Raw genomic sequence first — 57671 nt, forward strand, 5'->3', positions numbered from 1 at the left:
CACCCCAACCCAACGGCGAGAACGCCGCCGACGTTGGGATGGCGAATCAACGCAATAAGCATTCTTACGGCATATTCGTTATCGGTACAGCCTGAAAAGCCCACGACCTCCACTTCGGAATCGTTAATCTGGGCGACGATTTTGTCTGCGATGAAATGGGCGCATTCAACGGTATAAATGACCAGTGTTTTATTACGGATGCCTTTTGCTCCACTCTGGCGTTGGTAACCCTGCCAGCTTATGGTTTTCAGACTATCTGATTCATTCATATTTAATATCCTTTGGCGCGCCGGTGACGACATCCAGACTGGCGGAACGTCGATCGTAATTGCTGCACATTACGTGCAAATGCACCCAGTCTCCTGGCCTGATATCCTGCGTGGCCGTGCCGATGCTAATACCATATTTAACGATCGGCGCGCCTTGGGCGATAAAAGATAGGGCAATCTTATGGCCGATATGAATCTCTTCATTTGCATCGATTACCCCCTCTTCGGCACCGCGAATATTCGCCGTTTCTCCGTGCTTAAACGATGTCAGCGCGGTTGCAACGTTATCGGTTGCATTAATTTTGTATACCACATTGTCCATAGTCGCTTCCGGTTTAATAACTGCCAGGGATCGGCACTGTTAAAGACATAACGGTTGGCATCCCTCCCTTAATAACATCGACCTCCGTGCCTGATGGCGAGAATTGCCCTGTTTTCAAAAACCGATGAGCGCGCCGCCATCGACAATCAGTACATGGCCGCTGACGAATCCCGCGGCGTCGGACGCAAGATACGTCGCCGCCCAGCCGATATCATCCGGCTTACCGAATTTTTTCATCGGCGTACGGCCGAGGATCTTGTTTTTACGTTCATCGTCGCCCTCAATGGCCTTACGCAACATAGGCGTATCGATCCAGCCGGGGGCGATGCCGTTCACCCGGATGCCGGCGCCGGATAACTCCGTCGCCAGACCGCGGATCAATCCCAAATAGGCGGATTTTGCCGCCGCATAGCCAGTGACGTAAGGCTGGCCGAGGAACGAGGTCATGGAGGCGGTAAACAACACCGAAGCATTGCCGAGCTGTTTCATATGCGGCACTAGCGCGCGAGTGAGGGCGAAAGCGCCGACGACGTGCACATCTAGCACCGATTCGAACTCTTTAACGCTCATCTCTTCGATAGGCTTCTTACAGTGATTGCCTGCATTATTCACCAGAATGTCGATGTGCTTATGCTGTTGCAGTAAATCGCCGACCCAGCGTTCCGTCTCATCGGTATCAGTGACGTTGAACTGCGTCCATGAAGCGTTCGGCCCTAAATCGTCGGCCGCTTTTTTGGCTGCATCGGCGTTCATGTCGGCAATGATCACCTGTGCGCCGCTGGTTATCATGCATTTTGCCATCGCATAACCCAAACCGCTGCCGGCACCGGTAATTAAGGCTTTTTTATTCGTTAAAGAAAATATGCTTGTGTCTGACATACTGTTTCTCCAAAATCATTTATTACCGTTTTGACAGGATGCTTACATTACGCCGAATTTTTCAAAAGCTTCTACCGTACTCATACCTTTGGCTATCGCTTTACGGACTTGGTTTTCCGTCGATACTTTTTCCAACGCTTTACTGATAACTTCTGTCTCCAGCGCTTGCGGTATAATTAAAACGCCGTCGCGATCGCCGAAGATGATGTCACCGGGATTGACGCGCACTCCGCTGAATTCAATCGGCACACGATAATCGATAACTTTTCCCCGCGGCCCCTGGTCCTGGGCGTAAGTTCCATGGGAAAATACCGGAAAATCCAGGTCATAAATTTCTGACGTATCACGAGAAAAGCCATCCAGTACGGCACCTGCAGCTTTTAGTTTAATGGCGCGGGCCGACATAAGTCCGCCCCAGAGTGCGTAACGTAGAGAGCATCCCGTCGTGATATAAACTTCATTTTCCTGTAAGGAATCCAATGCTTCAAACATAATACCAAAGGGTTTTTCCCCTATGTCGCTCTTATTTGAACTGGAATGAAGTTCAAATACATCGGCCTCTAATACCGGCATTGCCCGGCCAACCACCACCATATTTGAACGAATGGGCTTAACCACAGGCGCAATAAACTGGTGTAAATACCCAAGCGTATCAAGAATATCACCCACTGCTGCGGGGAATAGATTTGTTCGCATTAAGTGAAAAAGTTCTTTGTCATTTTCCCACATACTTTATCCCTATCCCATTATTTATTTGAATGAAATCAATATACTTACTAAATTAATGACTACGTGAGAGGCCCGTTATTGTGTTCGGCGATTCATAAAAACATCTAAACGCGTTACACACACTCATCATATACACCTGTCAGACAGGTGTATATGATGAGTGTGTTAGTTATGTGATAATGATCATGATTTTAAACTAATGAGGTGCTCGTCCCTTTCATGTCGGCATCAATGGCGATTATTGCCGACGAGATTGGTAGAGCGCGGAGATCGTCGCGATGTAAATTTTGCCCGGTATTCCTCAAATTCAGGCGGAATCGGCGGATTCGTTTTTACTTTTTTTGTGGGAAAATAAGCAATAAGATGAGCCCTGGCGCAGGCGGAGGTTGTGACGAGCTGGTGCCAGGACGGCATGCAGCAAAGCAACATAGCCGGTGTTCACCCCCGGTGGAGGTCGGTTAGTAAGGGTAACCCCCTGAAAATGAGCAGTCGGTATAGCATCTTTGTTTCAGAGACGTTATCTGAAATGAGAGTAAATCCGTGCTGAGACAGGTTCTTAACAACGACGGAATACAGTAGGGATGAAAAAAACAATACTTAGGCAAGACACATTATCTTCGCAGGTTAAGAACTACATCCTGCAACTGATTATGAAGGAAAAGTTGGTTGCAGGAATGGCGGTACCCAGCGAGATGCAACTGATCCAGGATCTGGGAGTCAGTCGGGGCGTGGTAAGGGAAGCCTATCGTTCTTTAGCCGCTTTGGGAATATTAGAGATTCAGAGCGGTAAATTGCCGACCATAAAAAAAATCGACACTAATGTTCTACAGCTTATTATCAATTTTGCGGTCATTACAGAGCAGGTCACTCACAAGGATATACTTGCAGTCAGGCGTCATCTTGAAATGGGGTGTGTACATCTGGCGGCGATTAACGGCAAAGAAGAGGATTTTGAAAAACTCAGGGAAGAAATGCGGCTAATTAAGGAAAACTTTAAGGACGTGGACGATTTTATTAGCCACGATTTGCAATTTCATTTCATTCTTTCCCGCGCGTCGGGTAATACACTGCTTTCTATTTTACTTCAGTCGTTGCATGAACAGCTAATGACCTCGATGCGCGCCGGTTTGGTTGCTCAGAGTAAGAAAGAAAAAGAGTATGAAATTAAGATCATCGAGCTGCATCAGCGTATTTGCGACGCCGTTTGCACCAGAGATCCTGAACGAGCCGTACAGGCTATGGCCGAACATTTTGAAAATGCCATCGACGCGTTGATCGATTAGCCGTTGAGCAACGTCGAATCTTTAAAGCTATACCCTATTGTTAGTTGGAAATAACGGATTAATATCCCGCTATATGGTTAAATGTCGTAAATGTGTACTAGCGTAAAGTAAGATTGAACCATACCAGAATGTGACAGGCTGATGCGCCCTGCGGGCTTGTCCAACCCCGCGGCTGTATAGAAACAAGTTCTGAACAGACTCACAGTTTTCGTTGCAGGCCAACAAAAATAAATACGGGCACTAGGAATATTTTCTGGACTCTTTTTTCAATAGTGACGAAATAAGCAGCATAAATATCATTCTTAGGCAATCAATCGTCGGCAAATGCATTTCAGGGTAATCCTTGAGTACTTTAGTTGTCTTCTTCAGTTAATGAAAGGTATTAGAGAGGACTTAGGGTAGCCCTAACTCCTCTTCTTAGGAAAAGCTATCGTAGATAGCCATGATCAAACTTAACAGTTATTGGTAATGCGAAGGAAATTCCATCAAGTTGAGGCTTTGTTGAATAAATCAGAGTTAGACGACAGGCTCCCGTTACCGCATCTGTTATGCGATCCGGACGCTGTGAGGCATATCAAACAACGTCATCCGGTCCAGCGCTTAAGCCATTGCCATCGCGTCACCCACCTGCGGTTCATAGTCCCGAATGCTCAGATGAGCACCCAGCAGGGTTTTGGTATGGAACACAGCCGTTTCTGCCAATGAGCGACGATGATAACCTACTTGAAAGAGTAGCCCGTCGGGCGGAACTCCTGAACCAAATGCGGGGTATTGTTGATTATGATAATCCTCTGTATGTACCGGTTCGCAAAGCCGAATATGTCGCAGAGTTGCATTATAGTTTTCTCCTTACTCCCTGGCTGACTGTACGTCCTAACCTTCAGTTACTCGCTCATCCGGGAGGAAGTGAGGAGATTAAAGACGCGTGGGTTGTCGGAAATCAGGTGACGGTTAAATTCTGATAAAACGGGTGGCGCCGTCTGGCCTAACCAGGATGAGCGAAAATAGCGAAGCATTTAGAGGCCAGCTAATTTTATGAACCATATCGGCGGGTTTCTGGTTCATGGCGAGCTTGAAATCGTATAGTCCAGGCTGGCATAAAAGGGACGGTTGTAAAAAACTGCTTTCTCAGAATGATTCGCGTCTGAGCCAGGGGCTCTCGACCAGCACCTTGTCCCGGTGGGTGTCGCCATTGATAATGTGCAATGTACTTAAGCGACCAATCTCATAATGTGGCAGTTGGACCGTGGATAGTGGGGGTAAAAACAAATTTCCGATGCCTACAAGATTATCGTAGCCAAGAACGGCAATATCCTGTGGGATTCGGATACCCTGCGTCAACAGCGTTTGATACACCATAAATGCAATACGGTCGTTGCCACAGATGACCGAATCAAATCGCGGTTTCCCCTGAACGATATGCGCCAGCAGCATCTCCGGAATATCCCGGTAGTGCTCATCGCCAAATTGCATATAGCAGTGCTCAAGCGTATCAGGATCGATACCGGCTTCACGGTAGGCGCGATCAAGCCCCCGACGGCGGCGACGCGTCGCCAGATGGTTGACAGGTAAATGCAGGCAGAGAGGGCGGCGGTATCCCGCAGCCAGTAGAGCCTGTACGGCCGTATACTGGCCTTGTTCATCGTCAGGTATATAGCTGGCAACCGGTTCTCCCTTGTTCTCGCAGTTGGCCAGAACGCAAGGGTGCTCCAGTAGCCGGGGCGGGATGCTCACTTCACGCAACCCCATGGTGGTGAAAATGATCCCCCCGGGTCGGTGGGCGAGCAGCAGGTCGACAATATCGTCAGGATTATCATCGGTAAACATATTCACCACGAAGCTGTTCCAGCCATACGCCCGTGCGGTTTCTTCGATAGACAGCGTGATTTCTACCGAAAAAGGGGTGGTGACGGTATCCAGCGCCAGCACACCGATGGTTTTGTTCCGGGAGCCGACACGACGAACCTGCCGGGCTGAGAGGTCTGGCACGTAATTTAACTGCAGGATCGCCTCCTGCACCCGGGACAGGGTTTCAGGCTTTACGCGTTTCGGGTCATTCAGCACCCGTGAAACCGTCATGAGCGATACATTGGCCAGTTTGGCCACATCTTTTAAAGACGCCATAGTTTTCCATTATCTGAATGCATTTAACCCTGTAAGGTGTTTTGAGCCAATGCGAATGTCCTATTCTAGGCACCGATACCCAGGGTTACGCAAGTCATGCTCAAAAGTTTGAGCGCGATCTCAACACATTAATGTTAACGTTAACTTTTGTGATTAACATCGAGTATCCCACCAAAATCGAGTGTACGTCTTAAATGTTAACGTTACCATCTTAGCATATCCTTCTTGCGAGATTACATAGATGAAAAAACGGCCTACTCAAAGTTACATGCTGCTCAGCGCTCTGCTGTTCTTTTTCTTTGTGACCTGGTCCTCATCAAGTTCACTTCTCTCTATCTGGCTTCACCAGGAGGTGGGGCTAAAGGCATCGGAAACCGGGATTATTTTTTCCGTTTTATCCGTTTCCGCGCTCTTCGCGCAAGTCTGTTATGGCTTTATCCAGGACCGGCTTGGTCTGCGTAAACATTTGTTATGGTTTATCACCGCCTTGCTGATCCTCTCCGGCCCGGCTTATCTACTTTTTAGCTATTTGCTGAGCGTTAATATTCTGCTGGGTAGCGTATTCGGGGGCTTATTTATCGGGCTGACGTTTAATGGCGGTATTGGCGTTCTGGAGTCCTATACCGAGCGTGTTGCGCGTCAGAGTACCTTTGAGTTTGGGCGGGCACGCATGTGGGGGTCTCTGGGCTGGGCTGTCGCTACGTTTTTTGCCGGGTTACTGTTTAATATCAACCCTGACCTTAACTTCCTGGTGGCCTCTTGCTCAGGCTTAATCTTCTTCTGTCTGCTAGCCCGCTTAAAGGTGGCCGCGCCGGCAAGCATGGAGAAACTCGAAATCGGCGCGAAAAAAGTTTCTCTGGAAGACGCCCTGCGTCTGCTCACTCTGCCGCGCTTCTGGGCGCTGATATTCTTCGTGGTAGGAACCTGCATTTACGGCGTATACGATCAGCAATTCCCGGTCTATTTCTCGTCACAGTTCCCGACATTACGAGAAGGGAACGAGATGTTTGGCTATTTAAACTCTTTCCAGGTTTTTCTCGAGGCTGCGGGTATGTTTTGTGCGCCCTGGCTAGTTAATCGCATTGGCGCTAAAAATGGTTTGATATTCGCCGGAATGGTGATGGCGCTGCGCATGATTGCTTCCGGGCTGGTGGAAGGCCCCTTGCTTATCTCTATTACCAAACTGCTTCACGCGGTCGAACTGCCAATATTGTTAGTCGCCATATTTAAATACAACAGTCTGAATTTCGACAAACGTCTCTCCTCCACCATTTATCTGGTGGGATTCGCCTGCACCAGCTCCGTCATTGGCACCGTATTGTCCCCGCTGGCAGGCTTTAGCTATGAGAGATTTGGCTTCGCCCAATCCTATCTGATCATGGGCATCATGGTGTTCAGCACCACGTTTATTTCCATTTTCCTTTTGCGCTCAACTAAATCCTCATCTGAGCCATCTTTTCTGCAGCAAAACGCTGTGTAATGCACTGAGAGTAAAGACGATGACATCCTTATTAGTACAGGCTGAACAGGTGCTTGAAAAAGCACAATCCGGGATTAATCCGCGCTGGTATCCGCGCTATCACCTTGCTCCTCGCGCAGGCTGGATGAATGATCCTAATGGCCTGGTATGGTTTGACGGTTGGTATCACGCTTTTTATCAACACCACCCCTATTCCCCGAAATGGGGGCCGATGCACTGGGGGCACGCCCGAAGCAAAGATCTGGTGCATTGGGAACATCTGCCCGTCGCGCTAGCGCCGGAAGGCCCGGCGGACAGAGACGGCTGTTTCTCCGGCTCCGCCGTGGTGGACGGCGATACACTGGCGCTGATCTATACCGGACATAAATTTCACGGCCCGGCGGACACAGACGACAACCTCTACCAAGTGCAGTGTCTGGCGACCAGTCGTGACGGCATCCATTTTGAACGGCATGGTATGGTGATTGATACGCCGCCCGGACTGCATCATTTTCGCGATCCTAAGGTGTGGCGCGAAGGTGAGTTCTGGTACATGGTTGTCGGTACCCGCGTAGAGAATAGCGGCCAGGTACGCCTGTACCGTTCCACCGATCTCCGCGAATGGCATGATGAAGGCATCTTCGCCGAGGCTGATGAAGGCAAGGGCTTTATGTGGGAATGCCCGGATTTCTTCCCCCTGGGAGAGAAGCGTATCCTGATGTTCTCGCCACAGGGTATGGCTGCGGAAGGGTATCACTATCGCAATCTGTTCCAGAGTGGCTATTTACTTGGGGATTGGCAGCCAGGTCAACCGTTCACCCACAGCGGACAATTTACCGAGCTGGACCACGGCCACGACTTTTATGCCCCGCAGAGTTTCGTGACTCCGGATGGCCGACGCATTGTCATTGGGTGGCTGGATATGTGGGAATCACCGATGCCTGAACAGCAGGATGGCTGGGCCGGAATGCTCTCGCTTCCGCGCGAATTAAGCCTTGTCGATGATGATCATGTGAGGATGAAACCTGCTGCCGAAGTGACCGCGCTGCGTGGCTGTTATTATCCCACCCCCGTCCGCTGCCTGAACAATCAGAACGTCCTTGTCGCGGCAGATGCCGATGCGGTCGAAGTACAGCTGGCATGGGATTTGAGTGCATCGACGGCTGAACAGTTTGGTATCGCGTTGGGCGACGGGCTGAGAATTTACGTCGATGATCAGGCCGGGCGTCTGGTGGTGGAGCGTCGCTATCCAGAATATTCGCTGGAAGGTACTCGCAGTATTCCGCTACCAGCTGGCAGCGTTCTGTCACTGCGAATTTTTATTGACCGCTCATCGGTGGAAGTTTTTGTTAACGATGGTGACGCTTGCTTAAGCAGTCGTATTTATCCGCAGCCGGGCGAGCGCGATATTTCATTGTTTGCAAATCAGGGGGCGGCCTCATTATACGATGCGGGATACTGGTCTTTAGATAAATAATTTTCAGTTCCGAGCTGTTTCTTGCATGGTGTATTTTTTATTTCTGCCAGTCTCTGGCTGGCATGTTATTGTCTGGAATAATGAGAGAGCAAAATGGATGAAAGCGTAATACCTCAAAATTGCATTAACTCGAAAGATAAAAATATATTTGTTCCAGGAAAACAGACGCTGGCATTAATGGTGACATTAGCGGCATTTCCTGCGATTGCTGAAGACGTTACGGGAAACTATCAAAGCTATTTTCAGGATGAATCAGACACCAACAGAACGAATGTATCACCAGTCAATAAAGGCAATGAACAATTGTCCCTTAGCGCTTCATCTTCTCCGGTTGCTGCAGGTCAAAAGCCTGAACTCACTACGTCGTCAGAGCCCGTGACGTTATCCGCGCCAACGAAGAATAAAAAAGCTGAAGTGAAAGAGAGTCATAAAGTGGATAACCCCGAAGACGTCAGTCTGTTGCGTTTAAGGCAGGAAGATCCGCCGGTTCACTGGAACAGTATCGGTCGTAATATGGAAGTCGGTGGCCTGCATGGGAACATCGGGTCTCAGATAGAAATTGACGATGTTCGCTGGAGTAATAATAAGAAAAACAGCGGCAAGTTCAAGCTCGCCACCATACAGGCTTTTTTAAGGCACGATGAATTACCTAACTGGTATTTTGGTTTCTGGAATGCTAGAGAAGACAGTTATAAAGGACAATTCAGTAATCAGGACTACAAAGGCACCAATACTATCAATGAACTTTTTGTGGGACATATTTTTGAAACCTGGCGAGGTAATATCGGTACGGAAGTCATGGTCGGTTCCGAAACGGCAACAAAGCGCTGGAAAAACCGGTTCAAGGTCTGGCAGGACCTGCGACTGTCCAACAAATGGAGCCTGGCCGGATACGCTTATGGCGAATATCAGCCTCAGGGTAACGAACCGGGGAATGGCGATCTGGAACAGTATATATTCGAAATTGAGCCAGCCATTCAATACCGCGTAAATCCGGATCTCGGACTCTATTTGCGGCCCTATTATTACTATAACCGTCAAGAGCGTCAAAGCTGGGGCGACATTGTAGAAGAGGAATGGAAAGTCACGGCCGGGCTCTGGCGTAACTGGTATCCGTTATTAACCTCGCTGTATGTTGGATTTGGCCAGGACAAAATAGATAACGCCAGTAATGCCAGTGAAGTTTTCTATGACGGCCGGTATAAATTTATCGGCGGTACGCTGAGTTATCCAGTATTTGGTGAAGTGCGATTATACGGTGAATTCAAAGCACAATTTACGAAAGAAACCGGGCTCTGGACATCGACCGGCCACTCATGGAATCCGTTTACTGTTGTTGGCGTGAATTATAACTTCTGACATTCAGGTGTAGCATGAAAAAATTAACATTAGTGGCATCCGTCGCTCTGCTTGCGCTTTCGCTTGGTAATACTCCGGCCTGGTCGCAGCCTTCGAAAGAAACATTACAGAATAAAAGTATCACCCATATTAATGGCTTTTTCCCGCGGGTTGAAGGTTCATTCGTGGGTGACCCCATGCCCGTTTTTAACGATGGCAAATTTGATATTTATTATCTTAATGACGTCCGCGGCGGCAGCGATCTGGGGGTACATGCTTTTCATCTCTTGTCGAGTGCCAACTTGTATGATTATCAGAACCATTCCGAAGTGATCCCCTACGTTAACGACGTTGACGATCCTGAACTGTTATTGGGAACCGGTTCGATTATTAAAGTCGGCGATACCTGGCATGCCTGGTACACCGCACACAATGAAAATGTGTTCCCGGTTGAGTCTATTATGCACGCGACCGGTAAGGATCGCCTTCACTGGGTGAAACACCCGCAGGACACCATTTTACCCGGCGGTAATTATCGGGGTAATGATTTCCGGGACCCTCACGTTGTTTGGGTAGAGGAAAAGAAAGAATACTGGATGTTAATTACCACGCGCAGTAACGGTCGTGGCGTTATTGCCCGATACAGTTCAACGGATTTAAAGCACTGGGAAGACCGCGGCGTATTTTTTGATAACGACACCATCACCAGTAATGCCAACCTCGAATGCCCGACACTGGTTTACTTCAACGGACGCTGGTATCTCAGCTTTAGCGACCAATGGCCGTTACGCCTGACACAATACCGGGTTGCGGACAATCCGGATGGGCCGTGGCGAAAACTGGACAATTATGTGGTCGATGGCTCGGGTTTTTACGCGGGTAAACTGGTGCTCAAAAACGATCGGCTGTTTGTTTTCGGCTGGATCCCGACGAAAGCCGGGAACAGTGACAGCGGCAACATTGACTGGGCAGGAAATCTGGTTGCGCATGAGCTCATTGCAGATGACCAGGGCCAGCTCAACAGTATCCTCCCCCAGGAGCTTCAGATGGTCATCAGTGAGAATCCTGGTCCGGTGACTACCTTAACGAGCACTAAAACGCTTAAAACGGCCACGTCGTTCGGCCCCTTACAGTCGGCGCTGTACCCGGCCTTACCTGAACGCGGTGAGTTGAGTGCAACCATCGACGTTCCTTCCGCCGGGATGGTGATGAGCTTTGGTCTGACCGGCGACAGAGTCAGTGATGCGATGCTTAACGTTGTGTTCAATAAGAGCAAAGGAAAAGTCTATTTTTTCAACGCGCAGCTCGCGTCGATTCATCAGGCTAACGCGGAATCCTGGGTGGATGTTCCGATTGGGGAAAATATTGAGTTACGCGTTCTCATTCAAAACTCAATTGCTGTCTTTTATATAAACAATAAAGCGGCATTCAGTACCCGGATGTATTCCATGCAGGAGAAGCCGTGGAGTATTAGCCTGCCTCAAAACGACAATTTTCACGCGACGTTGAAAATAAAAGAAATGATCTAACGGGATATTATTATGAAAAACTATCATGCCCTGTCTGTTATTTTTGCTCTCCTGTTTCCCGCGCTGGCGAATGCGAGCATGAGCATCATGAAGGATCCGTCGGGAAAGGTTGTTGCCGTGGACCCGTGGTCCTATCTGGACGAAGAGGTTATGTGGACCTCAGCCCGCTCCTCCAATCCTGCTGGTGGCCGCGTTCATGGCCAACTGAAAATGAAATATGCCATTGAGGATAATAACTGGCGCAACAGCCATTTCCACAACGGGAATGATTCGCTGACGTTTGTGCAGGGGGTGATGCGGCACGATGCATTACCCGGGTGGTATTTGGCTTTCTCTGAAGGCAGAACCACCAACTATAACGGAACATGGGAGGATCAGTCTTACCTCAGCCAAAACCAGTGGACTCAGTTGATTATCGGGCATGAATATTTTTACAAACGTCTGCGCTATGGCTGGGATGTGATGGGCGGAAGCGCATCAATTGAGGACCGTTGGCAAGGACGCATTAAGTTCTTTACCGATCTGCGTGTTACGGACAATTTCTCATTCTTTAACTATCTGTATCAGCAAATCGATCACCGCCGCAGCGGTGGGTCGCAAAATGACCGTGATGTGCGCTCATTTCAGATTGAGCCTGGCGTGCAATATATTATTAATAACACCACCGGCATCTGGTTCCGCCAGCAATTCGCGTCTGCCATTTTAGACAGGGCGCAGTGGGGCGATATAGACGAAAAAAGCTGGACCACGTCAGTCGGCGTCTGGCGCAACTGGGGGAAATTATCCACAACGCTCAGCAGCGGGTATGGCCATTATAAGAAATACAATGCACGGCCTGAAGATGGCGAAGTTTTCCAGAATACCCGCAATCGCTTCCTAAAGGTATCGGCGAATTATCCTTTGACCTCTCGTTTTACCGTGTCCGGAGAGGTGACTGGCTCGTTGATAAAACAAGACGGAAGCTGGGTCACTCACGGTGAAGCTATTACCACCGAATATAAACTGATGCTGGATTATAACTTTTAAACCGTACGCCTGGATAATCCATGGCACCTGAACACGCTTAAGCGCTATTAATAAATGACCTTCCCGCAGGTCGCGTTTAAAAAATAAGTTAATTATTATTGAGGAAATGTCATGAAAATCTGGACTCTTGGCGATGCAGTGGTGGATCTTCTACCGCTTTCAGACATGCAATATCAAGCTTGCGCAGGAGGAGCCCCGTTCAATGTGGCAATTGGTTCTGCGCGTTTGGGCTGCCAGAGTGGTTTTATTGGCCGGGTCGGTGATGATGACTTTGGTCATTTCCTGAAAAAAACGCTGTCTGACTCAGGTGTCTCAACCGAAAGTCTCCAGTTGGATAATCAGCACAAAACCAGCACGGTATTGGTCTCTCTGGGTTGCTCTGGGGAGCGGGGATTTACATTTTTAACCGACCCCTCCGCGGATCAATTTTTAACGCCCGATGCGCTTCCTGACTTTAGCGACGATATTCTGCATTTCTGTTCTCTGGCCCTGGTTGCCAAAACGTGTCGTGAAACATTAGTCACCGCCATCAGCCACGTAAAACAGCATGGGGGATTACTGAGTTTCGATGTCAATTTACGAGAGCAAATGTGGCTCGATAAGCATGAAATGGTCGAGACAGTGCGTCATTTCTCCTCACAGGTCGACATTCTTAAACTCTCGGAAGAAGAATGGTACTGGATAACAGGTACGCATGATTTTTCCTTGGCGCTTGACAGCCTTAAGGCGCTTCCTGCGCAACTGAAAGTCGTGACCTACGGGGCGCAGGGGGCCATGGTGCTATGGCGCGATAGCGTCATACATTTCAACGGTTATACCGTCGACAGTGTTGATACGACTGGGGCTGGCGACGCGTTTGTAGCAGGTTTGCTGGCCTGGATTGCACATAGTGGGATGCCGCAGAGCGTTGAACAGCTTCGCCAGTCGATTGCTCAGGCCAGTGCCTGTGGTGCCCTCGCGACAACGTGCAAAGGGGCACTGACCGCACTGCCGGATACCAACGCGCTCAATGCTTTCATTACTCAATTTTCTCTACCTGACTTCGAGGTGAAAAAACTCTAAAAATGATAGCTGCAGGTTAAGGGCTCATGTTGGTGGCAATAAGACGTTAGTTCACAGCTCCAGAGTACGTCTGACTAGGTTCCTGATGCAAAAACAGAAACAACTGCAGGAATTGCGGCAACAACACCAATTTTTTCATTAGTATTAACCCATGACGTGTCAGATAATTTATTAGACAGGATAAAACTTAACAAATGCTTATCCGGATAACGCTGATTAGGGGGGAACAAATACTTCGGACAGTTCGCGAAAGAACTTGCTCTCGATGTTTTGTATAGTGTTCTTTCCAATGTCAGTATTCCTAAAACATTAATATTTTATCTGGCATTTCTTCAACAATTTGTTGGCGATGGAGGTGACGATCCCGTTGTTAAGATGTTAGCCGTGGGGCGTATTCGCCATGTTAACTTTTTTAGTTACGCCACTGATTTACGCTCATGTAAACCCCTGCGTAATATTTGATTTTGATATGGAAACAAGGTTACCGAACGAGGTGGTTACCTAAAAGTTGGCAATTATCGCTCCCTTATCGGGGCAGCTCGTTTACGGACCGTAAGTAACGAAGTCTGATGCAAATGTCAGATTGTATGCGTCCCTTCCAACTGCTCCTGCTTGCGAAACGCGCTGGGCGATAACCCAACCGCGCGATGAAAATCCCGCGAGAAGTGCAGCGGATCGTTATATCCCACCTGAACCGCAATTCGGCTGATACTTTCCTGGGTTTCGACCAATAATCGCCGAGCCTGAGACAGCCGGTAATTCTTGAGCCATTTCAATGGGCTCTGGTTAAACGTGGCCTGGAACAAGCGAAACAGCTGTGACTTACTTACCTGACAATAGTGCATAAATTTCTCGATATTCCAGTCATCGTTGTAGTGGCTGTGAATCTGATACAGCAGCTTGCCCAGCCCGCGATGGGTGATTACCTGCGACTGCGCGGCTTCGTAGCTGCGATTTTCCAGCAGGGTAAATATCAGTTGGCTGCACAGCATATCGCAGTGCGCATCGGCCACCAGGGTGTAGCTGTTCATCAGATCAAAAATATGGTGATAAATTTCAACGATCTTTTCCGGCTGCTCGAACTGGAAAACCGGACGTTGAGGTACGTCCATTATCTGCATGATATTGTTAAGTTTTGAACCCTCTATCCGCAGCCAGAGGATTTCCCACGGAGACTGTTTGTCGGGGTAATGCTCATGCGGCCAGCGCACCGGCAACCAGGCGAGTTGCCCTTCCCGCACCGGATAATGCCGGTCTTCAATGCGAATAAACCCTGCTCCGCGCAGGCAAAACAGCAGCTCGTGGCCTACCACCGACTGGCGATGAACGTGGAAATCTGCGGCGGCTTCAATATGCCCGGCACGTAAGATCCGGTAGTTCATCAGGGTGGAAAACTCGTCGGAACCCCGATACCAGTTGGCGATCGCGCGGGTGTGTTGTTTTTGCTTTGACATAGCTGCCTGGTTTGTTATCTGACCGTTTCGCCCGCTATGGTGGCATTTTTCGCCGTCCAGTACTCAGTTGATTGTGACTAATTTTTGAGCTTGCTCACATTTCCGTTGACATGGAAATTTCATCCATGTTTGAGAGAATTCTGCCTATCACGCTTAGTCGCCATCCTGCCTACAGTAACGACATATTCACTGCGCACTTAAAGGTTTTTTACTTACCAGACAGGAGCTGTCCATGATTGATTTTAACGATCCGCGCCAGATCGCCAGGGCGATTCAGTACACCAACGTCAACCCGGATTTGACGCGCGAAGGGGTGATTCAACATCTGGAAACCTGCATGCAGTATCAATTTGATGCCGCCATGATTGCACCCTGCTGGGTTTCCCTTGCCAAAGAAATGCTGAAAGGTAGCGGCGTGCGGGTGGCGACCACAGTCAATTTCCCGATGGCCAACGACACCACGGCGATGAAAATAGCGGTGGTACGCGAGCTGGCGAAAGAGGGGGCCGATGAGTTCGACTTCCCGCCAAACCCTGGCTATCTGTTGGGCGGCCAGGAAGATCTCTATTTCAACGAGCTGAAAAGCGTGGTCCATGTGGCCCATGACCTGGGGATGAAAGTCAAAGCCATGCTGGAGTTTGGTTTCATCACCGAAGAGGCGCTGAAAATCAAAGCCACCCGTTATGCCTTTGAAGCCGGTATTGATTGGGTGAAACAGTCCAGCGGCTGGGGCAAGGGCGGTTGCGAAGCGACGGTAGAAGATGTCCGACTTCTCAAAGCCAATATTCAGTTACCGTGTCGGGTAAAAGTATCAGGTAAGGTCAATACCCTGGAAAAAATGAAAGCGATGTTCGAAGCTGGGGCCGAACTGGTCGGCACCAGTTCCGGGCCGGAACTGGTTAAAGGCCTGACCGGGGATATCAACGCCTATTAATGTGTTGCCGCCGCAAGCGTAATTGCGGCGGCGCAGCGTTGTGCCACTTTCAGTCGAAAAGGGGAATTACTAATGAGTATTTTTATCTTTGGCAGTTATGCCAAAGCGCTGGTCATGACGGCAGATCGCATCCCCATGGTGGGCGAAACGTTAATCGGCGACGATTTTCGCCAGACTTGGGGCGGAAAAGGCTCGGATATGGCGGTGCAGGCGGCTCGGCTCGGGGCAAAAGTGGCCTATGCCGGGGTGGTGGGCGATGACACCTTCGGCCATGAATTTGTGACCCTGATGCGTGACGAAGGCGTCAATATCGATGCGTTAACCTTAACCCCAGAATTACCCACCGGAGCGGGCCTTATTATCAAAGATAATCAGGCTCGTAATGTAATTGTGGTGGATATGGGGGCCAATAAACTGTTCAGCCCGGCGCACGTGGATGAGGCAAAGGCGCTGATCGAGCAGAGCCGCGTGGCGCTCGCGCAGTTGGAGATCCCGTTGGAGACCGCGCTCTATGGCCTGAATCTCGCTAAGCAGCTCGGCAACATCACCATTCTCAATCCCGCCCCGGCCAGGGACTTACGCGGCGTAAACCTCAGCCATATCGATTACCTGACGCCAAACGAAACCGAAGCCCGCGTGGTGCTTGGGCTGGCTCCCGACGATACTCGCAGCAACCGGGAAATTGCTGATTTACTGCTGGAGACCGGCTGCCGATATGTGGTGATGACGCTTGGCGAAGCGGGCAGCGCGGTGTTCAGTCGCACCGATACCCTGGAAATCCCGTCCTGCAAAGTGGACGTGGTAGACAGCAACGGCGCGGGAGACAGCTTCAACGCTGGATTAGCTGTCGCGCTCAGTGAAGGGCAGTCCGTCGATAAAGCGGCATTTTTCGCCAATGCCACCGCTGCATTGTGCTGCTGCGACTGGGAAACCGTGCCCTCCTACAAAACGCGTCAAGAAGTCGAACAATTTCTCGGTTGTTAATTATAAAAACTCAATTCGGAGAGATAACCATGAGACCTGAACGTATCCTACATCCCCAACTCGCGGCGGCGCTGTCCACCCTCGGTCATACCGATATTATCTTGGTGACCGACGCTGGTTTCCCTATTCCGCCAAACGCGAATCGCATCGACCTTGGTTTCTGGCCGGGTATTCCCGACGTAACCGATATTCTGCGTGTGCTGCGCCATGAAGTGTTTATCGAAGATATTAAATTTGCTCGCGAAGTCCGCGACTGCAATGGCGATTTGTACCGCCAGGTGCAGGATATCTTTACTGGCTCCGGGACAGATTTCAGCGAAGCCAGTCATGAAGTGCTGTGCAATGAACTGGCCTACAAAGCCAAAGTCGTCATTCGCTCCGGCTCGTTTAACCCGTGGGCCAATTTCGCGCTGGTGGCCAGTACCGATCCGTTCGCGTGGTTTGCCGAAGGCACTAATGTTCAGCCGCTGCCCGACTATGTGACGCGCCGCCAGCGGATTAAAGAGAATTACGTTCCGGAGCTTAACTAATCAGTCGGCTGTTGGGTAACCGCAACAGCCGAATTAATAGCGGATTATCGCAGGCACACGACAGGGTGATAGGGGCAGCTTTTCCTTTCATAGATCCCGTATCCCGGTAAGGATTGTGACGATGAAATATCCATTCTATTTGTACTTTAGTTGCTGCGTTGCCATTTTCGGCGGGATCATGTTTGGTTTTGATATCGCGATAATTGCTGGCGCTATTCCTTTTATCCAAAGTTATTTCAGCTGGAATGAACTCCAGCTTGGATGGGGCGTAAGTTCATTACTTGTAGGTTGTATTATCGGTTCATTCGGGTCGGGATACGTTACCAATAAATTTGGCCGCAAACGCGTTCTGATTGTTGCCGCTATTATATTTGGTATTTCCTGTGCGGGAACTGGCATCGCCACCAATGAGACCACATTCATCCTTAATCGTCTATTAGGCGGGATTAGTGTTGGCGCAATTTCAGTGCTTTCGCCGATGTACGTGGCGGAGATGGCCCCGGCGTCAATGCGCGGGCGGATGACCGCGGTTTACCAGTTGTGCATCATGTTGGGTATTTTGCTCTCTTATATGACCAATTATTTTCTAAAGGATTTGGAAAATAACTGGCGGCTGATGTTTATCTCCGGTGTGGTTCCCGCAGCGGTGTTTTTTATTGGACTACTGTTTATTCCGGAAAGCCCGCGCTGGCTGACCATCGGTGGACAAAAACAAAAAGCGCTGGCGATACTGCAACGGTTTTATTCGCCAGGCGAAGCACAAAGCATTACCAATGACGTAGAGAAAAATCTCGCTGCTCATCACGCAGCCAATGCCGGTGCGCTGTTTGACAGAGATTCACGCAACAGCATTGTATTAGGGTTGATTTTGGCGGTGCTGGTGCAGTTAATTGGCTGTAACGCCGCGCTAGATTATGCACCGAAGATTATGATGGCCGCCGGATTTTCTATTAGTTCAGCGCTCTATTTCAATATCTTTATGGGCGTCATCAATTTGATCGCAACCGTAATCGGTGTGGTGTTAATTGACCGGGTAGGGCGGCGGCCACTCTATTTCTATGGCTCGTTGATTATGGGCGTGTCGCTGTTTTTCCTGGGCTTCTCGTTCCATCACTCCTTGCCGGTGCTGGTGACGCTGCTCTTTTTATTTTCCTATATCGCCTGCTTTTCCGCCTGCATCGGACCGGTATTCTGGACCTTGGTCTCGGAAATGTTTCCCAATGCGATACGCAGTAAAGCCGTGGCGCTGGTTTCCTTTACCCAGTGGATATTCAATTTCCTGGTGGTCTGGCTGTTTCCTTTTACGCTGGCAACATTCGGCGGCAATAACACCTTCTATTTCTTTGCCGTGATGTGCCTGATTCAACTGGCGATTGCCAAATTTATGTTGCCGGAAACCAAAGGAAAATCGCTGGAAGAGATCGAGCAGTTCTGGCTGCAAAAACAGCGCCATGCTTCTCCGCTTGCGGACAACGCGTCGGTGAAGGGAAATACGCTGCGCTGAATATTTCCGGCGAGACGAGCTCTCGCCGCCAAACATAAACGGGGTCATTATGGATTCGTTAGAGCGCTTATTAGAGCAGGTGACACGTCCGGCGTTACCACAGCGAAAAGACTACAAAATCGGTATTATCGGCGCGGGTTTTATCGTTGAGCATTGCCATCTGGTGGCTTACCAGAAAGCGGGGTTTACGCCATATGGGATAACCTCGCTGGAAAATGCCCACAGCCAGCGACTGGCCCGGGCATTTAACATCCCTAAAACCTACGCTAGCTGGCAGGAGATGGTGTGCGATCCGAAGATCGAGATTATTGATATCGCCGTGCCGCCGCATATCCAGTTAGCGATTGTGCGTTTTATCTGCGGCAAACATTCTCCGGCGAAAAACGTGAAGGCCATTCTGTGTCAGAAACCGCTGGCGATGTCGCTGGAAGCTGGCCGCGAAATCGTCCGTCTCAGCAAAGAGAGCGGTATCCCCATCGCGGTGAACTCCAATATGCGTTACGACCCGTCGATCCGGGCGCTGAAGTACATTCTCGATAACCAACTGATCGGCACGCCGGTACTTGCCAGCATTGATATGCGCGCTATTCCCGACTGGCAGCAGTTTCTTCAGCAGTATAAAAAGCTCGAACTGTATGCCATGGCGATCCACCATATCGATGCCTTCCGCTTCCTGTTTGGCGATCCGGTTAAAGTCACCGCTGTTTGCCGCACCGATCCGCGTACCGCTTTTGAACACACCGATGGCATCACCCAGTACACTTTCCAGTATGCCAATGGCCTGATCGCCACCAGTCTGGACGACGTCTGGGCCTGGCCGGGTGGACTCTGCGCTAAAAATAATTATATCAACTGGCGGGTGGAGGGCACCGACGGGTTGGCGGAAGGCGATTTCGGCTGGCATCGCCGTCCGCCGGAGTATTGTGGCAGCACCTTAAAACTGGCGTCACGCGAGTATCCCGAGCGCTGGATCGCCCCGCAATGGAAACGCCAGTGGTTCCCGGATGCCTTTATCGGCACCATGGCGAGCCTGCTGTGCGCTCTGGAACATGGCGCACAGCCGGAAATCAGCGCTGAGGACAACCTCGGCACGCTGGCCTGTATTGAAGCCTGTTATGCCTCTATTCAGGAAGAGCGAACCGTTTATCTCAATGAAATCCTTCAGGAGAATACAAAATGATTAACGTAGGCATCTTTACTGGTTACTACCCCTACTCCTTGGAAGAGACCATCACGAAGATTAAGCAGGCGGGGATGGGTTGCGTGCAGCTTGACCTCGAGTTTACCGATATCGATCTGAGCCGGGGGCATATCACCAAAGCGAAAGCGCACCAGGTGCGCGACGCGTTTCGCAAAGCCAATCTGCCTATCGTCGCTATTTCGGCGTATACGAACCTTGTGCATCCGGAACCGGTGAAGCGTGCCGAGAATATCGCAGCGGTGAAAGAGATCCTCGCTCATGCGCGGGACTTCGGTACGCCGTATGTGATCAGCGAAACCGGCACTTATAACGTCGATAGCGACTGGTTGTACGATCCGCAAAACAGCACTGAGGAGGCGTATCAGGAATTTAAAGCCATCGCCCGCGATTTGGCTGCTTTTGCTTACGCTCACGGCGCGGTATTCCTGGTGGAAAACTACGTGAACAACATTATCGGCTCGGTCAGCCAGGTGGCGCGACTGATGCGCGATATCGATCACCCCGGCCTGGGGCTGGCGCTGGATCCGACCAACTATTTTGATGATAAAAATATCGACGCCATTGATGAAACACTGCACAGCATCTTCAATGTACTGGATAGCAAAATTAAAATTGCCCATGCCAAAGATTGTAAGAAAACAGACGTGGTGATTGAGAAATTCGGGGACGGCGCAGCGGAGCATAACAGCTTCCGTGGAGCCGGTTTGGTGGAGCTGCCCGCAGCAGGGCTAGGGGCGCTTAACTATTTGCTGTATGTGGAGCTGCTCGCGAAAAACCACCCAAATATTCCGCTGATCATTGAACACGTCGACGAGTCGGATATTCCGCGCGCCAAAAACTTTGTAGATGATATGTTGATGGTGACCGGGGCGTAATTCCTAATGTGAATCAGGCATTCCGCGGAACAGGGGGGATGCCTGCGTTAACTGACGTAAAACTCACCACTTAAATTGCAGCACCACTCTGCGGTTTATAGATAAGCTTGGTGCCAACCAGGGTTTGGGTGCAGCCATGCTGCTTTTGTGCGAACGAATAAAGACTCCCCGAATAAACAGGGGAGCCAGGAAGCGTAACGCACGCGCAGGGCTATTTCTGCCGTGACTCAAGCCAGACCAGCGCCAGCGTGGAGAGCGTGCACATCAGCAGAATGCCGACAAACCAAAACAGATACCACATCGTACAGTCCTCCCTAATAAAGTTCGTGGTTGTGGCGGCGGATTGTTTCTACGTTGATTCGTCCCAGCATCTTGTAATAACTCCACAAGGTATAAAGCAGAACTATCGGTAGGAAAATCAACACGATAACCAGCATGATACTGAGTGTCATCTGGCTGGAGGTACTGTCCCACACCGTCAGGCTAGAGAGTGGATATGCGCTTGATGGCATCACAAATGGAAACAGGGTGATTCCAGCGGTGAAGATCACGCAGGTCTGGGTCAATGAAGCAAACAGAAATCCCCACACGGCCCGACGTTGCCCGCAGGCATAGATCGCGAGCATTGGAAAAATCATGCCCAACAGCGGAATAACCAACAGTAGTGGTGAATTTTCAAAGTGCGCCATCCACGCGCCCGGTGCGGTCGTTACTGCCTTTAATAGCGGGTTGGACGGACCATTAGGATCCTGGCTAAGCAGCACATAGCCGTCGATCCCCGTCCACAGCCAGTACCCGGCTAACAGGAAGCAGAGCACCACTAACATCGCGCTGCGGCGGGCGGCAGACAGCGCGCGCAGGTGAAGAAGGCCGTCGGTTTTCAACTGGAGCCAAACGCCCCCCTGCATAATGACCAACATCAGGCTTAATGCGCCGCACAGTAGGGCAAAAGGAGAGAGCAATTCCCAGAAAGAGCCCAGGTATTGCACATGTAATTGTGGCGTGAACACAAAAGGCACCCCCAGGAACAGATTGCCGAAGGCGACGCCGAAGATAACCGGTGGCACCAGGCTGCCGATAACCAACCCGGTGTCCCACATGGCGCGCCAGCGTGCATTCGCTATTTTACCGCGATAATCAAAGGCCAATGGACGAAAGAAAAGGGCGCACAGCACCAGAATCATCGCCACATAAAACCCCGAAAATGCGGCAGCATAGACCCGCGGCCAGGCTGCGAATAATGCACCGCCCGCCAGAATGAGCCACACCTGGTTACCTTCCCAGTGCGCCCCTACGCTATTGATTAACACCCGACGTTCATCATCGTTGCGCGCGATCAGCGGTAACAGGCAGCCGACCCCCATATCAAACCCGTCAGTGACCATAAAGGCCACCAGAATAATGCCAATCAGCAGCCACCAAATGAGCCGCAACGTTTCATAATCCAACATGATGCTCTCCTTTATACCTGTTGTTGTGCCGGTTGTTGACGTTGCATCGCATCTGGACCAAGACGCGCGTTTTTTTGCATCAGGTAGACTTCGGCAATTAAAAACAGGGTGTAAAGCGTGAGGATTAGCCCCATGGAGAAGGCCAGTTGGCCCGCGCTCAGCGCAGAGTGGGCGTACCAGGTCGGCAAAATATCCTGAATCGCCCACGGCTGGCGGCCAAACTCCGTCATAAACCAGCCTGCTTCAATGGCAATCCACGGTAGCGGCAGGCTCCACAGCGTTATGTGCAGTACCCAGCGATGCTGGTCGATACGCCAGCGTAAGGTCTGTATCAGCGCAATCGCCATCACCAGCAGCAGAAGGGAACCGCATCCAATCATGATGCGAAAGCTCCAGAACACGGGGGCGACTTGCGGAATAGCGCCGCGTTGTGCGGCCTGATATTGCGCTGGCGTGACATGGTTCATGTCAGGGGCGTAGTTTGCTAACAGGATGCCGTAACCCAGATCTTTTTCCACGGTGTGAAAAGCGTGCAGTAGCTGAGGCGTGCGGTTACCTTTGGCGATTTCCTGCATCAGCAACCATGCTTCCCGGCCCCGCTGCAGGCGGGGTAGCGCGTCTGCCATCAGGTTCTTCAGCCCCGGAACTGGCGTATCTAAAGAGTGAGTCGCCAGGATACCCAGCAGGGCCGGTATCTTCACGGAAAAGGCGTTACGCTCTTGCTCCTGTTGCGGCCAGGCTATCACATGAAAGGGCGCAGGTGCCGGTTCGGTTTGCCATTCCCCTTCCATTGCCGCCAGTTTTACCGGCTGGCGTTGGGCGACCTCATAGGCTGAGCTATCTCCCAGTTGCAGAGTGCCGAGGATAGCCAGTGTGCCAAAGACGGAACCTACCGCGAAGGAGCGCAGGGCGAACTCGCGAGCGCGACCACGCAGCAGATACCAGGCGCTGATGGACATCACAAACATGGCGCCTGTGACATAACCAGACATCACGGTATGCACAAATTTCACCTGGCTGATGGGGTTAAAAACCAGCGCGCTAAAGCTGCTCATCTCCATGCGCAGGGTATCAATATTAAAGTGAGCGCCTGTTGGATATTGCATCCAGCCGTTGGCGTTGAGGATCCACAGGGCCGAGATATTGGAGCCAAACGCTACCAGCCAGGTCACCAGTAAATGCTGGTACTTGTTTAAGCGCTGCCAGCCGAAGAAGAACAGCCCCACGAATGTGGATTCAAGAAAGAAAGCCATCAAGGCTTCCATCGCCAGCGGAGCACCGAAAATATCGCCCACATAGTTGGAATAGAGCGACCAGTTAGTCCCGAACTGAAACTCCATGGTCAGGCCGGTCGCCACACCGAGCGCAAAGTTAATACCGAATAACTTTCCCCAGAAACGCGTCATGTCGCGGTAGACTGTTTTGCCCGTCACCACGAACAGGGTTTCCATGATGGCCAGCAAAAAAATCAGCCCCAGCGTCAGGGGAACAAACAGAAAATGGTACAGCGCGGTCAGCGCAAACTGCCAGCGCGATAAGTCAATGACGTCCCACATGTGAACTCCATCAGGCATTAGAGAGTGAACAGATAAGGAAGAAAACGCCAGACCCGCAGCAGAAAAGTATGCGGGTCGGGAGAAGGGGATCAGGCTGGCGGGCCGGATGCCAGCCAGCTACAGACTTCATCCAGACGCTGGAGCGAGTCGAGCAGATCCTCCGGAGCAGCCAGTACCAGTTCCGGTAATGGACAGATCTCATAACTCTCGAGCAGAAGTCCTTTCAGGGTATCCAGACAGCGCACATGCCAGACATGGCGCAGCGCCGTGGCGTCGATTTGGCTCTCGCCGTAGCCGATGGTGCGGATCTGAATGCGCCCTTCGCCACACAGGCGGGAGAGGAACTGGCGATCCGCATCGCTAACCGGGAGTTGGGTGAGGTTAATGCTATGAGGTTGCGTGGCCGGATCGCGCACGTGCGCCAGCAGTTCCTGAGCCAGCGTCAGGCCATTCATCAACCCATCGACGGGCTGAGGCAACAGGCTATCGTCTGGCAGCGTCGTGATTGTTGCTGCCTGCCACAGCGCCCGTGGCGCGCTGCCTGCCTCCAGATGCTCCTCCCATTGACCCAAGTCATTCTGGCAACGCACCCGCCAGATTCCGCAGAAAATAGACTCCTGAATCTCACTCGCCCTGCCGTCAGCCTGCTGGATACGCACGGAAACTTCGCCTTCGCCGAGCAGCGTATTCAAAAACGTGAGGTCGTCTGCGTTGAGCGTGGATAAATCCCATCCCAGCACGTCCTGTTTTACGGGGATTTTCTGGCTAAGCTGGTGGCGCACGTCGGCTAACAATGCCATCACCGCCGGGCTGTGCGGACAGTTTTCCAGCCTCGCCATGCTGGGGCTGCTGTTGACCTGGCAGGTGAGGGGCAAGGGATTCATGCTGAAGCTGTCATCGCCCGGCTGGGTTCCCGGTCCCAGCAGATGAAAAAAGGTATCACTCATCTTGCAGGCTCCGGGGGATGCGTTCTTCAACGAGGGGGCGCATCAGGTTGAGCAGGTCGGCCCACGGGTGGATGCCGCTGAGAATGCCGCGCAGCTCGCCGTGGATAAATACCAGCGTGGCCGGGAAGCGGAATACGCCAAAACGATCGCCGATAGCCTCGCTGTGCTCGAGATCCGCCATAGCGATTTGCCAGTCAAACTGGGGAAACTCGCGGAGCAACTCGGCAATCATTACCGGGTTATCGCTGACTTCTGGCGTGCGGCGGGGATCGCTACTGAGCAGCACCACGCCATCACGCACACGCGTTACCCAGTCATCCAGTTCAGATGCGGTCAGCGGTTGCCAGCCGCGCGCCAGCATGCGTTGCCATAGCACGGAAAATGGTTTGTCATTCAACATGTTGCTTATCTCTCCAGCGTTACACGATACTGGCGAATACGCACGCCTTCATAGTTTTCCAGCGACAGGCATTCATAGTTCAGGCAACGCGTTTCATCGATTGTCTGTGGCGCGATGCCCCACGCGGCCAGTTGCCTTAGCGCGGCTTGTTCTGCCGCCGGGAGCTGAGCGCGCGCGATGTCGGTCAGGCTGCCGCCATAGTCGTCCAGCTGCACCGGCTGTAGTCCTACGAGGGCGATGTGGGCGGGCAGATGACCGCGAATCTCCGCCAGAGCAAGCACTTCGGAGAAGCTGTTCTGATGCAGACTCATTTTTTTGGCGCTGAGGTAACTGGGGACTTGTTCACCAGCGTAGGATTGCAAAGTGCCTGGCGCGAGTCCGTAGTCGATGGCGTCCAGCAGCAACAAATGGCTGGCCTGCTCAACGTAGCCCAGCAGATTCAGCCCTTGCGTGCCGCCGTCGACAATCTCTACCCATTCCGGCCAGTGATAGTGGGCGTACAGGCGTTCGGCAACGCGAATGCCAAATCCTTCATCTGCCCACAGCAGGTTGCCTAAGCCCATCACGATGACGTAAGGTTCGCTCATGACGCCTCCTTATCATGCTGGCGTTTGGCAAATTTGTGGCTACGGTAGCCGTTGATCATGGTTGAGATGACGGTATCGTCAGACATGATGTCCTCGCGGATAGCCATATACACATGACCGATGATGAAGGCGGCGATGAACCACATCCCCAACCGATGCCAGCTGTGGATATCGAGAGAGTTACCGCCGGTCCAGTAGAAAAACTCCGTCACATAGCGGAAGGGGGTAAAAATGGCGTACTGGCTATGCTCGCTGTATAAGGCAAAACCGGTGAGGATCATAAAAACTGAGAGCAGGAAATAACCGAACATCGCCGCCTGCGCGACGGGGTTATGGCCGATATCTTCTCCCGGTTTTTTTTCCAGAAACAGATACCAGCGCACCACTGAAAAGGCACCCTGCCACCAACTGCGACGCCAGACAGGCACGATAAACAGCTCGCGTGAATAGCGATTGCCGACGAAGGCCCAGTAAATGCGACCCAGCAGTATCACCGTAAACACCATGGCTGCGGCGAAATGCACTAACCGGATGTCGCCCATGTAGAACAGGTAAGTGGCTTCGCCGTTGACCGACGGCAGTGGTCGGCCAATGAAGTATCCGGTTACCATCAAAACCAACATGCAGCCCACTGTCAGCCAGTGCCACAAGCGTACGGGCGCTTCAAACACATAGTGGCTGACGGCGGTATCACGCGCCTCCCCGACGCGTGGGGATATCTTTCCAGTCATCGTTCCGTTCCTTAACGCTTAGCGAACCTGGACTGCGATAAGTTCGCTGCCGTCGTCGCCGAGGACGTGGGTTGAACATGCCAGGCAGGGGTCGAAGCTGTGCAAGGTACGCAGGATCTCCAGTGGTTGATCCGGTATCGCCATTTGGGTGCCCATCAACGCCGCCTCGTAGGCGCCAATTTGCCCCTTCGGATCGCGCGGGCTGGCATTCCAGGTGGTCGGCACTACGCACTGATACACGTCGATCTTCTGGTCGCGAATCGACGCCCAGTGACCGAGTGCTCCGCGCGGCGCCTCGGTAAAACCGATCCCACGGCACTGCTGCGGCCAGCTTGCAGGCTCCCATTTTTCGGTATTCGCCGTAGCCAGATTGCCGTTTTTCAGGTTGGTCATCAGCTTGTCGAAGAAATATTGCAGCTTGCTCACGGCCCACTGCGCCTCGTGCGCGCGGCACAAAATACGCCCCAGCGTCGACTGCATACCCGACAGCGGCAGTTTGAGTGCGGACATCATGCGATCGACGGATTCAATCGTGGCGGCATCCCCTTTGTGATAGGCAATCAGCGTACGCGCCAACGGTCCAACTTCCATGGCGTGTCCGCGCCAGCGCGGGGCTTTAATCCACGAGTAGCGTTCCTGTTCGTTGAGCTGCTGGATATCGGTATCGCTGCCTTTGACATCGCCGGGGTTGTACCAGGGTTCAGTAATCCCCTCGAACGGGTGACGACCTAATTGATCGTCCGGATAACGGTACCAGGCATGATCGACAAACTCCTGAATTTGCTGCTGATCGGCCAGATCCACCGGCATGACATTGTTAAAATCACCGTTAATGACCGCGCCGCCAGGCATCAACAGGCTCTTCGCGCTGAAGTCGTTGGCAATATCCGGGAACGCGCCGTAGCTTAAGACGCACTTATCAGACAGCCCGGTGCCAATCTGGCTCCAGGGTTTGTTGAACTGGCCGATAGCCAGCGCGTCAGGAACCATGACGTTGTTGATGAAGTCGGCGGTGCGGGTGATGATCGACTGTACCAGGTTAAGGCGTTCCATATCGACCGCGCCAACCGCGCCGCTCTGATCGATATTGATAGCGCATGGCATGCCGCCGACAATCCAGTTAGGATGCGGATTCTTGCCGCCAAACACCGTATGGATTTTGATAATCTCGCGCTGAAAATCGAGCGCTTCCAGATAATGGGCAAAGCCCATCAGGTTAGCCTCTGGCGACAGTTTGTACTGCGGATGTCCCCAATAACCGTTGCGGAAAATCCCCAACTGACCGCCGTCGACAAATTTCTTCAGGCGGTTTTGTACGTCAAAGAAGTAGCCTGGGGAGGACATCGGCCAGGCAGAAAGGCTTTGTGCCAACTGCGATGTTGCGCGCGGATCGGCTTTCAGGGCATTCAGAACGTCAATCCAGTCCATTCCGGCTAGCTGGTAAAAGTGGACCAGGTGGTCGTGGCACCACAGCGTCGCCAGCATAATATTGCGAATGATGTTGGCGTTATCGGGCACCTTGATGCCAATGGCATCTTCAATGGCATAGACCGATGCGAGCGCATGTACGCCAGTGCACACCCCGCAAATTCGTTCGACAAACGCCCAGGCATCGCGCGGGTCGCGCCCTTGCAGAATAATTTCAAGTCCACGGAACATGGTGCCGCAGGACACCGCGTTGGTGATGATGTTCTGCTCATCAATGTTCACCTCACAACGCATATGCCCTTCAATGCGCGTAATGGGGTCGACAACCAGGCGCCGGCCGGCATTATTGACCGTATATCCCTGGGTTTGATACGAATTGCTCATGCCTGTTTATCCTCATTGTCTGGCGACTGTTGTCCGGCGTCGGCTAATTGCTGTTTGTGGCGGTTATGTTGATTGACGGCGCTGGCGACTGCGTGGACACCGACGCTGGCAGCCACCACGCCAAGCGCGGTGAGGCCCACGGTATCGGCGGTTGAATGCGTCCCCATCTGCGGGATATCGACCACGCGGCTATAGAACGAACCGCGATCCCAGAAGCCGTTCTCTGAACATCCCAGACACCCATGACCGGACTGGATGGGGAAAGAAACGCCGCCATTCCAGCGGGTGGTGGAGCAGGCGTTATAAGTGGTAGGCCCTTTGCAGCCCATTTTGTACAGGCAATAGCCTTTTCGGGCAGCGTCATCGTCCCAACTCTCAACGAACTCCCCGGCGTCAAAGTGGGCGCGGCGGTAGCATTTGTCGTGAATACGCTGACCATAGAACATCAGCGGACGTCCCAGACGATCGAGTTCAGGCAGACGATCAAACGTCACCATATAGGTAATGATGGCGCTCATCACATCCGGAATCGGCGGGCAGCCGGGCACTTTCACGATTGGTTTATCGGTGATCACCTTATCGATCGGCGTTGCCTGGGTTGGATTAGGCCGGGCGGCCTGCACGCAGCCCCAGGAGGCACAGGTTCCCCAGGCGATAATCGCGCTGGCGCCTGCCGCGGCTCTTTTTAGCTTTTCAATAAACGGTCGCCCGCCGCTGATGCAGAACATTCCTTGTTCACCCAGCGGAGGATTGCCCTCGACGGCCAGAATGTATCGGCCGTGGTAGCGGCTCAGAATGTCTTCAAATACCTCTTCGGCCTGCGTTCCGGCGGCGGCCATCAGGGTGTCGTCGTAATCAAGAGAAATCAGGGAGAGGATGACGTCTTTGGCGAGTGGGTGAGAGGAGCGGATAAATGATTCGGTGCAACAGGTGCATTCCAGCCCGTGGATCCAGACGACCGGGATCCGGGGTTTGTTTTCCAGCGCCCAGGCTATTCTGGGCGTCATTGCGGCTCCCAGCCCAAGCGATGTTGCTGCGAGGCTGCAATATTTGAGAAAACTGCGTCGACTCACCCCTTTGCGGCGCATCGCCTGATAAAAGGTCTCCTCGTTATTCGTATTCATAACACGCGTTTCTTCCCCCGTTGAGTTCTGGCCACGTCGCCAGCGATAATCTAAAAAAGCCTATCCGATCAGCAGGGAGAAACAATGCAAAGTGTAGGGTTATGTCCTATTGCGATATTTTCGTGCCCGTTACCTGTTTTTCACTGTCCGGGAATAAAAAAACGCACAGGGGAGACCGCCCTGTGCGTCGGGTTTATTGCGGAAGAACTTAAACCCCAAGGCGATCGCGTAAGCTGTAATATGCCGCCCCCATGGCGGTAAACGGAATGCGCAGGCTGCGCCCCCCCGGGAACGGGTAGTGCGGCAGTTTGGCGAAAGCGTCAAAGCGCTCGGCATCCCCGCGCAGCAGTTCAGAAATCAGACGTCCTGCCAGGTGGGTACAGGTCACGCCGTGGCCGCTGTAGCCCTGCATATAGTAAATGTTGGTATCAAGACGGCCGAACTGCGGCATGCGAGATAGCGTTAACAGGAAATTACCGGTCCAGCGGTAATCAATTTTTACCCCCTGCAATTGCGGGAAGGTTTTCAGCAGTTTCGGCATTACCAGACGTTCAATATCGTCCGGATCGCGGGCGCCGTAGACCACGCCGCCGCCGTACAGCAGGCGGTTATCACCGGTCAGACGGTAGTAATCCAGCAGATAGTTACAATCTTCCACGCAGTAGTTTTTAGGAATCAGCGAGCGCGCCATCTCTGCAGACAACGGTTCGGTGGTTAATACCTGTGTGCCGCATGGCATGCTGCTTTTTGCCAGCGCAGGCTCCAGTTTGTCGCCGAGGTAGGCGTTGCCCGCGACGATCACAAAGCGGGCCGTAACCTGACCTTTTTCGGTGCTGACCACCGCCGGGCTGGTGTGCTGGATACGGGTGACCGGCGACTGTTCGAAGACGCGCCCGCCGTTAAGACGAATGGCGTTAGCTTCGCCAATCGCCAGGTTCAGCGGATGAATATGACCACCGCTGTGGTCGAGCAGCGCGCCGACATAACGATCGCTGCTGACTTCGCGACGAATTTCGCTGCTGTCTAACAGTTCAAGCTGCGTGTTGCCATAGCGTTCCCAGTTCGACTTCTGCTCCTCCAGCGTTTCCATCTGCTTGTGGTTCAGCGCCACAAACAGTCCGCCGGGGCGATAGTCGCATTCGATCTGATAACGCTTGATACGTTCGCGGATGATATTACCGCCTTCAAACATCATGCTGCCAAGCATTTTGGCGGCGTCCGGGCCATAGGTGCGCTCGATGACGTCGATATCGCGACTGTAGGAGTTCACCAACTGACCGCCGTTACGTCCGCTGGCCCCGAAGCCGATACGCGCGGATTCCAGTAGCACTACGTCGTAACCCATCTCCGCTAAGTGCAGGGCGGAGGAGAGACCGGTATATCCACCGCCCACGACGCAAACATCACAGCTAACCGACTCGCTAAGGGTGGGAAACGGTTCGTACTGATTGGCGCTTGCGGCGTAATAACTGCTGGTATGTTCAGTCATGATTAAGGCTCCAGGGAGATCCAAATGGTTTTCAGTTCGCTAAATTTTTCCAGTGCATGCAGGGACTTATCGCGCCCGTTGCCGCTTTGCTTATAACCGCCGAACGGCACAGTCATATCACCGTCGTTGTAGTTATTAACGAAGACCGAACCGGCCTTCAGGCGACGACTCATGCGGTGGGCGCGCGACAGATCGCGGGTCCAGACCGCGGCCCCCAGGCCGTAGTCACTGTCGTTGGCCAGCGCCAGAGCTTCGGCTTCGCTGCTAAAACGGGTGACGACCAGCACCGGGCCGAAGATCTCATCGCGGCTGACGTGGGCTTGCGGGGCTGTATCGACAAAAATAGTCGGGCCGATAGCCGCTGGGTGTACGTGGCTGCGACCATCCAGCGCCAGCGTGCCTTGCGCTTCACCGTCGCGAATAAAACCGTGCACGGTGTCGGCATGCGCGTTGTCGATAAGCGTGCCCATCGTGGTTTCCGGATCCAGCGGGTTGCCCGGCTGCCAGTTTTTCGCCTGCTCTTTCAGCAGGGCGATGAACTCGTCGGCAATACTCTCTTCCAGTAACAGACGCGTACCGGCGATACAGACCTGACCCTGGTTATAGAAGATGCCTGCTGCAGCATTGGCGGCGGCTTTCGGCAGATCCGGGCAGTCGGCAAAAACGATGTTGGCACTTTTACCACCGGCCTCCAGCCAGACGCGTTTCATATTGCTGTCGCCAGCGTCTTTGAGCAGTTGCTTGCCGGTGCGGGTCGAGCCGGTAAAGGTGATCACATCAACATCCGGATGCTGCGACAACGCCTGGCCCGCTTCGTGGCCATATCCGCTCACCACGCTGAGAACGCCATCTGGCAAACCTGCTTTTTTTGCCAACGCAGCAAGGCGAATGGCGGTCAGCGGTGATTTTTCTGAAGGTTTGAGGATCACGCTGTTGCCTGCAGCCAGTGCCGGGCCAAGTTTCCAGCAGGCCAGCAGCAGGGGAAAATTCCACGGCACGATGGCCGCAATGACACCCACCGGCTCGCGCACAATCAGCGCCAGATCGCTCACCGAGGTGGTGGCCACTTCGCCATAGACTTTATCTATTGCTTCGGCGTACCAACGGATGGCGCGTGCCGCGCCTGGAATATCATCACGCAGGCTATGGCGAATAGGTTTACCGGTGTCGAGCGTTTCCAGTAGCGCCAGCTCCTCGTGATGCTGCTCCATTAAATCGGCGAACTTGTGCAGGACTGCCTTGCGCTCTGCGGGTGATGCTTGCGACCAGTCTCCGCGTTCAAACACGGTGCGGGCTGCGGTGACCGCGCGGTCTACATCCGCTTTTTTGCCGCGGGCGACTTTGGCGAGCGGGCGTTGTCCTGCCGGATCCTGCGTAATAAAGGTTTCGTTATCGGCGGCTGCGCAATATTCGCCGTTAATAAATAAACGGGTCTCCGGCGAATAATGGCTGGCTTTCTCACGCCAATATTTAAGATTCTGAAAGTTCATAGCTACTCCTTTTATATCAATAAGATAAAGTTCGTTGCTGATCTTTTTCAGGCAAAATCAGGCTGCACGATGCCCCAGGGATGTACCCTGTTAATGCGCGTTATTTAAGAAGGCCTGAGAAACTCAGGCCGCTACTTATTAGAAAGTGGTAGGAGTGTGGGCACTGATGATGCGGCAGATCCCTGCCGAGGTGTTGCTGAAGCTATGTGGTATACCGGTGTTAATGGCATAACTTTGTCCTGCAACAAGATGATACGTTTGACCGTTGATGGTCAGTATCACTTCACCTTCCAGTATTGTCCCAATCTCTTCACCCTGGTGTTTAATTCTCTCCCCGGTTGTCGTACCTGGCTGATAGGTTTCAAACATCATGGCCAGCGTACGATTCGGATTTCCGTTGTGTACCAGCTTCATGGATACTCCCTGACTCCCGATCTCAATCAAATCATCCTGATTGATAACCACCTGCGGTTCGTCAGGCTTTTCCGGTTCCGCGAAGAACTCGGAGAGCGACAGCCCATAAACTTTCAATAGCTTTTGCAGCGTACTGATGGCAGGACTGACTTTATCCTGCTCTATGGTGCTGATGGCGCTATGCGTTAACCCAGACAGTTCGGCGGCACGACGCTGTGAAAGACCCAATTGCTGGCGGATCTCTGACAAACGTTTACCCGGCGCCAGGCCGTCATCGCTCATAATTGCATTTCCTTAACTGTAGTGGTCAGAGTCGCTGTTTTTCAGCGAGGTGGTTCTGACAAGCGGTGATAAAACCTTCAAGTAACAAACGCGACAGGGCGTATTCGCTACTGTTCCATTCCGGGTGCCACTGCACGCCAAGCGCGAAAGGATGGTCGTGAACGCTGGCTGCTTCCACTAATCCATCCTGCGAGCGTGCTTCCACGCGCAGTTGCGGGCCAAGGGTTTTTGCGCCCTGACCATGCAAGGAGTTAACCCAAAACGTGCTGCAACCTGGTATTAGCTGAGATAGCAATCCTCCCTGTTGAACCTGGACTTCATGAGATGGCGCATATTGCTGCTCCACCGGGAGTTCCGCATCTTCACGATGTTCCAGGAACTGTGAGTGATCGCACAGGCGACGATACAGAGTCCCGCCAGTGGCGACAACTAATTCCTGTAAGCCCCGGCAGATGGCGAAAATGGGAATGCGCCTTTCGAGCCCGGCGGTGATTAGCGCCATGCTCAGAAGATCACGCCCGGGATCGGCGTCAGACTCATCGCCATTTTCACCATAAAGGTGCGGCTGCACATTGCTTGGGCTTCCTGGCAGGAAGATACCATCCAGTTTCGGTAACAGCGCGTTCAGTAATTCGGGTTCCGCAAGCGCATGGGGAATCGCTATCGGTAATCCACCGGCGTTTAATACTGCATTCAGGTACTTTTCTTGCAGAGTCTGGGTCTCGTGACCCTTAAGCCTGTTCCTACACATCACTACACCAATAACTGGCTTGTCAAATATATTGCCCATGATCGACCTCACGTTTTGGAATAAATTATTGCCAAACGGTTCCTTGTTATGCCATTCCGTTCATTATTTTCTCAATCTAGCAGCGGAATAACCTTCTAGCAAACTTAATTTAACATTTGACAAACAATTTGTTTGCATCCAGAGTCGAAGAGTGGACATTATATTTAACAGTCAAATCACAGAACAGCTTACAGGCCAACGGCGGTGAATCATGGAAACCAATATCGTAGAAGTTGAGAATTTTGTTCAGCATTCTGAAGAGAGACGAAGTAGCGCGTTTGCGCGTGAAGTTAAGCAGTATCTGGAGCGCTATCCCAACACGCAGTTCGTGGATGTGCTGTTAACCGACCTGAATGGTTGCTTTCGTGGTAAACGCATTCCCGTTGCGGGATTACACAAGTTAGAGAAAGGCTGCTATTTCCCGGCATCCGTTTTCGCGATGGATATTCTTGGCAATGTGGTCGAAGAGGCGGGATTAGGCCAGGAGCTTGGCGAACCGGATCGGACCTGTGTCCCGGTGCCTGGCACGTTAACGCCTTCGGCCGCCGATCCGGAATGTATTGCGCAGATGATGCTGACGATGCTGGATGAAGATGGCGCTCCCTTTGACGTTGAGCCGCGGAACGTACTTAACCGACTCTGGCAGAAACTTCGCCAGCGCGGTCTGTTCCCCGTCGTAGCGGTAGAGCTGGAGTTCTATTTACTCGATCGTAAGCGCGATCCCGAAGGTTATCTGCAGCCGCCGTGCGCGCCGGGAACGGACGATCGGAATACGCAAAGTCAGGTTTACTCGGTTGATAACCTGAACCACTTTGCTGATGTGCTGAACGATATCGATGAACTGGCCCGTTTGCAGCTGATCCCGGCTGACGGCGCGGTGGCTGAAGCCTCCCCTGGGCAGTTTGAAATCAACCTCTACCATACCGATAACGTACTCGACGCCTGCGATGACGCGCTGGCGCTGAAACGCCTGGTACGGCTGGTGGCGGAGAAACATAAGATGCATGCCACGTTTATGGCAAAACCTTATGAGGAGCATGCCGGTAGCGGAATGCATATCCACATCAGCATTATGAATAATAAAGGCGAGAACGTGTTAGCCGATGCGAATGGCGATGATTCCGCGTTACTAAAGCGTGCGCTTGCCGGGATGATTGATCTGATGCCTGCGTCAATGGCGCTGCTGGCGCCGAATGTGAACTCTTATCGCCGCTTCCAGCCGGGGATGTATGTTCCGACCCAGGCTTCCTGGGGGCACAACAACCGTACGGTGGCGCTGCGCATTCCCTGCGGCGATCGTGATAACCATCGGGTTGAATATCGCGTGGCGGGGGCTGACGCCAACCCGTATCTGGTGATGTCGACCATTCTGGCGGGGATCCTGCATGGTCTGGATAACGAGCTGCCGTTGCAGGAAGAGGTGGAAGGCAACGGCCTGGAGCAGGAAGGGCTACCGTTCCCGATCCGCCAGAGCGATGCGCTGTGGGAGTTCATGCAAAATGACAGTCTGCGTGAGTTGCTCGGGGAGCGTTTTAGCCATGTGTATCACGCCTGTAAACACGATGAACTGATCCAGTTTGAACGCCTGATTACCGACACTGAAATTGAGTGGATGCTGAAAAACGCCTGACAGGAAAGTGGCCCGACGGCGGAATGTTTGTCGGGCCTGTACGCATTGTTTGGTCATTGAAAAAAAGAAGTCGCATCATGCGGTCTGAGCGGAGCCAGCCCGTCAATATTGCAGGATCACCTGCCATTTCCCGGATGTCGCGTAATGGAGCGGCTTGCGACAACGGGTCTTCAGATAACCGACAGAGTTTGTGACGAGGAAATGTGATGATGCCAATGTTTAAAAACCCGCCCCGCGTGAGCATCCATGGCTCCCGCAGTAAGTACGGACCGCATCTGTGCCGTGCAACATTGACGCCTTTCTTTTGGCTTTCCACCCCGACACGACCCAGGTCTGCTGTACCCACGTTTCGATCGCAGATCTGGGCCCGTGGCGGGGAGGAAAGCTATGTCGACTAATTCTTCTGTGGATCTCGCGGCCCAGCCGGGCAAAGCACAGTTGCGTAAATCCCTCAAGCTGTGGCAGGTGGTGGTGATGGGGCTGGCCTATCTCACACCGATGACGGTATTTGACACTTTTGGTATTGTTTCGGGTATCAGCAATGGCCATGTTCCGGCCTCCTATCTGCTGGCCCTGGCGGGCGTGCTGTTTACCGCCATCAGTTACGGAAAGCTGGTACGCCAGTTTCCACAAGCCGGTTCGGCCTACACCTATGCGCAAAAAGCGATCAACCCGCATGTGGGGTTTATGGTCGGCTGGTCGTCACTGCTTGATTACCTGTTCCTGCCGATGATTAACGTCCTGCTGGCGAAAATTTACCTTTCCGCGTTGTTCCCGGGCGTTGCGCCATGGATTTGGGTGGTGATGTTTGTAGCGATCCTCACCGCGGCCAATTTGAAAAGCGTAAATCTGGTGGCGAACTTCAATGCGCTGTTTGTACTGGTGCAGGTTGCGATAATCGTGGTGTTCATTGTTCTCGTGGTGCAGGGGCTGCACAAAGGCGAAGGGGTCGGGACCGTCTGGTCGCTGCAACCGTTTATCAGCCAGAATGCGCATTTGATCCCGATTATCACCGGGGCGACCATCGTCTGCTTCTCGTTTCTCGGTTTTGATGCGGTAACCACGCTCTCTGAAGAGACACCGGATGCCGCGCGTACCATTCCAAAAGCTATTTTCCTTACCGCGCTTTACGGTGGACTGATCTTCATTGCTGCCTCGTTCTTTATGCAGCTGTTTTTTCCAGATATTAGCCGATTTAAAGACCCGGACGCGGCGCTGCCGGAGATTGCGCTGTACGTTGGCGGCAAACTGTTCCAGTCTATTTTCTTGTGTACGACCTTTGTGAATACGCTGGCGTCAGGTCTGGCGTCCCATGCCAGCGTTTCGCGTCTGCTGTACGTGATGGGCCGCGATAACGTCTTCCCGGAGAAGTACTTCGGCTATGTCCATCCGAAATGGCGTACACCCGCGCTGAACGTCATTATGGTCGGGATTGTGGCACTCTCGGCCCTGTTTTTTGACCTGGTGACCGCCACGGCGTTGATTAACTTTGGCGCGCTGGTGGCCTTTACGTTCGTTAATTTGTCCGTGTTTAACCACTTCTGGCGTCGTGAAGGGCGTAAGCATACCTGGCAGGAAAAGTTGCACTACCTGGTATTGCCAATGGTCGGCGCCGCCACCGTTGCCGTACTGTGGGTGAACCTGGAGGTGACATCGCTGACGCTGGGACTGGTATGGGCTGGCGTGGGGTTGGTGTATCTCGCCTACCTGACCGGACGTTTCCGCAAGCCGCCGCCGCAGTTTGACGCCGCGAAATCTGAGCAAGCCTGGGAGTGATAGAAACTTCAGGTATTAACAACAGGGCACGCCGTCAGGGGCAACTACCTCAGACGTCCGGTGACGGCGTGTCCTGCGGTATTTATTAATGTCGTGAAATGCGTGGGCTATAGTAAAGATGGCCGTTATTTCTCATCATTAATAACCGTGAGCGGGGGATGTGAATGAAGAAGATACTGATGCTGGTCGGCGATTATGTCGAAGATTATGAAACGATGGTGCCTTTTCAGGCGTTGCAGATGCTGGGCCATCGTGTTGATGCCGTCTGTCCGGATAAAAGTCAGGGGGACTACGTTCAAACCGCTATTCATGATTTTGATGGGGCGCAGACCTACAGTGAAAAACCGGGTCATCGTTTTACGCTGAATGCGAATTTTGCCGAGGCGCGGGCCACCGATTACGACGCGCTGCTGATCCCCGGCGGACGTGCTCCGGAATATCTCCGGCTGAATCCGGATGTTATTAAGCTGGTGCAAGATTTCAACGCTGCCGGTAAGCCTATCGCCGCGGTCTGTCATGGACCTCAGCTATTAGCGGCGGCGGGGGTGTTAGAAAACCGGACCTGTAGCGCCTATCCGGCCTGTGCGCCAGAAGTTCGTCTGAGCGGCGGGCATTACGCAGATATCGGCATTGATCAAGCCCACGTGGATGGCAATCTGATTACCGCGCCTGCATGGCCCGCGCATCCGCAATGGCTGGCTAAATTTGTTGAAGTATTAATGAAGTAAGCAATGAAAAAAGTCGGTATAACCTGTCTGGTTATACCGACTGGACATATTACCTCTGTATGAGTGCGAACACGCCCCAGCCAATGTACTCCCGGGTGAAGGCTACGTGGCGTGCTGGTGAACTCCTCAGTTGCTCTCTGACTTCCGGGGCAAATTCATCGTCCGGATTTGCCTCCAGCCACCGGCGCATCGTCAGCCATTTTGCCGCCTCGTATCTGTCCCAACCCTCCTGGTCAGCCAGTACCATTTCAACTACGTCATAACCGAGCAGGTCGAAAGATGAAACGAGCTCTGGCAGAGAAAGAAAATCGGCCACGGCGGTGGCACCGCAAGCCTGGGCGATCTTCTCCGTGGCGGGTATTTGACGCCAGTACGGTTCGCCGATGAGTATGATCCCACCTGGTTTGAGACTTAGTTCCAGTTGTCTGATCGTTCCAGCGACGCCGCCGGCAATCCAGGTCGCACCAACGCAAGCGGCAATATCGAATTTTTCTTTGGCGATATAACCTGTTGCATCGGCATGAATAAAACGCACGTGCTCATTGACACCCAACTCTTTGGCCCGCAGGGTGGCTTGCTCACTGAACAGCCGGCTCATATCGATACCAACGCCGGAAATACCGTGATCGCGTGCCCAGGTGCACAACATCTCACCCGAACCGCTGCCGAGGTCCAGAATGCGTGTTCCCGGTGCCATCCTTAAAACCTGGCCTAACGTGGCGTATTTCTGTGCGGTGAACGGATTATGAATGCGATGTGCGCTTTCGCTGATGGTAAAAATCTTCGGGATATCCATCTCTCTCTCCTTAGCGATTATCAAGTTGGGCGCGAACGTTGTTCAGGCCGGTCGTATTAATACGGTAGGGCTGACCATTGACGGATTTGATCAGTTTCTTGGTTCTGAGCTTTTTGAACACCTCGAGCGTGCAGTCGCAGAGCAGCAACCCTTCACGGCTATAGCATTCGACGGAAGTGACGCGGCCAGAGGCATCGCGGACGTGAGCAATACGGCCACCTTTGGCGAGAACGTGTAAGGTACGTTGTTCCTGACGGGATAAATTCATACTGGAAAACCTGTTTAATCATCATGTGCAAAACGTGCAAACACACAGCGGTGTCCGCATTCGAATTCGGCGCATTGATAACCAGTCCGGCCTGAAAAGGTCGGGAAGCTGATTATCAGATGATTACATTCTCCAGCATCAAAGCCTCGGGTTGAGTTGAAAGGTATTTACATGCTGAATCATACCTGCAAGAAACAGTAGGGGAACCTCCTTATAGTGGAAGTGTGATCTGTAACGAAAAATTGTATTTCTTTTATTTAATGACTTTTTAATTCTCGTTATGTAAATCGCATTTATTCATTAAATTAATTTAATGTTTCAGCGTCGCCAGAAACGCTATCGGTAGCCATACAGCATTGCTTTTTTATCACCTCATTGATTAGTATGGTTTACTCTTTTTGCTGGTTAATTTTGTTCTTTGATAAATGATCCTTTATCATAATTGTGGTTTTAAATGAAATTTGCAATTTAATGTTTTTAAGAATTTTCTTAACGTGGCTAAGTGTGTATACTCGGTCCTGCAAGAAGCGCTTCTGTTATCATTAAAACTATAAGTATGTCCTTAACACCCGTATTACCTCTGCCCTGAATCTCTTCTCGGGGGAGAGGTTTTTTTTGCCTGCATATTATTTGGCTTATCGTCATAAATAGAAATTTTAATATTATCGTTATTGATATTCAACATTATTGGTTACGACGATTTAGCTCTACTGACCTCTACGGCAATATTGAAATAGTATCAGCCTGAATCTATTTCATAGTGAATAGTATAATTCTGGCTATGTTTATGTGGGTATTATATAGCTTTCCTTATAACTGCCTTTTTTTCAGCGCGATAGAAGTTTTTTGCTTTTGAGGTAATTGTGATTTTGTTCACGGATTTTAGTGCGCGAAGTGGCTATTTGTAGAGAGGTGCAAACGGTTGCATGTTGCTGATACAGTATTCGTTCATTAAAAAAATATCGCGATGGTATGTCTTATGCCAGTACAGAGTACAGGAATCTAAATGATTTCTATTATCTCATAGGTATAGGGATGCCGTTTATGACTTCTGTTAGCTTAACACCATGGGAAATAGCAGTAAAAATAGACAGGGAATATGATTTTATCAATCAGAAAGGAGTTTTTTAATCGCAGGTATAATCACTGGCCTTTTTATCTTCCTTTATATAAATCGTTGTCGTAATGCCCATAAAATCAGCGTTCTGGGATGAGCGCTGATTTTATTTGGTTCTCAGATTATTTACTCCACGCTGCATGCAGAACACCTCTCGCAGTACCTCATAAATGATACATTAAAGGATCTCCTGGAATGGATATTGTTGAACGCTTTATTAACTACACGAAAATCAATACCACGACATCAAGGGAAAATGGCGCTAATGGGATAATGCCTTCTTCTCTTGGTCAAATGGAACTGGCAAAACTGCTTGCAGCAGAACTTGAAGCATTAGGAATGGAAAACATTGAGGTCAGGGATACCGCTATAGTGACGGCAACCTTACCTGCAAATACCGATGACACGATCCCGGTGGTCTCTTTTTTTGGTCATCTGGATACCAGTGCGGAACAGACGGCAGACACCAAAGCACAGCGCCTGCATTATCACGGTGGGGATTTATGCCTGAACAAAGAGCTGAATATTTACCTGCGCGAAAGTGAATTTCCGGAACTGAAAAATTATATCGGTGATGACCTGCTGGTGACCGACGGGACCAGTCTGTTGGGCGCTGATGATAAAGCAGCCATCGCCGCGATTATGAATGCTCTTGAGTATCTGGTCGCACACCCGGAAATAAAACATGGGCCGGTAAAAGTGGGTTTTGTCCCGGATGAGGAACAGGGCTTGCGTGGCGCAAAAGCGTTTGATGTTGCCGCGTTTGGTGCTGATTTTGGCTATACCCTGGATTGCTGCGGTATCGGTGAGTTTGTTTACGAGAACTGGAATGCGGGCGATGCGGAAATCATCTTTACCGGCCAGTCCGCACACCCGATGTCGGCCAAAGGTAAGTTAATGAATTCGCTGCTGATGGCGCATAAGTTTATTGCCATGCTCCCAGGGGGAGAAGCGCCTGAATATACGGAAGGGCGCGAAGGGTATTACTGGGTAAAACAGCTACAGGGTAACAGTGCCCGCACGGTACTTAAGCTGGATATCCGCGATTTCAGTGAAGAAGGTTATAAGGCGCGTATGGCGTTTATTCGCCAGCTTGCCGTCAGCACCTGTGCCCTGTGGGGGGAAAACAGCGTGGTCTGTCATTTAGCCGATCGCTACGCGAATGTGTTGAACAGTTTGCAGGGGGACGCTCACTACCCGATTGATATTGCATTCCGCGCGTATCAGAAATGCGGCATAACGCCCGCACCTGTCGCCATGCGTGGCGGGTATGATGGCGCGGTACTGTCGCAGAAAGGATTGCCGTGCCCGAATATTTTTACCGGTGCTCATAACTTCCATTCAATTTATGAGTATCTGCCGGTGCGTTCTCTGCAGGCCGCCAGTGATGTGGTGGTGGCGGTGATTGAGGAAACTTATACTGAGTTCGCGCAGCGGAGAGCTCAGTCATGATTCAGGTGTTAATCGCACTTCTGGTTATCGTGGTGGTCGCGCGTCTGATTCTGAAAGGTTATCGCGCTGAACCGGTGCTCTTCATTGCGGGCTTAGTCTTGATGATTTGCACCGCGTTAACCGGATGGGGTTCCGTATTACCGAAGGGGGTTGCCAGTACGGGAATTTCCTTTCTCGATCCTTTCGAGGTAATGCGCGATCTCTTCAGCACGCGCGCCGCCGATCTCGGCCTGATGATCATGGCGTTAATGGGATTTGCGCATTACATGGATCATATCGGCGCAAATGAGGCGGTCGTGCGGGTAGTAACGAAACCCTTACGGGCGCTGCGTTCACCCTATGTGCTCCTCTTTTTCTCCTACCTGCTCGCCAGCCTCCTGCAGTTGGCCATTCCTTCTGCAACCGGGCTTGCCGTGTTGCTGATGGGGACGATGTTCCCCATTATGCTGGGGTTAGGGCTCTCAGCGGCCTCGGCTGCCGGGGTCATTGCTACTTCGCTTGGCGTGGCTTACACCCCGACGGCAATCGATGCTATCAGGGGCTCTAAAGCAGTGAATATGGATGTAGTGGAATATGTTGTTTACCACCAGGGACCCGCCGCGCTGGCGACGGTTCTGGTTGTCGGTGTGTGCCATTTTTTCTGGCAGCGGCATTGCGACCGTAAAGCAGGGACGTTACCGCGGGAAATCGGTAGCGCAGAAGTGACTGATTCAGGAAAATCCCCGGCTTTTTACGCGCTGCTCCCCATGCTTCCGATACTGATGGCAGTAGGATCATCCGAAATGTTCGTCAGGGGTATCAACCTGAATATTATCACCATTGTCCTCATTTCAATGACCATCTGTATGCTGATTGAATGGCTGCGAGTGCGTGATTTAAAGTCGGTCTGCGAAGGTTTCAGCCATTTCCTGAAAGGAATGGGCACTGCGTTTACCGGTGTGGTTGGACTGTTGGTTGCGGCAGGGGTTTTTGCTCACGGAATTAAAGTCATCGGTGCAATCGATCAGCTCATTCTGATGGCCGAACACGTGGGATTACCGCCGTTTGCCATGGCGGTAGTATTTGCGCTGGTGACGCTGGCCGCGGCTATCATTATGGGGTCGGGGAATGCGCCATTCCTCGCCTTCGTTGAGCTCATCCCGCAAATTGCCGCCAGTATGGGCGCTAACGCCGTTGCCATGATCCTGCCGATGCAGCAGGCATCGCATATGGGACGGGCCATTTCACCGGTATCCGGCGTCGTGATTGCCGTTTCCAGCGGAGCGAAAATAACCCCATTCGATGTGGTGAAGCGTACCGCCGTACCGCTGATTGTGGGGTTCGTTACTCACACCCTGATCATCGGTATTTTCTATTAACCGTACCAGCGACAAGCCAACCTCCGGTTCATTGAATCCGGATGTTGGCTTTTTGAATTAGGCGAAATTTAAAAGCGTTAATATTACTGATACCTGTATAAAAAGCCTTGCCTGCTGCTGTGAGGCTGTCTGTCGCTCAGCGGAGGATAAAATGCGATTCCATTAGGATGTTTAATGGCTGTTTAGCGTTGGAATGGGTGTTTATCTGGGGCGTCTGGTCAAAACTATCAGGATATTTCTTCTAATCAGCAATTTTTGAAGTTTTATGATGATCATATTTTTAACAGCAGGTGGAATTGATAACCTGTGAGTATTATTAGTTTTTATCTTTATCGTATAATTCTTATTATTTATCGCTGAGCCATCCGGGCATCAATGATTAATAAGAGTGATGTGTTAAGTTTGCAATTTTATTACATAGGGATAAATTAATCTGGATCATATTTTGATGTTTTTAGTTGTAGTATTTTTTAAAATGAAATAATGCAAGATTTACATGTAATAATGATTTATTTGGGCAGGTTTAAGTGGTAAGGGATTCAGGAAAAGTTAGTACGTTACGACACCATTATCAGGATGACCTGGAAGCGTTTACCTGGAGTGCATTGGTAGCAATTGGTATCGCAATACGGGACCGTAAGATTCATTCTAAAATGTCAGAGCATCTTTTTATTATGCAATGGCTGGCCATCGCTAAAAAAAGAAAGCTCTTCTCAAGGAACGTAATCAATGAACTTCAATGGCTAATTGATGAAGGCAAGAAAAAAAGCCTCAATGCACAACTTAAATTTAAAATAGAATATCTATACTCGACTTCGAGTGGCGATGTATCGATGCAGAACGACTATTTTAAGTTTACTCATACGATTGAGGTGTTGAGAAATAATGGCTGGGAAAGCTTTCTGCTTACGCCAGAGAAATGGCGAGATCTGCATGAAAAGATTAAGGTAAGAGAAGGTAATTTTATTTTTATGGATGACACTCGGCTGCAGGCGTGTTTTGGCGTGCAGGGTGAGATTGTCAAACCCTTCTGTATCCGGGTATATGGCGATGTTGAGTTTGCAAAGTTAACGTTCATTAAACATAACCTTCCGGCTGAATTTGTAAAGCACGTTTCAAATGAGTTTTATCACTTCCATTTTCTTCTGGTAAGTAATGCTTAACTGACGATGTGAACAATGTGCTGTTAATGCAAAGAATAGATTGATCAACTTGTAAATTTATCGGATAGAAACCACGCGCCAAGGACAGCGAATGTTTACTCGAAAGTTAGTGATTGCCAACGAATGGATAAGGTTGTCTGATATTCCAGACAGTGTGTCCATTTCTTTTCGGGGCGTTCTCGAGATAACTGAAAGTACAGGTGTGCCAGACGCCAGCACGCCGTTGTTACGTTTAGAAAATGAAATGGCACCGATCACCGTCGATTCGTTGTCCTGGGTGCGGGTGCCTGTCGATAGTCAGAAAGACATTACCGTTTATATCCATAAATAATATTAATATTGAATAGTTTTGGCCTTATTTTTGCCAATGTTAGAGGGCTGCTGTTTATCGCAGTATGTCCCCCTGAGTAATTAATTTATTACGTGAGAATGAATGCGGAAACTTTCTAATAATTAACCATTTTACAGGTTAAGGTATTGCGTGATGTGTCGATAACAATTAAGTCGTAGAGGATTTTTATTGTTATGGAGATGTTTAAATGTTAAAGAATATGAGAATTAAAACCAGCCTGTTATTATTGCTGTTGTTATTTACCTTCATGCAGTTCTTTTCCAATGGGTTTGAGTTGGTTGATCTCAAAGGAAATCAAAAAAATACGTTATTACTACATAACATCATTAAGGAGCAGGATACCCTGCATAAGGTCGTTGAGGCTGTTTATAAGGTCAGAAGCGTTCGTGATAATATTCAACAACATAATGCGACCGATGCCCGACAGACAGTGAATCAAATGCAAGATCAGATGGCGTATGCCAGAAAACAGTTCGATATTTTCTGGGGTATTCCTGGATTGACGGCTGACGATCCGCAAATCGGTAAAGTCATCAGAACGGCTTTTGAGCAACAAATGAATGCTGAGCAAAAGTCTATTGATACATTAAATCAGATGCTTTCCAGCAACAGTATTATTAATGCACAAGAAAATGCTAATGCGGAACTGCTCGCGGCTCGCAAAAATTTCGATAACGAAGTGACGAATTATTACAAATCAACAATGCTGATTGGTGAGAAGATCGTTGCACAAACACACGTTCAGTTTAATACCTCGATCCTGAAAGTATCCGTGATCCTGGTCATTACGGTACTTATCTTCTTTATCTGTAATTTCTGGTTGAACCGGACCATCATTCAGCCTTTAAAAATCGTTTCTGAACATTTTGCGCGGATTGGTAAGGGCGATCTCAGCCATCCTGTTAAGGTATCGGGTAACAATGAAATCGGCATACTGTGCTTAAATTTGCATAATATGCAAAAAGGCCTGCGGGAGACTGTCAGCACTATTCGCGATGGCGTTGAGTCTATTAATATCGGTATGCAGGAAATTGCTTCCGGTAATTCCGATTTATCAACCAGAACGGAACAGCAGGCTGCGGCAGTCGTTGAAACGGCGGCCAGTATGGAACAGATTTCAGTCACAACAAAAAATAATACTGATAAGTCACATCAGGCATCCGTTATGACCAGCGAAAGTACGGAAATGGCATTGCGTGGCGAGCGTTTAATGAGTGATATGGTTGAGAAAATTCACCTGATCAGCCGTAATGCGCAAGGCGTGAACGAAATATCCAATGTTATTGATAGTATTGCTTTTCAAACCAATATTCTGGCATTAAACGCGGCGGTGGAAGCTGCACGCGCTGGTGAGTCCGGGCGTGGGTTTGCCGTTGTGGCGAGTGAAGTCCGAACGCTTGCCCAGCGCAGCGCCTCCTCGGCGAAAGAAATCAGTGAACTGGTTGCCAAAGCGGCAATTAGCGTTAAGGAAGGGGTAGAGATAGCCGAAAACAGTGGCGCCATGATGGCGGATATTGCGAAGGCAATACGCAACATTAATGTCTTAATGGAAGATATCTCTGGAGCCTCAGGGGAACAGAGTCGCGGCATCGAACAGATCCGGGTTGCGGTAACGCAAATGGAGCAAGTGACTCAGCAAAACGCCTCGCTGGTTGAGGAGATAGCCGCCACGACAGGCAGTGTGGAAGAGCAGTCGGCAATGCTATCCCAGGCTGTGGCGGTGTTCCAGGTGGAAGAAAACCAGCCTGAAATTCAGCATAATAAGTAGAGTACAAACTCGGCGGGTATCGTGGTGCGTTTGACGTGCCCGTTTATGACAGTGAGAAAGGTTGAGCTGCATATGGCTCACAGACCGCAGCTCATCAGGTGTCAATGTTGCCTGATGAGCTGCGCGAGAAGAATATCGGGAATGACGTTCTCCAGCGCGATTTGAAATCGCATACGTCATGTTGATAATAATTCTCATTATTATTGTTGTGTTGTACAGGTAATGGTAATGTTGCTTCAGTTATCAACCGTTAATCCCATTTCCTGTGCAGAAGACAGCATGAACAACACCACCGCCCTGAATACGTCCAGACGCGTAGCCCGCACCTTCTCCGTCAGCGAGTTTATGGATTTTGGTGAGCGTTACGGGATCGATTACCGCTTTCCCCTGCTGGCGCAAAAGCCGGATTTGTCGTCTTGCAGCCCCGTTCTGCAGGGGGAGGTTGAGGAGATGACGCTCCCCTGCGGGATGTGTGTCACGCACTCTGATGTGCAGGTGCTTCAACCCTACGAAACCACCTCCCGCCACAGCAGTCCTCTGTATATGCTGGTGGTTCTGGAAGGCTGCGTCATCCTGACGCTCAACGGGCAGGAGCATGTGGTGCGTTCCGGGATGGCGTTTAGCTCACGCCTGAGCGAGCATCAGACGATGCGTGCCCGCCATCATGCTGACTGCAAACTGCGCACGTTATCGCTCGGTCTGTATCCCGACGGCGCGTGGCGCACGGGGTTGCTCGAATCATTGATGCGTGAGTGGGAAAGATGCGAAACGCCGACGCTTATCTGGCAGGTGCCGGGATTTTTACTCAGCGGCCTGCAGTATGCGCAGCGGAGCACGATCGGCCATGTTTCTCGCCAACTGATGCTGGAAGGGCTGATATTACAACTGTTCGGCCATGGCCTCAGCGTGTGTCAGGTTGAGAGTGGCAAGCGGCTTGCGGCAAGCGGTGAACAGCAGCGGCTGGAGGTCGTTCGTCGTCTGCTGGAGCAGAGTCCCGAGAATGACTACACCCTCAATGCCCTGGCCCAACGCGCGGCGATGAGCCCCAGCAGCCTGCGCAGCAAGTTCCGTGCGGCCTATGGCTGTTCCGTCTTTGACTACCTGCGTGATTGCCGTCTGGAACGCGCGCGCGGCTATTTACTGGAAGGATACAGCGTACAGCAGGCGGCCTGGATGTCGGGTTATCAACATGCTACCAACTTCTCCACCGCTTTTCGGCGTCGTTACGGCTTTTCGCCTGGCGATGTGCTCAAACTTTGCTAATCCATTTTTACGTTTTGCGCACGTGCCTTCCCGACAATTTGGCACTGCGCATAGGCAACCTGGCATCCTGCATAGCTATCTCCGTTAGCAAAAAGGTAATAATTCTCACTTACAATTAGACATGCCTTTGGAGATATTCATGTTCGCGAAGACTCGGTTGGCGCTATTGGTGGGATGGGTGACCGGTAGCGTGGCTTTTCCTCTGCTGGCGCAGGAAACAACAAAAAACGATACGGTGGTTGTCACCTCGCAAATGCAAAGCGGGGCCACGAAGCTCGCCACGCCGGATCTTGAAACGCCTCAGTCGGTATCGATCATTACCCGTGAACAGTTTGAAGAGCAGGGCGCCACCAGCGTGCGCCAGGCCGTGAGCTATACGCCGGGGGTGTACAGCAATCAGATTGGTGCCTCCAACCGCTTTGACTATATTGTGCTGCGTGGTTTCTCGGATGGTAGCCTGGACAACGTCTATCTCGATGGCCTGAAGATGATGGGGGACACCAACTCACACAGCTCGCTGGTGGTCGATCCGTGGTTCCTCGAAGATATCGAAGTGGTACGCGGCCCGGCTTCCGTACTGTATGGCCGTTCTTCTCCGGGCGGTATTGTCGCGCTGACATCACGTAAGCCGTCGTTTGATGCCGGCGGAGAAGTGAAACTGTTTGCTGGCAACAATAACCAGCGCGGCGCGGCGTTTGACGTCACCGGGGCGCTGGATGATAACGATCGCGTGGCGGCACGACTGAGTGGAATGACGCGTTACGCAGACTCGCAGTTTGGCCCATTGAAAGAAGAACGTTATGCGCTGATGCCCAGCCTGACCTGGCGCATCACCGACCAGACGCGTCTGGATCTGATGGCTTATCTGCACCGTGACCCGGAAGGCGGAAGCCACTCCGGTCTGCCGTATGACGGCACCGTGGTTCCACATTACGGGCAAAAGATCTCCAACACTTTTTACGAAGGCGAGGATGATTACGACAAATACGATCGCCGTGAAAACATGGTGGGCTACAACGTTGAGCACCTGTTTGATAACGGCTGGTCGGTGCGGCAAAAACTGCGCTACCTGCATACCGACGTTGAGCTGAATCAGGTGTATGCGGCGGGCTGGCTGAATGAAACCGAGCTTAACCGCGGCTACTCCGGCTCCGATGAAAAAATGTCAGCGATTACGCTGGATAACCAACTCGACGGCAGCTTTGATACCTGGCAGGTCAACCACCGTGTGCTGGTGGGGATCGATTATCAGGATCGCAGCAACAATACCACCGGTTACTACGGTGCATTCCCGCCGATTGACGCCTTTAACCCGGTATACGGCGCGCAGCCTGATTACATCAACATGTATGCGCGTGAGAAGCACAAGCTGCGCCAGACAGGCTACTATTTGCAGGATCAGATGTCATGGGATCGCTGGCGTATTACGCTCGGCGGTCGCTACGATCAGGTCAGCGTTTCTAACATTGATAAGATCAACGATACCCGCAGCGATCTGGACAAAAACAACTTCAGCACCCGTGCTGCGCTGCTCTATTTGTTCGATAACGGCTTTGCGCCGTATGTGAGTTATTCCACCGCCTTTACGCCAACCAGCTTTGCCGATGAGAACGGCAATTTGCTGGATCCGATGAAAGGCAAGCAGTGGGAAGCCGGGCTGAAATATGAGCCGGAAGGACTCAACAGTCAGTTCAGCGCGTCGGTATTCCGTATCAATCAGACGAATATCGCCACCAAAGAAGAGCCGACCGATCCGTACCGCTCGATTGGGGAAATTGAGTCTGAAGGGGTAGAGCTGGAGGCCATTAGCCAACTGACGGAGAGCTTCCGTCTGCAGGCGGCGTATACCTATACCGACATTCGCTATAAGAAAAGCAGCCCGGAAGAGCAGGGTAAGCGTGCAGTGTACGCGCCGCGTAACCAGGCCAGTACCTGGCTGAGCTACGATGTGAAAAGCGGTCCGCTGGATGGCCTGACGCTGGGCTCAGGCGTACGTTATGTCAACGGTATTGCCAGCGATCGCCTGAATACTCACACCCTGCCGTCCTACACGCTGGTGGATATGGCAATTGGCTACGACTTAACGAATATCGGTATTAAAGGGTTGAGCGCTCAGTTGAACGTCAACAACCTGACCGACAAGCGCTACGTTGCAGCTTGTAATTCGCTCTCATACTGCTACTTCGGCGCCGAGCGTAGCATTGTCGGCAGCGTTTCATGGAAGTTCTGAGTATCGTTTTTTAGCCGGATGGCGGCGCTGGCGTCTTATCAAGCCTACAGATGCGTGCAAAGTGTAGGCCTGATAAGCGCAGCGCCATCAGGCTGGGGGATTGCGGTTATTGTGTAAAACCGTTTTGCATACAAATCTGCGCGCTGGTTCTCAGGGTAAAGGCGACTTTGTCTGGGTACTGGCTGTAATAGTTATGCTCTTCTTCCAACCCTTTCGCCTGCGCCAGACGTACCGTTTCCAGCGAGCAGGTACGGTAGATCAGGTCTTTATTCATATTGGTCTGCTTTTCACGCTGTTTATCTGCGGACAGCGCCAGCCAGCTCTCGGACAGCGAGTAATCGTAGACCACCCGGTTTCCTTTCGCCTGCACATTTTCAATGGTAATGAATTCGTCGATTTTCAGTCTTGGCTGCCCACGCATTTTTTTCTTATCTTCTGCGGCGGCATATTGGGCCAGCGCATTAATATCCATGCCTGCTATTTTCTGTTTATAGATATCGACATAAGCGGCGGGCTGCTGATAACGCTGAGCGTAAGCGTTTCTTAATTCTCCATCGCTCACCGTACAACCCGCCAGAAACAGAGGTAAAAGCAGCGCCAGTTTTATTTTAGTCATGATGTTATCCCGTTCATTATTGTGATCCCAGTCGCCCATAACATAATAGAAAAAATGATTACGGGTGATATTTAAGGTTGTATAAACGGGGGCACGATGACACAAGTGCAATAGTCTTAAAATGGCGTTACAGGCAGGAAACCCTGCCAGAATTGGCAGGGGTTTTGAACATACTGGTAAAGCATTAATGGCCGATCATTTTTGCTTTCGGGATCAGCTGGAAATACAGGTGATCCGGCACCGGCGTATCCCAGACATTGGCATAAACCGCGTAACCAATGGTGGCAAACAGAATCCCCAGCACCAGTATTGTCATGGCAATACCCGACAGTGCCGTTTGTCGCCATAACGCTTTACCGCTGCCTTTTGCACCCGGCGGTGTCTGCAGGGAAAAGCTCAGCGTTGAAGCCACCGGACAGGATTCAACACAGGTCATGCAGCCAGTGCATTCCACAGTACGCACCTGAATCAGTCTGTCGACCGGGATTTTCGATGGGCAATTTTTCGCGCATTTCCCGCAATCAATGCAACTGTCGGCGTTGCGGCGGATTTTAAACGGCGAGAACAGCGAGAACAGACCAAGCAGTGCGCCGTAAGGGCACAGATAACGACACCAGGCGTTGCGAATAAACAGGCTCAGGAGGCTGATAACCACCACGGAGATGAGCGTGGCGGAGCCAATATGGCGAAAGAAATCGAGCATCTTCACATCGATGATGATTCCATAGGCTGACGTCAGAAAGTACTGAATCCCCTGGGCGGGCATCGACAGGGCGATATACAAGAAAAACCCCAGCAGCAGATACTTCAGGCTGAGCAGCGGGATATCCAGCCAGCGCGGCAGCGTAAAGTTACGACCGAATAATTTTCTCCCCAGATTACCGAGCAGTTCGGAAAGCGTCCCCACTGGGCATAACCATGAACAGAAAGCTTTTTTTAACAACAGGCTAATCAGGATAAACGCAACTAACAGCAGCATAGAGGCGGCATGGATGGGCGGAAGAAAACCGGTCTCTAGCGTATAGCGGAAATTCATCAAACCCGCTATCGGCAGCCATCCCTCAATACCGCCGGGCCTTGGAATATAAACGCTGGTGCCGGCGGTTTCGAAATAGCGGACCCAATACCAGAACGCCACGCCAATATAAATATTGATAGCCAGCAGGAGAAACTGGGTGGCTTTTCGCCAGCTGCTGGCGTTGCGCCAGTCATTCCACGGCAGTTTGCCCCCGGTCGTGCCTGGGCGGCGCTGCCAGCGCGTTCTCATCTTCCCGTTCATGGTTTTATAGTATCCCTCATATTTCCCCTTCTGCATTCAGAAGGCGTCATCACCGGGATATGCTAGCGCTATTCAGATTTGGTGTATTTGATTTGCATCTTATTACGCGGCTGTTATTTTCTTCATGCCAATATGCCTGAAAAATAATAACAGCCCGATATTTATCACAGGTCAGATAAATACCCTGAACGGGGTATTTATTTCTCTGCAGGGCAACGATTATTCCTGATAAACCTCAACGCGGTCGCGGCCATTACTTTTCGCCAGATAAAGTGCGCGATCGGCTTTATCAACCAACTGTTTATAGTCGGGATGATAGTCATATTCGGCAATACCAATACTGACGGTAATAGAAAACGTTTCTGTCGCTGAGGCTGCCATGCGCATCTCGGCAATTTTCATACGCAGCGTTTCCAGAATAATACTGGCCTGTGTTTCATCTGACTCGACGAGCAGAATCATAAATTCTTCGCCACCGTAGCGGAACACGTAATCGCTGCTGCGGATATGATCGTAAATGACCGCTGCGACGTTTTTGAGCGTCAGATCGCCAGTATTATGCCCGAAGTTATCGTTAATTTGCTTGAAGTAGTCGATATCCAGCATCGCCAGGGTAAAAGGCTTACGCGTATGTAACGCCAGCGAGATCTCGCGCCGCATGATGGTCGGAATAAAGCGGCGATTAAGCAACTGGGTCAGCGAATCTTTACCATTTTCCTGCTTAACCAGCGCGTCGAACATTGAGGCGAGCAGGAAATGGATTTTTGCCGATAGCTGGCGTACATCCTGCAATAAGCTCATCCGCTCGGGTTCTGTCGGCTGATGCTGATGCGACAGGGTTGTTGTCAGACGACTGTCGATCTCTGCAATCAGTGATTCCATCTTATTCAGCAGATTGCTGTTGCCGAGGATATGTTTTCCCTTATGTGATAACCACATACCGAAGTCAGAATTCGCCAGAAACACCATCTCACCGAAAGGCATTCCGGTGGCGATGTTATAAATAAACTGGTTTTCCCAGTCGGTAAACGAACGGATTTGCCGCTCGCGCTCGACGTTAACGTCATCGTAAATAGTCTGTAGACGGTACTGCTCCTGCGTGTGCATAGAGTTTTGAAAACTGGGGGAATAGGAGACCGTCATGGCCTCCAGCGCAGTATCCATTGCCAGACTGCTGAAACAGATAGCATCGCTCAGCAGGGCGGGAGTGGAATCCGCCTTTGTTTTTAACACCCTGTACAGCTCATCTTTCAGCTTGCGCGCGCCGCGGTTAACCAGATCGATGGGCAGGCCGATACGGGCATGCACCACACCAATTTTGCGCTGTTTGGCCAGCAGTTGTGAGAGATCTTCGTGGGCGCTGCCAAGTACGCTGCGCAGCCAGTCAAACATGCTGCCGCTGAGGCGGGTACTGACCTGTTCTGTATTGAGGAACAATGCGCTCTCCGCATGGGAGAGCATATAGTCATAAAAAACGGTTACTAAATGGCGGATCTCTTCATCGCTTAACGATGTCAGGAGTGTGTGAACTTCAGGCGATGTTTGACGTAACAGCGCCTGCCATTCTGTAAGGAGTAATGTGTCGTTTACCGGTTCAACCTGTTCCATCTTACTGCCACTCAACGTGCGATTAAAAATTCAGGCGGTATTACGGACAATTACCTCACGATGGTCAAGTTAAACTCTCTTATCGATAGCTAATACCTTCATAAATAAGCCTGAGCGCGAAGACACCAATAATGGCGCCAATCACCCGGCTGGCAACCCGTTGGATTCGGCCATACGCACGGCGCACGGCGGGCAACGAAAACGCCTGGCTGAGAAAAATACGCCAGATAACGGAAGACAACACAATGCCGGCCCAGGCCATCAACCTCGCCCATGTTGGCGTGTCTGCGCTTAAGGTGACCGAGAAGATACTAATAAAAAACAGCACGGTTTGCGGATTAGATAAATCCGTTAATAACCCACGGCGGAAAAACACATACCAGGGGGCGGAAAGCGGCTGCTGTAGCGTTGGCATTTGCGGTGTCGCCTGATGCCGGATGCTGTTCCAGGCGAACCACAGCAGATAGGCGCCGCCGACAATCTTAATCAACGAAAAAATTTCTTCACACTGAGTGATAAGCGTCGCCATGCCAAAGAGCCCGAGGCCAGAGTAGAACGCATCGCCTAAGGCGACGCCCAGACCGGTTATCACGCCCGCTCGTCGCCCTGACGCCAGACTGGTTTGCACCACCACAAACAGGTTCGCGCCGGGGTTAAAAAAAGTTAAAACAAACAGGCTGACGGTGAGTACGACGGCGTGCAGAGGTTCCATAGACAACAATTCCTCAGATTCTCATAAAGTTAACACTATAATTTCAGTGCGCTGCCTGTTCTGAGGATCAACTCACACTGGCTATTGAAACTTTGAACAGGTTGACGCGCTGCTACCCGGTGACCGGTTTTTTCTGCGCCGCAAAATCTCTATATATTCCTGCTGAATGTGGATTTTTTATCCAGGCTGGACTAGTTATTAATCATCCTTGAATCGCGTTATGTAATGTTCAGGGATCGATGATGGCGTAATAACAAAACCTGGAGCTGGTCTATGAAAACTGGAATTAAAGTACTTATTGGTGCATTAGCTTTTGTCGTGACCAACGCATATGCCGCGGAATTTATGACAAAACTTGAATTTGAAAAGGTTGAGTCGCAGTACACAAAAATCGGTGATATCTCAACGAGTAATGAAGTTTCTGTCTCAGACGCTAAAGAAGAGCTGCTGAAGAAAGCAGAAGAGAAAGGGGCCGATGTGGTGGTATTAACCTCCGGTCAAACGGATAATAAAATCCATGGCACAGCCAATATCTACAAGAAAAAATAATACACTACTGTAAAAATCACGATACCCGCCGGTCATTGTATCGGCGGGTTTTCTTTTAATCTGCGCCAGAAGGTGGTTCGGCTTACCCCGAGATATCGTGCAGCCGCGGTTTTATCGCCATTGAATTGCGCCAGCACCTGCTGCGGCGTGAGCGATGAGGATACCTGCGGCGCGTAAGCAGCAACGGCCAGTTCCGGTAACAGTTGCTGCAGGAATTGTACGTTCAGCTCCGGCTGCGGCTCGACGCTTAAAAACAGCGCCAGGCGCTCCATCATATTACGCAGTTCACGGATATTCCCTGGCCAGCCATAATTCAGTAACGTCGGTTGACTCAGACCCAGCCCTTTGCGCACAGGTTCAGAAAACGGCACCTCCAGTTCCGCCAGCGACTGTTTTAAAAAGCCTTCCGCCAGCGGCAGGATATCGGGCAATCGCTCGCGTAGCGGCGGTAGCGTGAGGCGCAAAATACTCAGGCGATAAAACAGGTCGGTGCGAAATTCTCCCTGTTTTATCTCCTGCTCCAGATGACAGTGGGTGGCGCTAATCACCCGTACATCGACCGGAATCGGCTGATGTCCACCGACACGGGTGACCTCTTTTTCTTCCAGCACGCGCAGCAGTCGGGTTTGTAACGGCAGCGGCATTTCGCCTATCTCATCAAGAAACAGCGTTCCGCCGTGGGCGATTTCAAACAGACCCGCGCGTCCTCCCCGACGGGAGCCGGTAAAGGCGCCATCCTCATAGCCGAACAGCTCCGCTTCCAGTAATGATTCGGTGATTGCCCCGCAGTTGACGGCAACAAACGGCGGCGAAGGTTTACCGCGCCGGTTCTCCTGACGGGTGAAAAACTCACGATGAATTGCCTGCGCCGCCAGTTCTTTGCCCGTGCCTGTTTCGCCCTGAATCAGCACCGGTGCACGCGAACGGGCATAAAGCATAATGGTGTGCCGCACCTGTTCCATCTGTGCCGAGTGACCGCGCATATCCCCCAGCGCATAGCGGGTGCGCAGCGTATCGCCGGAAACGTACGGACCGTTTCTGCGCAGCGTCAGACGAGTCATATCGAGCGCATCGACAAAGGCCTGGCGCACGGTGGCCGCCGAATAGATAAAGATGCCGGTCATGCCTGCTTCTTCAGCCAGGTCGGTAATCAACCCCGCGCCGACGACCGCCTGCGTGCCGCTGGCCTTCAGCTCGTTGATTTGTCCACGGGCATCTTCTTCCGTGATATAGCTGCGCTGTTCAAGCTGCAAATTGAAGGTTTTTTGAAAAGCGAGCAGCGCGGGGAGGGTTTCCTGATAGGTAATGACGCCAATCGACGAGGTGAGCTTTCCCGCTTTGGCCAGCGCCTGTAGCACGTCAAACCCGCTGGGTTTAATCAGGATCACCGGAATAGATAAACGGCTTTTCAGATACGCCCCGTTGGAACCCGCGGCAATGATGGCATCACAACGCTCGGTGGCTAACTTCTTGCGGATATACGTCACCGCTTTTTCAAAACCAAGCTGAATAGGGGTGATGGTTGCCAGGTGGTCGAACTCCAGGCTGATGTCGCGAAACAGTTCGAACAGGCGCGTGACCGAAACGGTCCAGATAACCGGTTTGTCGTCGTTCACCCGCGGCGGAAGATGCGTATCAGCCATAACCATCCTAAAAAGTAAGGCACCGAGTATTAGGGTTTAGTTGTGTTTCATTAATGTTGCAATGAAACGTGAAGGAACGTTTCATGAAACGATAGCTGACACGCTTTTGTGCAACAAAGATACAAGGATTTAATTTAATATATTGTTTTTAAAGATAAATATATAAATTAATTAAAAATTAAGGTCTTTGGCATACCCCTTGCTTTAAATAAATCAACGAACGATAACAAGTTGATAACAAAGGACGGGATATGTCTCTACACTCCCCAGGGCAGGCGTTTCGCGCCGCGCTCAGCAAAGAAAACCCATTACAAATCGTTGGCACCATCAACGCCAACCACGCTCTGCTGGCCCAACGCGCCGGATATCAGGCGATTTATCTCTCCGGCGGCGGCGTCGCGGCTGGGTCTCTGGGTCTGCCGGATCTCGGTATTTCTACCCTTGATGATGTGCTAACCGATATTCGCCGCATTACTGATGTTTGCCCGCTGCCATTGCTGGTGGATGCGGATATCGGTTTTGGATCGTCAGCCTTCAACGTGGCGCGGACCGTGAAGTCGATTTCCAAAGCCGGTGCCGCCGCGCTGCATATTGAAGATCAGATCGGCGCCAAACGCTGCGGCCATCGCCCGAACAAGGCGATCGTCTCGAAAGAAGAGATGGTCGACAGGATCCGCGCCGCCGTGGATGCGCGTACCGATCCCAACTTTGTGATCATGGCGCGGACCGATGCATTGGCGGTGGAAGGGTTAGAGGCCGCCATCGATCGTGCCCAGGCGTACGTCGAAGCAGGCGCGGATATGCTGTTCCCGGAAGCCATTACCGAGCTTGCCATGTACCGTCAGTTTGCCGATGCGGTAAAGGTGCCGATCCTCGCCAACATTACCGAATTTGGCGCTACGCCACTGTTCACCACTGATGAACTGCGCAGCGCGAACGTCGCGATGGCGCTGTATCCACTGTCGGCCTTCCGCGCCATGAACCGCGCTGCGGAAAAGGTTTACAACGTGCTGCGCCAGGAAGGAACGCAAAAGAGCGTTATCGACATTATGCAGACGCGCAACGAGCTGTACGAAAGCATCAATTACTACCAGTTCGAAGAGAAACTCGACGCGTTGTATACCAAGAAGTAACCGTCGTAGGCCGGATAAGGCGTAGCCGCCATCCGGCAATAAATTTGTACCCTACATATTATAAAAATGACGAGGACAACATGAGCGACACAACGATCCTGCAAAATAGTACCCATGTCATTAAACCTAAAAAATCGGTTGCGCTGTCAGGCGTCGCCGCCGGAAATACTGCGCTGTG

52 protein-coding genes and 2 pseudogenes (2 of these 54 cut by a window edge) are annotated in these 57671 nt (G+C 51.4%); 27 read left to right on the forward strand and 27 right to left on the reverse strand.

Annotation, left to right across the window (positions count from 1 at the left end; translation table 11 throughout):
* The 4 genes from N0B36_RS00290 to N0B36_RS00305 all read right to left on the reverse strand — a co-directional run.
* A protein-coding gene (locus tag N0B36_RS00290) for a UxaA family hydrolase (protein ID WP_047498221.1) crosses the window boundary here: on the reverse strand, positions 1 to 269 show its beginning. Its footprint begins 967 nt before the window's first position; 269 of the gene's 1236 nt are visible here — the first part of the coding sequence; its start codon is at positions 267 to 269; its stop codon lies off the left edge, out of view.
* Complete coding sequence (locus tag N0B36_RS00295; RefSeq protein WP_047498223.1) at positions 262 to 591, reverse strand: UxaA family hydrolase; 330 nt, start codon at positions 589 to 591, stop codon at positions 262 to 264. Before N0B36_RS00295 ends, N0B36_RS00290 begins: the two co-directional genes overlap by 8 nt.
* A 114-nt stretch (positions 592 to 705) precedes the next feature.
* Positions 706 to 1470: an SDR family NAD(P)-dependent oxidoreductase gene (locus tag N0B36_RS00300; RefSeq protein ID WP_049281645.1), complete on the reverse strand. Its 765-nt coding sequence runs from the start codon at positions 1468 to 1470 to the stop codon at positions 706 to 708.
* Positions 1471 to 1512: 42 nt separating this feature from the next.
* Positions 1513 to 2199 (reverse strand): RraA family protein, encoded by a 687-nt coding sequence (locus N0B36_RS00305; RefSeq protein ID WP_047498229.1) that lies wholly within the window; start codon positions 2197 to 2199, stop codon positions 1513 to 1515.
* Between the two features lie 581 nt (positions 2200 to 2780).
* Between N0B36_RS00305 and N0B36_RS00310 the strand changes: the two genes are divergently transcribed.
* Positions 2781 to 3482: a FadR/GntR family transcriptional regulator gene (locus N0B36_RS00310; RefSeq protein WP_047498231.1), complete on the forward strand. Its 702-nt coding sequence runs from the start codon at positions 2781 to 2783 to the stop codon at positions 3480 to 3482.
* 600 nt (positions 3483 to 4082) lie between these two features.
* Here N0B36_RS00310 and N0B36_RS00315 read toward each other — a convergent pair.
* Positions 4083 to 4208, reverse strand: a pseudogene (locus N0B36_RS00315) (IS5/IS1182 family transposase); the annotation flags it as partial.
* On the opposite strand from N0B36_RS00315, the pseudogene N0B36_RS00320 reads away from it, so the two are divergent.
* Positions 4208 to 4444 (forward strand): annotated as a pseudogene (locus N0B36_RS00320) (carbohydrate porin); the annotation flags it as partial. The pseudogenes N0B36_RS00315 and N0B36_RS00320 sit on opposite strands and share 1 nt — an antisense overlap.
* Positions 4445 to 4610: 166 nt before the next feature.
* Here N0B36_RS00320 and N0B36_RS00325 read toward each other — a convergent pair.
* Positions 4611 to 5606 (reverse strand): LacI family DNA-binding transcriptional regulator, encoded by a 996-nt coding sequence (locus N0B36_RS00325; RefSeq protein WP_047498236.1) that lies wholly within the window; start codon positions 5604 to 5606, stop codon positions 4611 to 4613.
* 241 nt (positions 5607 to 5847) lie between these two features.
* Here N0B36_RS00325 and N0B36_RS00330 point away from each other — a divergent pair, with 241 nt between their 5' ends.
* The 6 genes from N0B36_RS00330 (at position 5848) to N0B36_RS00355 (ending at position 13497) form a co-directional block, all read left to right on the forward strand.
* A complete protein-coding gene (locus tag N0B36_RS00330; RefSeq protein WP_047498239.1) occupies positions 5848 to 7086 on the forward strand; it encodes an MFS transporter in 1239 nt (412 codons plus the stop codon).
* Positions 7087 to 7105: 19 nt separating this feature from the next.
* Positions 7106 to 8542 carry a glycoside hydrolase family 32 protein gene (locus tag N0B36_RS00335; protein WP_259685166.1) on the forward strand — a complete coding sequence of 479 codons (1437 nt, stop codon included), beginning with the start codon at positions 7106 to 7108 and terminating at the stop codon, positions 8540 to 8542.
* 93 nt (positions 8543 to 8635) lie between these two features.
* Positions 8636 to 9901 (forward strand): OmpG porin family protein, encoded by a 1266-nt coding sequence (locus tag N0B36_RS00340; RefSeq protein WP_047498247.1) that lies wholly within the window; start codon positions 8636 to 8638, stop codon positions 9899 to 9901.
* A gap of 14 nt (positions 9902 to 9915) precedes the next feature.
* Positions 9916 to 11409, forward strand: coding sequence for a glycoside hydrolase family 32 protein (locus N0B36_RS00345; RefSeq protein ID WP_259685168.1), 1494 nt, complete (start codon positions 9916 to 9918; stop codon positions 11407 to 11409).
* Positions 11410 to 11421: 12 nt separating this feature from the next.
* Positions 11422 to 12435 (forward strand): OmpG porin family protein, encoded by a 1014-nt coding sequence (locus N0B36_RS00350; protein ID WP_047498253.1) that lies wholly within the window; start codon positions 11422 to 11424, stop codon positions 12433 to 12435.
* Positions 12436 to 12546: 111 nt separating this feature from the next.
* Complete coding sequence (locus tag N0B36_RS00355) at positions 12547 to 13497, forward strand: aminoimidazole riboside kinase (protein ID WP_047498256.1); 951 nt, start codon at positions 12547 to 12549, stop codon at positions 13495 to 13497.
* A 578-nt stretch (positions 13498 to 14075) separates the two neighbouring features.
* Here the strand turns inward: N0B36_RS00355 and N0B36_RS00360 are convergent.
* Complete coding sequence (locus N0B36_RS00360) at positions 14076 to 14951, reverse strand: AraC family transcriptional regulator (RefSeq protein ID WP_047498259.1); 876 nt, start codon at positions 14949 to 14951, stop codon at positions 14076 to 14078.
* Between the two features lie 232 nt (positions 14952 to 15183).
* Between N0B36_RS00360 and deoC the strand changes: the two genes are divergently transcribed.
* From deoC to N0B36_RS00390, 6 genes are all read left to right on the forward strand, one after another.
* On the forward strand, positions 15184 to 15885 hold the full coding sequence (gene deoC, locus N0B36_RS00365; RefSeq protein WP_049281640.1) for a deoxyribose-phosphate aldolase: 702 nt from the start codon (positions 15184 to 15186) through the stop codon (positions 15883 to 15885).
* Positions 15886 to 15957: 72 nt separating this feature from the next.
* Positions 15958 to 16869 carry a ribokinase gene (locus N0B36_RS00370; RefSeq protein WP_047498266.1) on the forward strand — a complete coding sequence of 304 codons (912 nt, stop codon included), beginning with the start codon at positions 15958 to 15960 and terminating at the stop codon, positions 16867 to 16869.
* A 29-nt stretch (positions 16870 to 16898) separates the two neighbouring features.
* The gene (gene rbsD / locus N0B36_RS00375) at positions 16899 to 17399 is read left to right on the forward strand and encodes a D-ribose pyranase (protein WP_047498269.1); all 501 of its coding nucleotides are present in this window, start codon (positions 16899 to 16901) and stop codon (positions 17397 to 17399) included.
* Positions 17400 to 17520: 121 nt separating this feature from the next.
* The gene (locus tag N0B36_RS00380; RefSeq protein WP_049281639.1) at positions 17521 to 18903 is read left to right on the forward strand and encodes a sugar porter family MFS transporter; all 1383 of its coding nucleotides are present in this window, start codon (positions 17521 to 17523) and stop codon (positions 18901 to 18903) included.
* Between the two features lie 49 nt (positions 18904 to 18952).
* A complete protein-coding gene (locus tag N0B36_RS00385) occupies positions 18953 to 20083 on the forward strand; it encodes a Gfo/Idh/MocA family protein (RefSeq protein ID WP_049281638.1) in 1131 nt (376 codons plus the stop codon).
* A complete protein-coding gene (locus N0B36_RS00390) occupies positions 20080 to 20979 on the forward strand; it encodes a sugar phosphate isomerase/epimerase (protein WP_204566200.1) in 900 nt (299 codons plus the stop codon). The genes N0B36_RS00385 and N0B36_RS00390 overlap by 4 nt, the downstream gene beginning before the upstream one ends.
* A 211-nt stretch (positions 20980 to 21190) precedes the next feature.
* On the opposite strand, the gene cbdX is transcribed toward N0B36_RS00390, so the two are convergent.
* The 13 genes from cbdX to puuD form a co-directional block, all read right to left on the reverse strand.
* Positions 21191 to 21280 carry a cytochrome bd-II oxidase subunit CbdX gene (cbdX, locus tag N0B36_RS00395; RefSeq protein ID WP_016151902.1) on the reverse strand — a complete coding sequence of 30 codons (90 nt, stop codon included), beginning with the start codon at positions 21278 to 21280 and terminating at the stop codon, positions 21191 to 21193.
* Positions 21281 to 21293: 13 nt separating this feature from the next.
* Positions 21294 to 22430, reverse strand: coding sequence for a cytochrome d ubiquinol oxidase subunit II (appB, locus tag N0B36_RS00400; RefSeq protein WP_259685179.1), 1137 nt, complete (start codon positions 22428 to 22430; stop codon positions 21294 to 21296).
* Between the two features lie 11 nt (positions 22431 to 22441).
* The gene (appC, locus tag N0B36_RS00405) at positions 22442 to 23986 is read right to left on the reverse strand and encodes a cytochrome bd-II oxidase subunit 1 (RefSeq protein ID WP_259685181.1); all 1545 of its coding nucleotides are present in this window, start codon (positions 23984 to 23986) and stop codon (positions 22442 to 22444) included.
* A gap of 89 nt (positions 23987 to 24075) precedes the next feature.
* Positions 24076 to 24933 carry a hydrogenase expression/formation protein gene (locus N0B36_RS00410; RefSeq protein WP_259685183.1) on the reverse strand — a complete coding sequence of 286 codons (858 nt, stop codon included), beginning with the start codon at positions 24931 to 24933 and terminating at the stop codon, positions 24076 to 24078.
* Positions 24926 to 25333 carry a hydrogenase-1 operon protein HyaE gene (gene hyaE, locus N0B36_RS00415; protein ID WP_109017859.1) on the reverse strand — a complete coding sequence of 136 codons (408 nt, stop codon included), beginning with the start codon at positions 25331 to 25333 and terminating at the stop codon, positions 24926 to 24928. The genes N0B36_RS00410 and hyaE overlap by 8 nt, the downstream gene beginning before the upstream one ends.
* A gap of 5 nt (positions 25334 to 25338) precedes the next feature.
* A complete protein-coding gene (gene hyaD, locus N0B36_RS00420; protein WP_259685186.1) occupies positions 25339 to 25920 on the reverse strand; it encodes a hydrogenase 1 maturation protease in 582 nt (193 codons plus the stop codon).
* Complete coding sequence (gene hyaC, locus N0B36_RS00425) at positions 25917 to 26651, reverse strand: Ni/Fe-hydrogenase b-type cytochrome subunit (RefSeq protein ID WP_016151908.1); 735 nt, start codon at positions 26649 to 26651, stop codon at positions 25917 to 25919. The genes hyaD and hyaC overlap by 4 nt, the downstream gene beginning before the upstream one ends.
* Before the next feature lie 18 nt (positions 26652 to 26669).
* Positions 26670 to 28463, reverse strand: a complete 1794-nt coding sequence (gene hyaB / locus N0B36_RS00430; protein ID WP_016155782.1) for a Ni/Fe-hydrogenase large subunit — start codon at positions 28461 to 28463, stop codon at positions 26670 to 26672.
* The gene (gene hyaA, locus N0B36_RS00435) at positions 28460 to 29587 is read right to left on the reverse strand and encodes a hydrogenase 1 small subunit (protein ID WP_046276297.1); all 1128 of its coding nucleotides are present in this window, start codon (positions 29585 to 29587) and stop codon (positions 28460 to 28462) included. Before hyaA ends, hyaB begins: the two co-directional genes overlap by 4 nt.
* A gap of 208 nt (positions 29588 to 29795) precedes the next feature.
* The gene (locus tag N0B36_RS00440) at positions 29796 to 31076 is read right to left on the reverse strand and encodes an FAD-binding oxidoreductase (RefSeq protein ID WP_016155784.1); all 1281 of its coding nucleotides are present in this window, start codon (positions 31074 to 31076) and stop codon (positions 29796 to 29798) included.
* Between the two features lie 2 nt (positions 31077 to 31078).
* Positions 31079 to 32566: an aldehyde dehydrogenase PuuC gene (gene puuC, locus N0B36_RS00445; RefSeq protein WP_016151912.1), complete on the reverse strand. Its 1488-nt coding sequence runs from the start codon at positions 32564 to 32566 to the stop codon at positions 31079 to 31081.
* A gap of 138 nt (positions 32567 to 32704) precedes the next feature.
* A complete protein-coding gene (gene puuR / locus N0B36_RS00450) occupies positions 32705 to 33262 on the reverse strand; it encodes an HTH-type transcriptional regulator PuuR (RefSeq protein ID WP_016151913.1) in 558 nt (185 codons plus the stop codon).
* Positions 33263 to 33287: 25 nt separating this feature from the next.
* Entirely contained in the window at positions 33288 to 34052 is a 765-nt protein-coding gene (puuD, locus tag N0B36_RS00455) for a gamma-glutamyl-gamma-aminobutyrate hydrolase (RefSeq protein WP_016151914.1), read from the reverse strand.
* Between the two features lie 211 nt (positions 34053 to 34263).
* On the opposite strand from puuD, the gene N0B36_RS00460 reads away from it, so the two are divergent.
* The 3 genes from N0B36_RS00460 (at position 34264) to N0B36_RS00470 (ending at position 38186) form a co-directional block, all read left to right on the forward strand.
* Complete coding sequence (locus N0B36_RS00460) at positions 34264 to 35682, forward strand: glutamine synthetase family protein (protein ID WP_046276299.1); 1419 nt, start codon at positions 34264 to 34266, stop codon at positions 35680 to 35682.
* A gap of 387 nt (positions 35683 to 36069) precedes the next feature.
* Positions 36070 to 37458, forward strand: a complete 1389-nt coding sequence (locus tag N0B36_RS00465) for an APC family permease (RefSeq protein ID WP_016151916.1) — start codon at positions 36070 to 36072, stop codon at positions 37456 to 37458.
* Between the two features lie 164 nt (positions 37459 to 37622).
* Positions 37623 to 38186 carry a DJ-1/PfpI family protein gene (locus N0B36_RS00470; RefSeq protein WP_016151930.1) on the forward strand — a complete coding sequence of 188 codons (564 nt, stop codon included), beginning with the start codon at positions 37623 to 37625 and terminating at the stop codon, positions 38184 to 38186.
* 49 nt (positions 38187 to 38235) lie between these two features.
* Here the strand turns inward: N0B36_RS00470 and N0B36_RS00475 are convergent, their stop codons facing one another.
* Both N0B36_RS00475 and N0B36_RS00480 read right to left on the reverse strand, forming a co-directional pair.
* Positions 38236 to 38982, reverse strand: coding sequence for a cyclopropane-fatty-acyl-phospholipid synthase family protein (locus N0B36_RS00475; protein ID WP_259685195.1), 747 nt, complete (start codon positions 38980 to 38982; stop codon positions 38236 to 38238).
* Between the two features lie 10 nt (positions 38983 to 38992).
* Positions 38993 to 39250, reverse strand: coding sequence for a YjhX family toxin (locus N0B36_RS00480; RefSeq protein ID WP_016151932.1), 258 nt, complete (start codon positions 39248 to 39250; stop codon positions 38993 to 38995).
* 1312 nt (positions 39251 to 40562) lie between these two features.
* Between N0B36_RS00480 and pepT the strand changes: the two genes are divergently transcribed.
* The 7 genes from pepT to foxA all read left to right on the forward strand — a co-directional run bounded on the left by pepT (position 40563) and on the right by foxA (position 49953).
* Entirely contained in the window at positions 40563 to 41819 is a 1257-nt protein-coding gene (gene pepT, locus N0B36_RS00485; RefSeq protein WP_259685196.1) for a peptidase T, read from the forward strand.
* Positions 41816 to 43177 (forward strand): C4-dicarboxylate transporter DcuC, encoded by a 1362-nt coding sequence (dcuC, locus tag N0B36_RS00490; protein ID WP_016151934.1) that lies wholly within the window; start codon positions 41816 to 41818, stop codon positions 43175 to 43177. The genes pepT and dcuC overlap by 4 nt, the downstream gene beginning before the upstream one ends.
* Positions 43178 to 43704: 527 nt before the next feature.
* Positions 43705 to 44340 carry a DUF2913 family protein gene (locus N0B36_RS00495; RefSeq protein ID WP_016151935.1) on the forward strand — a complete coding sequence of 212 codons (636 nt, stop codon included), beginning with the start codon at positions 43705 to 43707 and terminating at the stop codon, positions 44338 to 44340.
* Positions 44341 to 44431: 91 nt separating this feature from the next.
* Entirely contained in the window at positions 44432 to 44671 is a 240-nt protein-coding gene (locus tag N0B36_RS00500; RefSeq protein ID WP_016151936.1) for a hypothetical protein, read from the forward strand.
* 208 nt (positions 44672 to 44879) lie between these two features.
* Positions 44880 to 46460 (forward strand): methyl-accepting chemotaxis protein, encoded by a 1581-nt coding sequence (locus tag N0B36_RS00505; RefSeq protein WP_047498309.1) that lies wholly within the window; start codon positions 44880 to 44882, stop codon positions 46458 to 46460.
* A gap of 279 nt (positions 46461 to 46739) precedes the next feature.
* A complete protein-coding gene (locus N0B36_RS00510) occupies positions 46740 to 47723 on the forward strand; it encodes a helix-turn-helix transcriptional regulator (protein ID WP_032931274.1) in 984 nt (327 codons plus the stop codon).
* A gap of 121 nt (positions 47724 to 47844) precedes the next feature.
* Positions 47845 to 49953: a ferrioxamine B receptor FoxA gene (foxA, locus tag N0B36_RS00515; RefSeq protein ID WP_088583119.1), complete on the forward strand. Its 2109-nt coding sequence runs from the start codon at positions 47845 to 47847 to the stop codon at positions 49951 to 49953.
* 106 nt (positions 49954 to 50059) lie between these two features.
* Here foxA and N0B36_RS00520 read toward each other — a convergent pair whose 3' ends face one another.
* The 4 genes from N0B36_RS00520 to N0B36_RS00535 form a co-directional block, all read right to left on the reverse strand.
* Entirely contained in the window at positions 50060 to 50569 is a 510-nt protein-coding gene (locus N0B36_RS00520) for a hypothetical protein (protein WP_223307927.1), read from the reverse strand.
* A 184-nt stretch (positions 50570 to 50753) separates the two neighbouring features.
* On the reverse strand, positions 50754 to 51848 hold the full coding sequence (locus N0B36_RS00525; protein WP_047499123.1) for a 4Fe-4S binding protein: 1095 nt from the start codon (positions 51846 to 51848) through the stop codon (positions 50754 to 50756).
* A 219-nt stretch (positions 51849 to 52067) separates the two neighbouring features.
* Positions 52068 to 53456, reverse strand: a complete 1389-nt coding sequence (locus N0B36_RS00530; RefSeq protein ID WP_016151942.1) for a diguanylate cyclase — start codon at positions 53454 to 53456, stop codon at positions 52068 to 52070.
* Between the two features lie 79 nt (positions 53457 to 53535).
* Positions 53536 to 54168 (reverse strand): LysE family transporter, encoded by a 633-nt coding sequence (locus N0B36_RS00535; RefSeq protein ID WP_259685210.1) that lies wholly within the window; start codon positions 54166 to 54168, stop codon positions 53536 to 53538.
* A 273-nt stretch (positions 54169 to 54441) separates the two neighbouring features.
* Here N0B36_RS00535 and yahO point away from each other — a divergent pair, with 273 nt between their 5' ends.
* Entirely contained in the window at positions 54442 to 54717 is a 276-nt protein-coding gene (yahO, locus tag N0B36_RS00540) for a DUF1471 family periplasmic protein YahO (RefSeq protein ID WP_016151944.1), read from the forward strand.
* 32 nt (positions 54718 to 54749) lie between these two features.
* On the opposite strand, the gene prpR is transcribed toward yahO, so the two are convergent.
* The gene (gene prpR, locus N0B36_RS00545; RefSeq protein ID WP_259685215.1) at positions 54750 to 56360 is read right to left on the reverse strand and encodes a propionate catabolism operon regulatory protein PrpR; all 1611 of its coding nucleotides are present in this window, start codon (positions 56358 to 56360) and stop codon (positions 54750 to 54752) included.
* A 251-nt stretch (positions 56361 to 56611) separates the two neighbouring features.
* Between prpR and prpB the strand changes: the two genes are divergently transcribed.
* Both prpB and prpC read left to right on the forward strand, forming a co-directional pair.
* Complete coding sequence (prpB, locus tag N0B36_RS00550) at positions 56612 to 57493, forward strand: methylisocitrate lyase (protein WP_047497902.1); 882 nt, start codon at positions 56612 to 56614, stop codon at positions 57491 to 57493.
* Between the two features lie 80 nt (positions 57494 to 57573).
* On the forward strand, positions 57574 to 57671 hold the beginning of the coding sequence (gene prpC, locus N0B36_RS00555; protein ID WP_016151947.1) for a 2-methylcitrate synthase. Its footprint extends 1072 nt past the window's final position; only the first 98 of its 1170 coding nucleotides appear in the window; its start codon is at positions 57574 to 57576; its stop codon lies beyond the right edge, outside the window.

The organism is Citrobacter sp. XY323 (genome assembly GCF_025106035.1).
Taxonomy (GTDB): domain Bacteria; phylum Pseudomonadota; class Gammaproteobacteria; order Enterobacterales; family Enterobacteriaceae; genus Citrobacter; species Citrobacter braakii.

Coding starts and splice junctions, on each gene's coding strand:
- N0B36_RS00295 (WP_047498223.1), bottom strand. CDS start 591: ATGGACAATGTGGTATACAAAATTAATGCAACCGATAACGTTGCAACC.
- N0B36_RS00300 (WP_049281645.1), bottom strand. CDS start 1,470: ATGTCAGACACAAGCATATTTTCTTTAACGAATAAAAAAGCCTTAATT.
- N0B36_RS00305 (WP_047498229.1), bottom strand. CDS start 2,199: ATGTGGGAAAATGACAAAGAACTTTTTCACTTAATGCGAACAAATCTA.
- N0B36_RS00310 (WP_047498231.1), top strand. CDS start 2,781: ATGAAAAAAACAATACTTAGGCAAGACACATTATCTTCGCAGGTTAAG.
- N0B36_RS00325 (WP_047498236.1), bottom strand. CDS start 5,606: ATGGCGTCTTTAAAAGATGTGGCCAAACTGGCCAATGTATCGCTCATG.
- N0B36_RS00330 (WP_047498239.1), top strand. CDS start 5,848: ATGAAAAAACGGCCTACTCAAAGTTACATGCTGCTCAGCGCTCTGCTG.
- N0B36_RS00335 (WP_259685166.1), top strand. CDS start 7,106: ATGACATCCTTATTAGTACAGGCTGAACAGGTGCTTGAAAAAGCACAA.
- N0B36_RS00340 (WP_047498247.1), top strand. CDS start 8,636: ATGGATGAAAGCGTAATACCTCAAAATTGCATTAACTCGAAAGATAAA.
- N0B36_RS00345 (WP_259685168.1), top strand. CDS start 9,916: ATGAAAAAATTAACATTAGTGGCATCCGTCGCTCTGCTTGCGCTTTCG.
- N0B36_RS00350 (WP_047498253.1), top strand. CDS start 11,422: ATGAAAAACTATCATGCCCTGTCTGTTATTTTTGCTCTCCTGTTTCCC.
- N0B36_RS00355 (WP_047498256.1), top strand. CDS start 12,547: ATGAAAATCTGGACTCTTGGCGATGCAGTGGTGGATCTTCTACCGCTT.
- N0B36_RS00360 (WP_047498259.1), bottom strand. CDS start 14,951: ATGTCAAAGCAAAAACAACACACCCGCGCGATCGCCAACTGGTATCGG.
- deoC (WP_049281640.1), top strand. CDS start 15,184: ATGATTGATTTTAACGATCCGCGCCAGATCGCCAGGGCGATTCAGTAC.
- N0B36_RS00370 (WP_047498266.1), top strand. CDS start 15,958: ATGAGTATTTTTATCTTTGGCAGTTATGCCAAAGCGCTGGTCATGACG.
- rbsD (WP_047498269.1), top strand. CDS start 16,899: ATGAGACCTGAACGTATCCTACATCCCCAACTCGCGGCGGCGCTGTCC.
- N0B36_RS00380 (WP_049281639.1), top strand. CDS start 17,521: ATGAAATATCCATTCTATTTGTACTTTAGTTGCTGCGTTGCCATTTTC.
- N0B36_RS00385 (WP_049281638.1), top strand. CDS start 18,953: ATGGATTCGTTAGAGCGCTTATTAGAGCAGGTGACACGTCCGGCGTTA.
- N0B36_RS00390 (WP_204566200.1), top strand. CDS start 20,080: ATGATTAACGTAGGCATCTTTACTGGTTACTACCCCTACTCCTTGGAA.
- cbdX (WP_016151902.1), bottom strand. CDS start 21,280: ATGTGGTATCTGTTTTGGTTTGTCGGCATTCTGCTGATGTGCACGCTC.
- appB (WP_259685179.1), bottom strand. CDS start 22,430: ATGTTGGATTATGAAACGTTGCGGCTCATTTGGTGGCTGCTGATTGGC.
- appC (WP_259685181.1), bottom strand. CDS start 23,986: ATGTGGGACGTCATTGACTTATCGCGCTGGCAGTTTGCGCTGACCGCG.
- N0B36_RS00410 (WP_259685183.1), bottom strand. CDS start 24,933: ATGAGTGATACCTTTTTTCATCTGCTGGGACCGGGAACCCAGCCGGGC.
- hyaE (WP_109017859.1), bottom strand. CDS start 25,333: ATGTTGAATGACAAACCATTTTCCGTGCTATGGCAACGCATGCTGGCG.
- hyaD (WP_259685186.1), bottom strand. CDS start 25,920: ATGAGCGAACCTTACGTCATCGTGATGGGCTTAGGCAACCTGCTGTGG.
- hyaC (WP_016151908.1), bottom strand. CDS start 26,651: ATGACTGGAAAGATATCCCCACGCGTCGGGGAGGCGCGTGATACCGCC.
- hyaB (WP_016155782.1), bottom strand. CDS start 28,463: ATGAGCAATTCGTATCAAACCCAGGGATATACGGTCAATAATGCCGGC.
- hyaA (WP_046276297.1), bottom strand. CDS start 29,587: ATGAATACGAATAACGAGGAGACCTTTTATCAGGCGATGCGCCGCAAA.
- N0B36_RS00440 (WP_016155784.1), bottom strand. CDS start 31,076: ATGACTGAACATACCAGCAGTTATTACGCCGCAAGCGCCAATCAGTAC.
- puuC (WP_016151912.1), bottom strand. CDS start 32,566: ATGAACTTTCAGAATCTTAAATATTGGCGTGAGAAAGCCAGCCATTAT.
- puuR (WP_016151913.1), bottom strand. CDS start 33,262: ATGAGCGATGACGGCCTGGCGCCGGGTAAACGTTTGTCAGAGATCCGC.
- puuD (WP_016151914.1), bottom strand. CDS start 34,052: ATGGGCAATATATTTGACAAGCCAGTTATTGGTGTAGTGATGTGTAGG.
- N0B36_RS00460 (WP_046276299.1), top strand. CDS start 34,264: ATGGAAACCAATATCGTAGAAGTTGAGAATTTTGTTCAGCATTCTGAA.
- N0B36_RS00465 (WP_016151916.1), top strand. CDS start 36,070: ATGTCGACTAATTCTTCTGTGGATCTCGCGGCCCAGCCGGGCAAAGCA.
- N0B36_RS00470 (WP_016151930.1), top strand. CDS start 37,623: ATGAAGAAGATACTGATGCTGGTCGGCGATTATGTCGAAGATTATGAA.
- N0B36_RS00475 (WP_259685195.1), bottom strand. CDS start 38,982: ATGGATATCCCGAAGATTTTTACCATCAGCGAAAGCGCACATCGCATT.
- N0B36_RS00480 (WP_016151932.1), bottom strand. CDS start 39,250: ATGAATTTATCCCGTCAGGAACAACGTACCTTACACGTTCTCGCCAAA.
- pepT (WP_259685196.1), top strand. CDS start 40,563: ATGGATATTGTTGAACGCTTTATTAACTACACGAAAATCAATACCACG.
- dcuC (WP_016151934.1), top strand. CDS start 41,816: ATGATTCAGGTGTTAATCGCACTTCTGGTTATCGTGGTGGTCGCGCGT.
- N0B36_RS00500 (WP_016151936.1), top strand. CDS start 44,432: ATGTTTACTCGAAAGTTAGTGATTGCCAACGAATGGATAAGGTTGTCT.
- N0B36_RS00505 (WP_047498309.1), top strand. CDS start 44,880: ATGTTAAAGAATATGAGAATTAAAACCAGCCTGTTATTATTGCTGTTG.
- N0B36_RS00510 (WP_032931274.1), top strand. CDS start 46,740: ATGAACAACACCACCGCCCTGAATACGTCCAGACGCGTAGCCCGCACC.
- foxA (WP_088583119.1), top strand. CDS start 47,845: ATGCCTTTGGAGATATTCATGTTCGCGAAGACTCGGTTGGCGCTATTG.
- N0B36_RS00520 (WP_223307927.1), bottom strand. CDS start 50,569: ATGACTAAAATAAAACTGGCGCTGCTTTTACCTCTGTTTCTGGCGGGT.
- N0B36_RS00525 (WP_047499123.1), bottom strand. CDS start 51,848: ATGAACGGGAAGATGAGAACGCGCTGGCAGCGCCGCCCAGGCACGACC.
- N0B36_RS00530 (WP_016151942.1), bottom strand. CDS start 53,456: ATGGAACAGGTTGAACCGGTAAACGACACATTACTCCTTACAGAATGG.
- N0B36_RS00535 (WP_259685210.1), bottom strand. CDS start 54,168: ATGGAACCTCTGCACGCCGTCGTACTCACCGTCAGCCTGTTTGTTTTA.
- yahO (WP_016151944.1), top strand. CDS start 54,442: ATGAAAACTGGAATTAAAGTACTTATTGGTGCATTAGCTTTTGTCGTG.
- prpR (WP_259685215.1), bottom strand. CDS start 56,360: ATGGCTGATACGCATCTTCCGCCGCGGGTGAACGACGACAAACCGGTT.
- prpB (WP_047497902.1), top strand. CDS start 56,612: ATGTCTCTACACTCCCCAGGGCAGGCGTTTCGCGCCGCGCTCAGCAAA.